Raw genomic sequence first — 55,580 nt, 5'->3', positions numbered from 1 at the left:
ACCGCGCGAACTGTCGCGCCAGGCCCTGGCCGAAGTGGTGGAGCCGCGTTACGACGAGCTCTTCACCCTGATCCAGGCCGAGCTGCGCCGCAGCGGCTACGAGGACCTGGTGCCGGCCGGCATCGTCCTTACCGGTGGCACCGCGAAGATGGAAGGCGCCGTGGAACTGGCCGAGGAAATCTTCCACATGCCGGTACGCCTGGGTGTACCGCACAGCGTTCGGGGGCTGAGCGACGTGGTGCGCAACCCGATCTATTCCACCGGCGTGGGCTTGCTCACCTACGGCCTGCAGAAGCAGACCGAAGACCTGCCCCTGACCGGTAACAGCAGCAACAACAGCTATGGCGATGAACCGAAGGCCCCGGTGCTTGAACGCTTCAAGCGCTGGGTCCAGGGCAACTTCTAAGTTTCAAAGCAGTAGTGGTAGGCGCGACAACTAGAGAACTGTAAGGAGAGGGAAAATGTTCGAGCTCGTAGACAACGTCCCGCAAAGTCCGGTCATCAAGGTGATCGGCGTTGGCGGTGGTGGCGGCAACGCCGTCAACCACATGGTCAAGAGCAGCATCGAAGGCGTGGAATTCATCTGCGCCAACACCGATGCCCAGGCGCTGAAAAACATCGGCGCGCGCACCATCCTGCAATTGGGCACTGGCGTGACCAAGGGCCTGGGTGCCGGTGCCAACCCGGAAGTCGGCCGTCAGGCCGCGCTGGAAGACCGTGAGCGCATCGCTGAAGTGCTGCAGGGCACCAACATGGTGTTCATCACCACTGGCATGGGCGGCGGTACCGGTACCGGTGCTGCGCCGATCATCGCCGAAGTGGCCAAGGAAATGGGCATTCTCACCGTTGCCGTGGTGACCCGTCCGTTCCCGTTCGAGGGCCGCAAGCGCATGCAGATCGCCGATGAAGGCATCCGCATGCTGGCCGAAAGCGTCGACTCGCTGATCACCATCCCGAACGAGAAGCTGCTGACCATCCTGGGCAAGGATGCCAGCCTGCTGTCCGCCTTCGCCAAGGCTGACGACGTCCTCGCCGGTGCGGTGCGCGGTATTTCCGACATCATCAAGCGCCCGGGCATGATCAACGTCGACTTCGCCGACGTGCGCACCGTGATGGGTGAAATGGGCATGGCCATGATGGGTACCGGCTGCGCCAGCGGCCCGAACCGTGCGCGTGAAGCGACCGAGGCGGCCATCCGCAACCCGCTGCTGGAAGACGTCAACCTGCAGGGCGCCCGCGGCATCCTGGTGAACATCACCGCCGGCCCGGACCTGTCGCTGGGTGAGTACTCCGACGTGGGTAGCATCATCGAGGCCTTCGCCTCCGACCACGCCATGGTCAAGGTCGGCACCGTGATCGATCCGGACATGCGTGACGAACTGCACGTGACCGTGGTGGCCACTGGCCTGGGCGCGCGCATCGAGAAACCTGTGAAAGTGGTCGACAATACCCTGCAGACTGCCCAGCAGGCGTATGAAGCGTCCAACCCGGCGCCGGTTCGCCAGGAGCAGCCTGCAGTCAACTACCGTGACCTGGAGCGCCCGACCGTGATGCGCAACCAGGCCCATGCAGGCGCTGCTGCAGCGGCTAAACTCAACCCGCAGGATGACCTGGACTACCTCGATATCCCGGCATTCCTGCGTCGCCAGGCTGATTAATGGAATTTATCAGGGGTATAAAGGTGATTGGTATTCATCAAAGGTTGGGTCTGTTATCATCCCCAGCCTTTGTTGATACCTGTTCGCAATTTGCGCTGAAGCGGCCAATGCCATGATTAAACAACGCACCCTGAAGAATACCATCCGTGCCACAGGTGTCGGTCTGCACTCCGGGGAGAAGGTTTACCTGACCCTCAAGCCTGCACCTGTTGACACCGGCATCGTCTTCCGCCGCGCCGACCTCGACCCTGTGGTCGAAATCCCGGCGCGCGCGGCCAACGTCGGCGAGACAACCATGTCGACGACGCTGGTCAACGGTGACGTCAAGGTCGATACGGTCGAGCACCTGCTCTCCGCCATGGCGGGCCTGGGCATCGATAACGCCTACGTCGAGCTCTCCGCCTCGGAAGTGCCGATCATGGATGGCAGCGCCGGACCCTTTGTATTCCTGATTCAGTCTGCCGGCCTGGAAGAACAGGACGCAGCCAAGAAGTTCATCCGCATCCTGCGGGAGGTTACCGTGGAAGAGGGCGACAAGCGCGCCACTTTCCTGCCTTTCGACGGTTTCAAGGTGAGCTTCGAGATCGACTTCGATCACCCGGTCCTCAAGGGCCAGACCCAGAGTGCGGTCGTCGACTTCTCCAGCACCTCGTTCGTGAAGGAAGTCAGCCGCGCCCGTACCTTCGGCTTCATGCGTGACATCGAGTACCTGCGCAAGCACAACCTTGCGTTGGGTGGCAGTGTCGAGAACGCCATCGTGGTCGACGAGACCGGTGTGCTCAACGAAGACGGCCTTCGTTCCGATGACGAATTCGTCAAGCACAAGATCCTCGACGCCATTGGCGACCTTTATCTGCTGGGCAACAGCCTGATTGGCGAGTTCAAGGGCTACAAGTCCGGCCACGCGCTGAACAACCAGCTGTTGCGCAAGCTGATTGCCGAAACCGATGCCTGGGAAGTGGTCACTTTCGAAGATGCCAGCACGGCACCGATCTCGTACATGCGCCCTGTTGCGGCCGTGTAAGTTCGAACACTCTCTAGTTCATTAAGGCCACCTTCGGGTGGCCTTTTTTATGGCTGACGCATTTTGCCCGGCAGGTCCGGCCATTCGCGGGCACGCCCGCTCCCACAGGGTGCTCACCGCCTCTGGAGCGGCGCAGGACTTGTGGGAGCGGGCGTGCCCGCGAATGGACTGCGCAGCAGTCCCGAAGGTGTCAGCGCTTGTCCTGGGCGTGAGCTGCCAGCCTTTCCAGCGCTGCGCGCAGCTTGGGGTCAGTGATGCCCTCGGCGGTATCGCGCAGGCTTTCGGCTGCGTTATTGGACAGTTCCACACCATGGCCACCACGCTTGGCTGGCACCAGCGGGGGCTGGACCTTGTACAGGATGCGCCTGAGGTTGGCGAATGCCTCCATGGCCTGTAATGCCGACATCAGGCGTTTTTGCTGATAGCGCAGGCGGGTTGCCCAGTGGCCGTCGGTGACCACCAGCAACAACGTGCCATCACGCCATGAGGCTACATGGCAGTGCTCGCGGGCGGCCGGTTGCAGCTGGCTTTCCAGCAGGCGTTGCAGGTGTTCCAGGCGTTCGGCCTGGTTCAGCAGCAGGCGCAACGGACGGACCTGGCGCAGCAGGGCCGAGGGCGGTTGGGCGGGGGAGGGTTTGTAGGCCATGGGGGTACGCATGAGGTTACAAGGTCAGCAGTTTAACATTTCTGTCGCCAGTGCCGGCTTCTTCGCGGGTGAACCCGCTCCCACAGGTACGGCACTGCCCTTGATGTGTAGGTTACCCTGTGGGAGCGGCTTTAGCCGCGAAGAGGCCCGGCACAGGTATAAGATACGACTCATTCTCGATACCTTTCATGTTGCCCAGCCTTGAACTCAGGGAAAATGCCCCTATCTAAAACCAGCCCCCGCCAAAACGCTGTACAAGCATCGTGGCAATCCACCACTTTCCTCACCATCGTTTCCGGGTAGAATGCTCGTTCGCATGCGGCCTCAGGGCTGCACGGGCGACTCATGGGGCCGCCCTCCATCCCTACGTGTGGAAGATCCTGCCGATATGTTTGCGCCTTTGTTAAAGAAACTTTTTGGAAGCAAGAACGAGCGTGAAGTCAAACGCATGCTCAAGACGGTGAACATCGTCAATGCTCTCGAAGAGAAGATGGTGGCCCTCTCCGACGAGCAGCTGCGGGGCAAGACCGCAGAGTTCAAGGAGCGCCTGGCCAAAGGCGAGACACTGGACCAGTTGCTGCCGGAAGCCTTCGCCGTGGCCCGCGAGGCCGGCAAGCGCGTCATGGGCATGCGCCACTTCGACGTGCAGCTGATCGGCGGCATGACCTTGCACGAAGGCATGATCGCAGAAATGCGCACCGGTGAAGGCAAGACCTTGGTCGGTACCCTGGCCGTGTACCTCAACGCGCTGTCCGGCAAGGGCGTGCACGTGGTTACCGTCAACGACTACCTGGCCCGCCGTGACGCCAACTGGATGCGTCCGCTGTACGAGTTCCTCGGCCTGTCCGTGGGCATCGTTTCGGCCTTCCAGCCACCGGAAGAAAAGCGCGCGGCCTACGCGGCCGACATCACCTACGGCACCAACAACGAATTCGGCTTCGACTACCTGCGCGACAACATGGCGTTCAGCCAGGAAGAGAAGTTCCAGCGTGAACTGAACTTCGCCGTGATCGACGAAGTGGACTCCATCCTCATCGACGAAGCGCGTACCCCGCTGATCATCTCCGGCCAGGCCGAGGACAGCTCCAAGCTGTACATCGAGATCAACCGCCTGATTCCGCGCCTGAAGCAGCATATCGAGGAAGTGGAAGGCCAGGTCACCCAGGAAGGCCACTTCACCATCGACGAGAAGAGCCGCCAGGTCGAGCTGAACGAAGCCGGTCACCAGTTCATCGAAGAGATGCTCACCCAGGCCGGCCTGCTGGCCGAGGGCGAGAGCCTGTACTCGGCGCACAACCTGAGCCTGCTGACCCACGTCTATGCCGGCCTGCGCGCGCACAAGCTGTTCCACCGCAACATCGAATACATCGTCCAGGACGGCCAGGTCCTGCTGATCGACGAGCACACCGGCCGTACCATGCCGGGCCGTCGTCTGTCCGAAGGCCTGCACCAGGCCATCGAAGCCAAAGAGAACCTGAACATCCAGGCCGAGAGCCAGACCCTGGCTTCGACCACCTTCCAGAACTACTTCCGCCTGTACACCAAGCTGTCCGGCATGACCGGTACCGCCGACACCGAAGCGTTCGAGTTCCAGTCGATCTACGGCCTCAACGTGATGGTCATTCCGCCGAACAAGCCATTGGCGCGCAAGGACTTCAACGACCTGGTGTACCTGACTGCCGACGAGAAATACGCCGCAATCATCGCCGACATCAAGGAAAGCATGAAGCAGGGCCGCCCGGTGCTGGTCGGTACGGCGACCATCGAAACGTCGGAGCACATGTCCAACCTCCTGAAAAAGGAAGGTATCGAGCACAAGGTGCTCAACGCCAAGTACCACGAGAAGGAAGCCGAGATCATCGCCCAGGCGGGTGCGCCAGGTGCGCTGACCATCGCCACCAACATGGCCGGCCGTGGTACCGACATCCTGCTGGGCGGTAACTGGGAGGCCGAAGTGGCCGCCCTGGAAAACCCCACCGCCGAGCAGATCGCCCAGATCAAGGCCGACTGGCAGAAGCGCCACCAGCAGGTGATCGAGTCGGGTGGCCTGCATGTGATTGCCTCCGAGCGCCACGAGTCGCGCCGTATCGACAACCAGCTGCGTGGCCGTTCCGGCCGTCAGGGTGACCCGGGTTCCAGCCGCTTCTACCTGTCGCTGGAAGACAGCCTGATGCGTATCTTCGCCTCTGACCGGGTGAAGAACTTCATGAAGGCGCTGGGCATGCAGTCGGGCGAAGCGATCGAACACCGCATGGTCACCAACGCCATCGAGAAGGCCCAGCGCAAGGTCGAAGGCCGCAACTTCGACATCCGCAAGCAATTGCTCGAATACGACGACGTGGCCAACGAGCAGCGCAAGGTGATCTACCACATGCGCAACAGCCTGCTGGCCGCCGAGAACATCGGCGACACCATCGTCGAATTCCGCAAGGAAGTGCTGGACGCTACCATCAGCCAGCACATTCCGCCGCAGTCGCTGCCCGAGCAGTGGGACGTGGCCGGCCTGGAAGCGTCGCTGGCCAGCGATTTCGCCATCAAGCTGCCGATCCAGCAGTGGCTCGACGAGGACGATCACCTCTACGAGGAAACCCTGCGCGAGAAGCTGCTGAACGAAATCACCAGCGCCTACACCGAGAAGGAAGACCAGGCCGGTATCGAAGCCCTGCGTACCTTCGAGAAGCAGATCCTGCTGCGCGTGCTGGACGACCTGTGGAAAGACCACCTGTCGACCATGGACCACCTGCGTCACGGTATCCACCTGCGTGGTTATGCGCAGAAGAACCCGAAGCAGGAGTACAAGCGCGAGTCCTTCAGCCTGTTCCAGGAGCTGCTCGAGTCGATCAAGCGCGACACCATCCGCGTGCTGTCGCACGTTCAGGTGCGCCGCGAAGACCCGGCCGAAGAGGAAGCCCGCCTGCGCCGCGAGGCCGAGGAACTGGCCAGCCGCATGCAGTTCCAGCACGCCGCTGCGCCAGGCCTGGAAAGCGAGCAACTGAGCGAAGAGGGTGCCGAAGTGGCGGTTGCCTCGGCGCCGGTACGCAACGACCAGAAGCTGGGCCGCAACGAGCCGTGCTGGTGTGGTTCGGGCAAGAAGTTCAAGCATTGCCACGGGCAGATCGAGTGATCTGACCAGGCTGTTGTAACCTGAAACATCCGGGGGCCGCTTTGCGGCCCATCGCGACACAAGGCCGCTCCTACAGGAAATGCGTAACCCCTGTAGGAGCGGCCTTGTGTCGCGATGGGGCGCGAAGCGGCCCCGCTCTTCCATCACCTGTTCACCGTATTTTCTAGGAGCGCTCTAATGGCTGTTGGTCTTGGTCCTTTGCCCACCTTGCACCCGGTACCGGGTTTTGAACTCGGCATTGCTTCTGCCGGCATCAAGCGCCCTGGGCGCAAGGATGTGGTGGTCATGCGCTGTGCCGAAGGTTCCAGCGTGGCGGGTGTGTTCACCCTCAATGCCTTCTGCGCAGCGCCAGTGATCCTCTCCAAGCAGCGTGTACAGGGCACCGTGCGCTACCTGCTGACCAACACCGGCAACGCCAACGCCGGTACCGGCGCGCCAGGCCTGGCTGCTGCCGAGCGCACCTGCGCCAAGCTGGCCGAGCTGGCCGGTGTACCGGCCGAGTCGGTACTGCCGTTCTCCACCGGCGTGATCGGCGAACCGCTGCCGGTCGAGAAGATCGAAGGCGCGCTGCAGGCCGCCCTCGACAACCTGTCGGAAAACCACTGGGCCGAAGCCGCCACCGGCATCATGACCACCGACACCCTGCCCAAGGGCGCCAGCCGCCAGTTCCAGCACGATGGCGTGACAGTAACAGTGACCGGCATCAGCAAGGGTGCCGGCATGATCCGCCCGAACATGGCCACCATGCTCGGCTACATTGCCACTGACGCCAAGGTTGCCCCGGCGGTGCTCAAGGACCTGATTCTCGACGGCGCCAACAAGTCGTTCAACCGCATCACCATCGATGGCGACACCTCGACCAACGACTGCTGCATGCTGATTGCCACCGGCAAGGCCAACCTGCCGGAAGTCACCGAAGCCAGCGGCGCACTGTTCGAAGCGCTGAAGAAGGCCGTGTTCGAAGTGTGCATGGAAGTGGCCCAGGCCATCGTCCGTGACGGCGAAGGTGCCACCAAGTTCGTGACCGTGCAGGTCAACGGCGGCGGCAACCACCAGGAATGCCTGGATGTCGGTTACGCCGTGGCCCACTCGCCGCTGATCAAGACCGCGCTGTTCGCCTCCGACCCGAACTGGGGGCGCATCCTTGCCGCTGTCGGCCGTGCCGGCGTGCCGGAGCTGGATGTGAACCTGATCGACGTGTACCTGGACAACGTCTGCATCGCCAGCAAAGGCGGGCGCAGCCCGAGCTACACCGAAGCACAGGGTTCGGCAGTGATGGCCCAGGAAGAGATCACCATCCGTATCGAGCTTGGCCGTGGCCAGTGCAGCGAAACCATCTGGACTACCGACCTGTCCCACGAATACGTGAAGATCAACGCCGAATACCGTACCTGATGTAAATGGGGCCGCTGTGCGGCCCTTTCGCGACACAAGGCCGCTCCTACAAGCGCTATCTCCTGTAGGAGCGGCCTTGCGTCGCGATGGGCTGCAACGCAGCCCGAAAAAATCCCAAACCGAATGGAGCCGAACCATGAGCTATCACCTGATCATCGGCGACAAGCTGTATTCCTCCTGGTCGCTGCGCGGCGCGCTGGCCCTCGAACTGGCTGGCGTGCCCTACGAAGAAACCCTGATCAAACTCAACCAGCCTGACACCCGTCAGCGCATCCTGGCGTTTTCCGCCACTGGCAAGGTGCCGCTGCTCAAGACCGAGCACGGTGTGATCGCCGACTCGCTGGCCATCGCCGAATACCTCAACGAACGCCACCCCGAGGCCCAGCTGTGGCCGGCCGACGTGGCAGCTCGAGCCCAGGCCCGCTCGGCCTGCGCGCAGATGCACAGCGGTTTCCTCGCCCTGCGCAGTGCCATGCCGTTCGATCTGTCGCGCGACCAGGCGCTGGACAGCGTGCCGCTGGAGGTGCAAATCGATATCGACCGTATCGTTGCGCTGTGGTCCGAATGCCGCCTGGTGGCCAAGGACAGCGGCCCGTTCCTGTTCGGCAAGCCGAGCCTGGCCGATGCCTTCTTCGCCCCGGTGGCCGTGCGCCTGCGCACCTACCGCGTGGAAGTGCCCGCCGAGGCGGCGGCCTATATCGAGACCATTTATCAATGGCCGGCCTTCCAGGCCTGGCAGCGGGCTGGCCTGGCGGAGCGTGAAGGGTGAAACGGATTCATGTTGTAGCAGCCGTCATTCGTGGTAGCGATGGCCGCATCCTGATCGCTCGCCGTGCCGATACCCAGCACCAGGGCGGCCTGTGGGAGTTCCCCGGCGGCAAGGTGGAGCAGGGCGAAGGCGTCGAAGCGGCGCTGGCCCGCGAGCTGCGCGAGGAGCTAGGCATCGAGGTGAGGCGTTCGCGCGCGCTGATCAAGGTCAGCCACGATTACCCGGACAAACAGGTGCTGCTGGACGTTCGTGAGGTCGAGGCATTTACCGGCGAGCCTCATGGTGCCGAGGGCCAGCCGCTGGAGTGGGTTGCCCCGCGCGATCTGCCGCAATACGAATTCCCCGAGGCCAACAAGCCGATCGTTGCGGCTGCACGCCTGCCGGACCAGTACCTGATCACCCCGGATGGCCTGGAAGTGCCGCAACTGCTCAAGGGTATCCAGAAGGCGGTGGCCGGCGGCATGCGCCTGATCCAGTTGCGTGCCCCGGACATGTACGACCCCAAGTACCGCGACGTGGCGGTAGACGCGGTCGGGCTGTGTGCGGGCAAGGCACAGCTGATGCTCAAGGGGCCGCTGGAATGGTTGGGCGACTTCCCTGCGGCGGGTTGGCACCTGACCGCGGCGCAATTGCGCAAGTATGCGGCCAATGGCCGGCCGTTCCCCCGTGAGCGTTGGCTGGCTGCTTCCTGCCATAGCGCTGAAGAGTTGGCGCTGGCGGAACAGATGGGTGTCGACTTCGTGACCTTGTCGCCAGTACAGGCAACCCAGACTCACCCTGACGCCGTGCCGCTGGGGTGGGATGAAGCGCAGCGGATGGTTGCCGGGTTCAACAAGCCGGTCTACCTGCTGGGCGGGGTCGGGCCAGGTGAGCGGGAGCAGGCCTGGGCTGCTGGGGCGCAGGGTGTGGCCGGGATCCGGGCGTTCTGGCCGGAGATTTGAGTCGCCGGTAACTGGGGCCGCTGTGCGGCCCATCGCGACACAAGGCCGCTCCTACAGGGGATACGCGATCGGTCGAGGATGCAGCGGTGTCGCGATGGGCTACAGGGATACGCGATTGGTGCGGTTCCTCTGTAGGAGCGGCCTTGTGTCGCGATGGGCTGCAAGGCAGCCCCAATATCTCAGCCTTCAGACTTGGCAGCAGGCTGCCACAACACCTCGGCAACCCCCTGCCGTCGCCCGATGATCCGCGCCGCCACGAACAGCAGATCGGATAGCCGGTTGATATACGCCAAGCCAACCCCTGCCAATGGCTCCACGGCATTCAGATGCTGGCAGCGCCGCTCGGCACTGCGCGCCAGGCTGCGGCATACATGCGCCTGTGCCACCAGCGCCGAGCCACTGGGCAAGATGAAGTTCTTCAGCGGCCCCAGCTCTTCATTCCACACATCGATAGCCGCCTCCAGGCGCTCCACCTCTGACAGGTCCAGCGCCTGGTAGCTGGGCATGGCCAGCTCACCGCCCAGGTCGAACAGGCGGTGCTGGCAAGGCGCGAGCACCTGGCTCACTTCGTCCAGCCCTTGTTCGGCCAGCCCTGCCAGCAGCAAACCCAGCTGGCTGTTCAGGCTGTCCACCTCGCCGATCGCCTCGATCCGCGGGTGGTCCTTGGGTACCCGGCGACCGTCGCCCAGCCCGGTTTCGCCCTTGTCGCCAGTGCGCGTGTAGATCTTCGACAGGCGATAGCCCATGTCATGCCTCCGTTTTCGCCGGCGCCGTCGCGGCCGGCTGGGCAAGGGGCAGGCGCAGGGTGAAGCAGGTGCCCTGGCCGGGCGTGGACTGCACTTCCATCTGCCCCTTGTGGTTGTTGGTGATGATGAAATACGAGACCGACAGGCCCAGCCCGGTACCCTGGCCGATTTCCTTGGTGGTGAAGAACGGTTCGAAGGTACGCTTGCGCACCCCCTCGGGCATGCCGATGCCGTTGTCCTCGACCTGGATTTCCGCCCACGGCGGGTTCAGCCGGGTGCGCAGGGTGATGCGCCCGGGCTCGCTGGGCTGCGGCCGTTGGTGGATAGCCTGGGCGGCGTTCTTCAGCAGGTTGAGCAGCACTTGCTCCAGTTCGTTGGCGGTGCAAGGCACCGGGCCCAGTTCGGGGTCGAACTGGCGCACGATGGCCGTGCCCTTGAAGTCGAAGCCAATGGCCAGGTCGAAATCGTTGCCGGCAATCTCCAGCGCCTGGTCGATCAGCGCCGGCAGGTCGCACGGGGCCAGCTGGCGGTTGCTGCGGCGGCTGAAGCTGAGCATGTGGGTAACGATCTTCGCCGCCCTGGCACCGGCCTGCTGGATGCCGTCGAGCAATTGCGGTACATCGCGGCTTTCCAGATAGCGGTTGACCGTAGCCAGGTCGATGCCCAGCTCTTCGGCCTGCTCGATGTTGCGTGGCAGCTCTGGCGACAGGCGTCGGCGGATGTTCTGCACGTTATGCAGGATCGCGCCCAGCGGGTTGTTGATCTCGTGGGCCATGCCGGCAGCCAGGCCGCCGACCGAAAGCATTTTCTCCGATTGCACCATCATTTCTTCCAGCGACAGGCGCTGGGTGATGTCGTCGATGCGGATGACCACGCCACGGCCACCACCGCCGGTCAGCGGGTAGAAGGTCAGGGCGTAGTGGCGCAGGTCCTCGCCCTTGGGCCAGGTGACCCGCTCGATCTTCGCCACCCGGTGCTTTTCCACGGTTTCCTTCAGTTGCGGCAGGAACGGCTTGAGCGGTTCGAAGGCAATGAAGATCGGCTGGTTCAGCGCCTCATCCAGCGGCGTGCCGGAAAGTACCGTGGCTTCGTGGTTCCACTGCGTCACGTAGAGCTGTTCGTCGAGGGCGATGAGCGCCGAGGGCATCGAGTCGATGATGCTGTTGAGGTAGTTCTGGAAACCGGTGAGCTTCTTCTCGATCTTGCTGCGCACCTGTACTTCCAGCTCCAGCTTGCGGTTGGTGTGGCGGGTTTCCTCGGCCAGGCCCTGGGCCTGGTCATAGGCTTCCTGGAACTCGTCGCGGGTGCGCTTGAGCTGTTGTTCGCGGGCTTCGATGCGTGAAAGCATGGTGTTGAACGCTTCGGCCAGGCTGCCGATTTCGTCGTCATTGCCGCGCTGGGCGCGCAGGGCGTAGCTTTCTTCGCGGGTGACCTGGCGGCTGAGTTCCTCGAGCTGGTTGATCGGCTGGGTGATCAGGCGTTTGATCTGCCGGGCAATGAAGATCCACAGCAGGATGCTGAACACCAGGATGGCCAGGCTGGCGCTTAGCGTGCCAGTGTAGAAGGCAGTAGGCAGTTCGCTGCTGGCCACCAGCAGCAGGTGGGCCGGCGGGTTGGCCTCGCGTGGCATGCGGATCAGCTGGGTGCTGCGAAACTCCATCAGGCGCCAGCCATCGATGTTGCGAAAACGCTTGGGCAGGGTCAGCGGCTCGCCATGCTGCAGCTGCGCCAGCATGCGGCCGTCGCCACCGTAGACTGCGGCGGCGCGCAGCGGCGTGTAGCTGTCCAGCTCCTTGAGCAGGGCGCTGGCGGCGTCCGGGTTGTCGCCGGCGCGAGCGGCCAGCTGCGGGTTGGCCACCAGCCGGCCGATGGTGTGCAGTGCCTGTGGTGCCATGCTCTCCTGGGTGATCCAGTAGGCGGCGCTGATGAAGGTGAGGTTGGCCACCAGCAGGATGGTCACCAGCAGTACCAGCAGGGCCGCCAGCAGCTTCTGCCCGACCGGGAGGTTTTCCAGGCGTTGGCGCAGGGTCATGGGCGAGGCAATGTCCTTATCCGGTTGAAAGGGCCGCGTCAGTCGCAGGGCAAACCACGCAGGCGCAGGTTATCGACCAGGCGCTGCTGCAGGCGTTCCAGCGCTGGCAGCTGCAGGCCATGCCGGCCGGCGGCGCGGCAGGCATGGCCGAGCAGGTAATGCACCTCGGTGCGGCGGCCGGCGCGAACGTCCTGGTACATGGAAGAGTAGTTGGCTGCGGTGGCGACGATCACCCGCTGGACTTCCTCGTTCAGTTCCGCCGCTGCCTGCGGCTGACCGCAGCGGCGCAGCAGCTGGGCCAGCTCGGCGCACAGTGCGTCCACTTCGTCCAGGTGCCCCAGCAGCCCGCCGTTCTGGCAGTCGTGCAGCACGGTCAGCGGGTTGATCGCGCAATTGAGCGCCAGTTTGCGCCATAGGCGGGTGAGGATGTCCACCGTCCAGTCGCCAGGGATGGCGGCTTCGTGCAGGTCATCGAACCAGGCCGGGACCGCGGGGTTGCGCGGGTCGCCCAGCCAGTTGAAACCGTGGCCGGCAAACCGTACCTGCCAGTCGCCCTCGCGAAACGCACCTTCGGTGCTGGAGGCGAAGATGCAGCGTGCGCGCGGGACCAGGTCGGCGACCTCGTCCTGGCTGCCCAGGCCATTCTGCAGCAGCAGTACCTCGGCGTCGTCGGCCAGCCGTGCGGCCACGCCGGCAATCGCCGCGGCGGCGTCGTAGGCCTTGCAGGCCACCAGCAGGTGGTGGATCGGGCCATGGGCCTGCGCGGTTTCGGCCGGGATGGCGTAGTGGCGCGGCTGGTCCTGTTCCACCAGGGTCAGGCCGCCAGCCTGCTGGTAGGCCTGCAAGCGTTGCCCGTCGCGCAGGATCAGGCGCACTGCCTTGCCCGCGCGCGCCAGGCGGCAAGCCCACAGGCTGCCCAGGCTACCGGCGCCGAGAATATGCCAGGTGCTGCTCATATGCGTTTCGCAACCCGTTATAATGAGCCCGCATTTTAACCGTCAAACCCAGCGCGCTCCATCTTCAGCCTGAGCGCGCTTTTATTTTGGGAGAACAACCATGCCTTCGTTCGACGTGGTATCGGAACTGGACAAGCACGAAGTGCAGAACGCGGTCGACAACGCCATCAAGGACCTGGACCGCCGCTACGACCTCAAGGGCAAGGGCAGCTTCGAGTTCAAGGACAAGGAGCAGACCGTGATGCTCACCGCCGAGGAGGAGTTCCAGCTCGAAGCGATGCTGGAAATCCTGCGCCTGGCGCTGGTCAAGCGCAAGATCGACGTGAAGTGCCTGGAAACCAAGGACCCGTACGCCTCGGGCAAGGAAAAGAAACAGGAAGCCAAGTTCCGCGAAGGCATCGACAAGGACCTGGCGAAGAAGATCGTCGCCACCATCAAGGACGCCAAGCTGAAGGTGCAGGCCGCCATCCAGGGCGAGCAGGTGCGTGTTACCGGCAAGAAGCGTGACGACCTGCAGGAAGCCATCGCCCTGCTGCGGACCAAGGAATTCGACATGCCGCTGCAGTTCAACAACTTCCGCGACTGATGCAAGTGCCACCCGGAACCCGGATGGCGAAATGATGTCCATGGGGCCCGGGCTGCGCAAACACGCGCGGCCTGTTCTACCGTGTACTTGCCGCTCGGCATCAGGAGATGAATATGGATTTGAACGCTGAAGTCGATCAGCTGGTCCGCCAATCGCAGACCTGGATTCCCTTGATCATGGAATACGGCAGCCGTGTGCTGCTGGCATTGCTGACCCTGGCGGTCGGCTGGTGGATCATCAACAAGGTCAGCGCCCGCCTGGGCAAGCTGGTCGGCCTGCGCAACGCCGACCAGGCGCTGCAGGGCTTCATCAGCACCCTGTCGAACATCGTGCTGAAGGTGCTGCTGCTGGTCAGCGTGGCGTCGATGATCGGTATCGAGACCACCTCGTTCGTCGCCGCCATCGGTGCCGCCGGCCTGGCCATCGGCCTGGCCTTGCAAGGCAGCCTGGCGAACTTCGCCGGTGGCGTGCTGATTCTGATGTTCCGCCCGTTCCGCATCGGGGACTGGATCGAGGCGCAGGGCGTGGCCGGCACCGTCGACAGCATCCAGATCTTCCACACCGTGCTGCGCACCGGTGACAACAAGACCGTGATCATGCCTAACGGCAGCCTGTCCAACGGCATCATCACCAACACCAACCGCCAGCCGACGCGCAAGGTGGTGTTCGATGTCGGCGTGGACTACGAGGCCGACCTGCAGAAGGCACGCAACGTGTTGCTGGAGCTGGCGCAGGACCCGCGCGTGCTGCAAGACCCTGCGCCGCAAGCGGTGGTCGCCACCCTGGGCGACAGCGCCATTACCGTGTCGTTGCGCCTGTGGACCAAGACCGCCGATTACTGGGACGTGATGTTCATGCTCAACGAGCATGCGCGCGACCGGCTGAAGGCCGAAGGGATCGACATTCCGTTCCCGCAGCGGGTGATTCGCGTGGTGCAGGAGACTGCAGCGCAGTAGCACCGCGTTGTCATCGACCGGGGCCGCTTCGTGCCCCATCGCGACACAAGGTCGCTCCTACAGGGGATCGCGTAACCCTTGTAGGAGCGGCCTTGTGTCGCGATGGGGCGCGAAGCGGCCCCGGCCTTTCTACCCCTGATTACACTTGTTCACAGCAACACCAGGCCATTTCTGGCATATAGCCTGACCCCTCCTGCCACACCCGATACGCCATCATGAAACCACTGCTGTACATCACGCCCCTGCGCGCCTTGCTGTTCGGCCTTACCCTGGCCCTGTTCGAGCTGCTCACCTACCTGGCCAGCGACGCGGTCATGCCGGCCATGCCGGTGGTGGTCGGCGACCTGAACGCCAGCCCCGAATACATTCCCCACGCGCTCAACCTGTACCTGCTGGGTGGGGTGGTATTGCAATGGCTGATCGGCCCGCTGGCCGACCGCTATGGCCGGCGTCCGTTGCTGCTGATCGGCTGTGCCTGCTTCGGCCTGGCCTGCCTGGCAACCTTCTGGGTCGACGATATTGGCCTGTTCAACCTGTTGCGCCTGCTGCAGGGCATTGGCCTGGGCTTTGTGGTCACGGTCAGCTACCCGGCCTTGAACGAAGCCTTCAGCGAGGCAGACGCCGTGCGCATGATGGCGCTGCTGGCCAATATCGCATTGCTCTCGCCCCTGCTCGGGCCGCTGGTGGGTACCTTGATGCTGCAGTGGCTGGATTGGCGCTGGCTGTTCGTGGCCTTTGCCGTGGGTGCGGTCATGGCCTGGCTGTTGCTGTACCGGCTGATGCCGGAAACACTGGGGGTGGAACGCCGGGACGGTTCGCGCCTGGCATTCACGTCGATTCAACTGTTGCCGCTGCTGGCCGGCTACGGCCAGTTGCTGGTCAACCGCCGTTTTGTCGCTGGCAGCGCGGCGCTGGGCCTGGTCGGCCTGCCGTTGATTGCCTGGATCGGCTTGTCGCCGGTGCTGCTGATCCACGATGAGGGGTTGAGCACGCTGGAGTACGCCTTGTGGCAATTGCCGGTATTTGGCGGGTTGATCCTGGGCAACCTGATCATCAACCGGATTGCCGAGCGCTACCCGTTGCCGTCGTTGGTGCGTGGCGCGCTGTGGCCGTACCTGGCCGGGCTGGGCCTGATGCTGTTGGCGACCTGGTACTGGCCGAGCGTGACCAGCGTGGTGGCAGGCATGTCGCTGTATGCGCTGGGGCTGGGCGTGGCCAATGCGGTGCTGTACCGCATGACGCTGTTCGCCAGCGAACAGAGCAAGGGCCTGGTCTCGGCCATGCTGGGGATGATCACCATTGCCCTGCTGGGGCTGGGCGGCGCACTGCTGGCGATGATTGGCGCCGGGGCCAGTTTGCTGCATTTTGCCCAGGCGGCAGGTGTGGCGGGGGCGCTGGCGCTGTGGCCGTTGTGGTTGGTGGTGGGGCAGCGGCCTGGGGAAGGGGCTGTTACCGAATGATCTTTTGGGCCTGAACCGGCCGCTTCGCGGGTTTGCTCGCGAAGCGGCCGGTTCAGGCTGGAATTATCCCTCAGGGCCGCTCGGCTGCCGAGTTCTCCGCTGCCACCGGTTTGCCCGGCCCTGCCTCCTGGCGCCACTGCAGCGCAATCAGGATCAGCGTCGGCACGCCCAGCAAGGCGGTGATCAGGAAGAAGTCGTGGTAACCGAACTTCTCCACCATGACCCCCGAATAACCGCCGATCAGGCGCGGCAACAGCAGCATGATCGAGCTGAGCAACGCGTACTGGGTCGCCGAGAACTTCAAGTTGGTCAGGCTCGACAGGTAGGCGACGAAGGCCGAGGTGGCCAGGCCGGAGCTGAAGTTGTCCAGCGAGATGGTCACCACCAGCATCTGCAGGTTCGGGCCCATGTCGGCCAGCATCAGGAACAGGATGTTGGTAGCCGCCGAAGCTGCGCCACCGATGAACAGGATCGGCATGATGCCGAAGCGCACGATCAGCAGGCCGCCAATCCCGGCGCCGACCAGGGTCATGATCAGGCCGAAGATCTTGCTGACACTGGCGATCTGGTCCTTGGTGAAGCCCATGTCGATATAGAACACGTTGGCCATCACGCCCATCACCGTGTCCGACATGCGATACGTGGCGATCAGGCCGAGCAACAGCAACGCCTGCCAGCGGTAGCGGGCGATGAAGTCGTTGACCGGTGTCAACACCGGGGCCAGGCCGCGACGGCCCAGGCTCGACAGGCATGCCCAGGTCAGCAGCACATAAAGGATCAGGCGCAGGAAGGCACGGTCTTCGAGCAGCAGGTCGAGGGGGGTGGCATCACCGGAGATGACGCTGGCCCAGCCGGTGTTGAACATCTGGGTGAAGCTGGCGGGGACCGACACCAGCAGGATGATCAGCACGAACACCGAGGCCAGCTGGTGTACCAGCCCATAGCGCGCTGCCGACAGCTGGGTGCGCATGGGGACGGGCGGTTCGCGCATGATCAGGGTGGTGAACACCGCGGGCAGCATCATCACCGCGAACATCACGTAGGTGCCGGCCCAGGCCTTGTGCAGGTAGCTGAAGCCGGTGGAGCCGAACCACTCGGCGAAGAACAGCGCGCCGGCCGTCGCCAGCAGCGCCGCTACCCGGTAGCCGGCCATGTAGCTGGCAGCGAGCGCAGCCTGGCGCTGGTCATCGGCGATTTCCAGGCGGTAGGCGTCGACGGCGATGTCCTGGGTCGCCGAGGCGAAGGCCACCAGTACCGCCAGGGCAATCAGCCAGGACAGGTGCTGCTGTGGGTCGCACAGGCTCATGCCGACCAGCCCGATCACCACCAGCGATTGCGACAGCAGCAGCCAGGACCGGCGGCGCCCCAGGCTGCCGAGCAGGGGCAGGCGCCATTGATCGAGCAGCGGCGACCACACCCACTTGAAGGCGTAGGCCAGGCCGATCAGGCTGGCGTAACCAATGGTCTCGCGGGCCACGCCCGCTTCGCGCAGCCACACCGAGAGGGTGGAGAACACCAGCATGTAGGGCAGACCGGCGGCGAAGCCGAGCAGCAAAAGTACCAAGGTTGACGGGCTGGCATAGGCAGCAAGCGCAGCGCGCCAGGTTTTACGGGGCATGGGCCAACATCTGCCTCAAGTTTGCGAAAACAAAGCGCGCACTCTAACCGCTGTGCTCCATCGGGCGCCAGCCATGGCGCGTCATATCCACACGATTGTTGGTTACATTCACGCCCTCCGCGCGCAGCCGCGCCCGTTGTTCATCCCCCGACGGGGTACCCAGTGCCAGGCTCAGCCTGCCGCCCGCACCGAGCACCCGGTGCCAGGGCAGGCGAGTGTCCGGCGGCAGTTGCCCGAGGGTGCGCCCGACCCAGCGTGCCGCACGGCCAAGCCCGGCCAGCTCGGCCAGTTGACCATAGCTGACCACCTTGCCGGCCGGCACCTGGCCCAAAACCGAATACAGCGCCGTTCGTCGGCCCTCGGCGTCGTCGAGGGCGTGCTCATATGCAACGGACATCAGGCCCCCCCTGGGCTGTAGATGAAACCGGACCGACGGTGCGGCAAATGAGAGTTGAACTCAACGGCAGGCTCCCGGTCTGTCCTTGCTGTGGTCGTCGGTATCTGGATAATGCCCGGCTTTTTTGTCAAATCGAACCCGTAGTGCGTTTATGTATTCTAGATCCTTGTTGTGCCTGCTTGCTGTTTCCCTGTGCGCCTCGCCGGTGTTCGCCGACACCGTGTGGATGAAGAACGGTGACCGGCTCAGCGGCAAGATCAAAGTCTTCGATGGTGGCAAGCTGCTGCTGGAAACCCCCTATGGCGGTTCCATCGCCCTGGACTGGAAACAGGTCCAGACCCTGGAGAGCGACCAGGAGCTGCTGGTCAAGCAGGACGCCTATAGCGGTGAGCGGGCCAAGTCGCTGAAGGCCGCCGAGCCCGGCAAGGTGACCCTGGCCAACGGCGAGGCGCCGAAGACCGTGGAGCTGGCCAGCATCGAGCAGATCATGAAGCCCAAGCCGCTGGTCGAGGACTTCGTGTGGAAGGGCAACGTCGACGTGGCGCTGGACTACAAACGTGCCGAGAACGATACCGACGACTATGACGTCGGCTTCAAGACCAGCGCCCGCCACGGTCGCTGGCGGCACAACGCCGAAGGCGAATACAACCGCGAGACCAAGGACGACGTCACCACCACCGACAATTGGAGCGCCGAGTACGCCCTGGACCGCTTCCTTACCGAGAAATGGTTCTGGCAAGGGCGCATGGAATACAAGCGCGACCACGTCGAAGACCTGGCCCGCCAGCGTACCGTGGGTACCGGCCCGGGTTACCAGTTCTGGGATGATGAACTGGGCGCGTTCTCGCTGGGTTCACTGATCAACCGCACCGACTTCGAATACCAGGACGGGGCCAAGGACAACTTCTATTCGGCGGCGCTGAAGTGGGACTACACCCGTTACCTGATCGGCAAGAACGTGCAGCTGTTCACCAACGGCGAGTTCGCCAAGCCGCTGGGTGGGGTGGCCGACTACGCGCTGGATGCCGAGGTCGGCCTGCGCTACAAGGTGACCGAGTGGGCCTCGCTCAACCTCAAGGCAGAGAAAGACATCATCACCGGAACGCGTGAGAGTGACCTGGACAAGACCCGCTATACCGCTGGGTTTGGCGTTACCTGGTAAATCTTTGGCGCCGCATTGGGCACATCGCGACACAGGATGTACGCGATCCTTGTAGGAGCGGCCTTGCGTCGCGATGGGCTGCAAAGCAGCCCCATTGGCACCGGACCTGAAAATGCTATCGTGTGGCCACCCAGTCTGCCGCCAGGAGCCCGCCCAGTGAGTACCACCGCCATCCGCCCCGCCCGGGAACTGCTGCTCAAGGAATACCGCGGCGTGCTCTCGACCCATTCCCGGTCGATGCCGGGCTACCCGTTCGGCTCGGTCGTGCCGTACTGCCTGGACGCCCAGGGCAACCCGCTGATCCTGATCAGCCGCATCGCCCAGCACACCCACAACCTGCAGAAAGACCCCAAGTGCTCGCTGCTGGTCGGTGAGCGGGAAGCCGAGGACGTGCAAGCCGTGGGGCGCCTGACGGTCATGGCCGAAGCGCACAAGCTGGTTGACGAGGCCGCCATCGAGGCCGCCGCCGAACGCTACTACCGCTACTTCCCGGACGCTGCCGACTACCACAAGGCCCACGACTTCGACTTCTGGGTACTGCAGCCTGTGCGTCACCGCTACATCGGCGGCTTCGGCGCGATCCACTGGCTTGACCAGGTGACCCTGGCCAACCCGTTCGCCGGCAAGGCCGAGGCGAGCATGGTCGAACATATGAACCGTGACCATGCCAACGCCATCGCCCATTACGTGGAACTGACCCACTTGCCCCGCCATGCGCCCGCGCAACTGGTCGGCGTGGACAGCGAGGGCATGCACCTGCGGATTGGCCAGGCGGTGTACTGGTTGCCTTTCCCGGGTACCTGCAACACCCCGACACAAGTCCGCGAAGCCCTGGTTTTGCTGGCGCGCGCCGACCGGTGGCCGGTTGCGATGGACGCCGAGGCTTGAAAAGCCGAGCGCACGCATCCATCTGTTGGTCTTACAGGAAGGTTCTCTTCCGACGAGGAATGCTTTGATGCGTGCTTTTCTATTGTTGTTTCTCCTGTTTCCCGTGCTGGAGCTGTTCGTCTTCGTGAAGGTCAGCGCCGCCATCGGTTTCTTCCCGGCGCTGCTGTTGATCATCGCCGGTTCCGCGCTGGGTGTGTTGGTGATGCGGGTGGCCGGGCTGGCTACCGCGCTGCGCGCCCGGGAAAGCCTGCAGCGTGGCGAACTGCCCGCCGAGGACATGTTCCAGGGCTTGATGCTGGCCATCGGTGGTGGCCTGCTGTTGCTGCCAGGCTTCATCAGCGACGTGCTGGGCCTGCTGTGCCTGCTGCCATTCACCCGTCACCTGGCCGCCCGCAAGATGCGTGAGCGCGCCGAGGCCCAGGCCCTGCGCCAGCGGGCGTTTCAGGACGACCCGTTCCAGGCGCAGCCGCGCGATGGCGGCCACCGCCCGAACGTGATCGAAGGCGAGTACGAGCGCCGCGACAAGTAATAGCCGGGGGCCGCTTCGCGCCCCTATCGCGACACAAGGCCGCTCCTACAGAGTTCGCAAGCCCCTGTAGGAGCGGCCTTGTGTCGCGATAGGGCTGCGAAGCGGCCCCAAGCTTTTCAGGCTGATGAAAAATTTTCTGAAGCAAGCCTTGTAATTGAATATGGCGGCCTCATGTATGTGGTCACCGCAAGGTTTCTGGTGGCAACACCAGACATGACTCAGGCGGTTCGCCCTGCGCGAGCTGCCTTCCGGCTACGCCGGACAGCATCAACCCGCCGGTGTCGACACCGGCCGATGAAAACCACAATTTGGGAGAGATCGACAATGAAGCTTCGTCCTCTGCATGACCGCGTCGTTATCCGTCGCAGCGAAGAAGAATCGAAAACCGCTGGCGGTATCGTCCTGCCGGGTTCGGCCGCTGAAAAGCCAAACCGCGGCGAAGTAGTCGCCGTCGGCACCGGTCGCATCCTGGACAACGGCGAAGTTCGCGCGTTGGCCGTGAAAGTGGGTGACAAAGTGGTTTTCGGCCCTTACTCGGGCAGCAACACCGTGAAAGTCGATGGCGAAGACCTGCTGGTCATGGCCGAGAACGAAATCCTCGCCGTCATCGAAGGCTGATTTCCCCGACTTCCCGTTACTCCAAAGAATTCCAAAGGATTAAACGATCATGGCTGCTAAAGACGTAAAATTTGGTGATTCCGCCCGTAAGAAAATGCTCGTTGGTGTCAACGTTCTGGCTGACGCCGTAAAAGCCACCCTGGGCCCGAAAGGCCGCAACGTGGTTCTGGCCAAGAGCTTCGGCGCGCCGACCATCACCAAGGACGGCGTTTCCGTCGCCAAGGAAATCGAGCTGAAGGACGCCTTCGAGAACATGGGCGCCCAGCTGGTCAAGGAAGTTGCTTCCAAGGCCAACGACGCTGCCGGTGACGGCACCACCACCGCTACCGTTCTGGCTCAGGCCATCGTCAACGAAGGCCTGAAGGCCGTCGCTGCCGGCATGAACCCGATGGACCTGAAGCGCGGTATCGACAAGGCCACTGCTGCCGTCGTCGCCGAGCTGAAGAACCTGTCCAAGCCATGCGCCGACTCCAAGGCCATCGCCCAGGTAGGTACCATCTCCGCCAACTCCGACAGCTCCATCGGTGAAATCATCGCCGAAGCCATGGAAAAGGTCGGTAAAGAAGGCGTGATCACCGTTGAAGAAGGTTCGGGCCTGGAAAACGAACTGTCCGTCGTGGAAGGCATGCAGTTCGACCGTGGCTACCTGTCGCCGTACTTCGTGAACAAGCCGGACACCATGGTTGCCGAGCTGGAAGGCCCGCTGCTGCTGCTGGTCGACAAGAAGATCTCCAACATCCGTGAGCTGCTGCCAGTGCTGGAAGCCGTTGCCAAGGCCGGCCGCCCACTGCTGATCGTTGCCGAAGACGTCGAAGGCGAAGCGCTGGCTACCCTGGTGGTCAACAACATGCGCGGCATCGTCAAGGTTGCTGCGGTCAAGGCTCCGGGCTTCGGCGACCGCCGCAAGGCCATGCTGCAGGACATCGCCGTGCTGACTGGCGGCCAGGTCATCTCCGAAGAAATCGGCCTGTCCCTGGAAACCGCTACCCTGGAGCACCTGGGTAACGCCAAGCGCGTCATCCTGTCCAAGGAAAACACCACCATCATCGACGGCGCTGGCGCCGACGGCGAGATCGAAGCACGCGTCAAGCAGATCCGTGCCCAGATCGAAGAAACTTCCTCGGACTACGACCGTGAGAAGCTGCAAGAGCGTCTGGCCAAGCTGGCTGGCGGTGTTGCCGTGATCAAGGTGGGTGCCGGCACCGAAGTTGAAATGAAAGAGAAGAAAGCCCGCGTAGAAGACGCCCTGCACGCTACCCGTGCAGCCGTTGAAGAAGGCGTGGTGCCTGGCGGTGGTGTGGCCCTGGTACGCTCGCTGGCGGCCATTGCCAACCTCAAAGGCGACAACGAAGACCAGAACGTCGGTATCGCCCTGCTGCGTCGCGCTGTCGAAGCGCCGCTGCGCCAGATCACTGCCAACGCCGGCGACGAGCCAAGCGTTGTCGCTGACAAGGTCAAGCAAGGTTCGGGTAACTTCGGTTACAACGCTGCTACCGGCGAATACGGCGACATGATCGAGATGGGTATCCTGGACCCAGCCAAGGTCACTCGTTCGGCGCTGCAAGCGGCTGCTTCGATCGGCGGTCTGATGATCACCACCGAAGCCATGGTTGCCGACCTGCCGGAAGACAAGCCAGCTGCTGGCATGCCTGACATGGGCGGCATGGGTGGCATGGGCGGCATGATGTAAGCCAGCCTTACCCCTGCACCATCAAAAAGCCCCGGTTCGCTAGAACCGGGGCTTTTTTTGTTTTCCTGTTGGGGCCATTGGGGCTGCTGCGCAGCCCATCGCGACGCAAGGCCGCTCCTACAAGGGATTGCGTAACCTGAACTGCGCCCCTGACGTTGGACAAAAAATCCAACCTCAGGGGCGTACTTCAACCTGTAGGAGCGGCCTTGTGTCGCGATCGGGCCGCAAGGCGGCCCCTGGGTCAGGCGACGCTACGCTCAGCGGCAGGTACCTCAACCATTCCCCGCCGATACAGAACCAGATAATACGACCCCAACCCGATCAACCAGCAGAACACCGCCGTCCACACGTTATGTGACAGGAAGTGCGCCCCCTGCATCATCCGCCCCAGCGACAGTACCGACCCGGCCACGAACGCCAGCGCCAATGCTGCCCGTGCCAAGCGCGGTTTGCGGTCACGCAGCATGAAGAACAGGCCGAACAGGCAGAACCCGGTCGCGGCATGCCCACCCGGCCAGCACAGCCCCGGCTTGTCGGTAGCCGGCCGTGGTTCCAGCAGCTTGCTGTAGGTTTCGCTGCCGCCAAACTGGGTCAGGCTCCATGGGCATTGCACCTGGGTCACTTTTTTCAGTGGCGTGACGAACGCCGTGGACAGGCCCAGCGCCAGCACCAGGCAGCCCAGCTCGCGACGCCAGCCGAACAGGCGCTTCCAGAAGAAGCTTGCGGCAAAGGTGAGCAACGACAACACCCCAAGCAGGATCACCCCCTGCTTGACCCGGTCATGCAGGATGTTTTCCAGCAAGTAGCTGTGGCGACCGATGAACTGCCCGGCAACGGGGTCGAAGAACAAGTTGGCGATGTCCATGTCGACCGAGGTCAGTTCCAGCAGGATCAAGCTCAGCGCGGTTGCCAGGGGCAGGCCCAGGTATAGCCAGAAGTTGATGGGGCGAGGACGGCTTCGATGCTGCATGGCGGCTCCAGGACGCGAAAAAGATCGGGCATTGTCGGCTGCCCGCTATCCTGTGTCCGTGAAGGATCAGTGAAAAAACCGTCAAGGTAGGCGAATTCTTCGCAGGGCTGGCACCCTGCAGGCATAGGCCTTAAGCTGCGCCTGCCGCGCCACAGCGAGAAGCGCCGCACAGGAGAAACCGATGCGCATTCTTTTGGTTGAAGACAACCGCGATATCCTGGCCAACCTGGCCGATTACCTGAGCATGAAAGGCTACACCGTAGACTGCGCCCAGGATGGCCTGTCCGGCCTGCACCTGGCCGCCACCGAACACTACGACCTGATCGTGCTCGACATCATGCTGCCTGGCATCGACGGCTATACCCTGTGCAAACGCCTGCGCGAAGATGCCCGTCGCGACACGCCGGTGATCATGCTCACTGCCCGCGACCAGCTGGATGACCGGCTGCAGGGTTTCCGCTCTGGCGCTGACGATTATCTGCTCAAGCCGTTTGCCCTGTCGGAACTGGCCGCACGCATCGAAGCGGTGCTGCGCCGAGCCCAGGGCGGTGGCCGCCGCACCCTGCAGGTGGCTGACCTCAGCTACGACCTCGACACCCTTGAAGTTACCCGCCAGGGCCGCCTGCTCAAGCTCAACCCGGTCGGCCTCAAGCTGCTTGCCGTATTGATGCAGAAGAGCCCGCACGTGTTGCGCCGCGAAGTGCTGGAGGAGGCCCTGTGGGGCGACGACTGCCCCGACAGTGACAGCCTGCGCAGCCACGTGCACCAGCTGCGCCAGGTGATCGACAAACCGTTCGAAAAACCGCTGCTGCACACCGTCCATGGCGTCGGCTACCGCCTCGCCGAGGGCCGCGATGGAGTTTAAGCAAAGCCTTGCCCAGCGCATCATCATCGCCTTTGCCCTGATGAGCGCACTGGTGGCCGGGGCCTTCGCCTTCGGCATCGTCGGTACCGTGCACCTGGTCGAGGAGCGGCTGATCTCCTCGGTACTGGGCGGTGACCTGCAGCGCCTGCTGCGCATGGACAGTGTCAGTGACTGGAGCCACCGGCCACGCCCCGATCAGCTGTTCTACTTCAGCGGCGGGCGTGACGATTTCGAATTGCCCAAAGACCTGCGCCACCTCGACCGCGGCTTCCACGAGGTGTTCCGTGACCAGCTGTCGTACCACGCCATGGTCGAGATCGTCGACGGCCGCCGCTATGTCCTGCTGCAGGACCAAAGCGACTTCGAAGAACGCGAGCGCCTGCTGTTCGCAGTGGTGGTGGTGGGCTTCGTGCTCAGCCTGGTGCTGGCAGTGATCCTCGGCTGGCTGGTGGCGCGCCGGGTGATGGCGCCGGTGATCCGCCTGGCGCGCCAGGTGCGCCACCGTGATCAGTTGCTCGGCCTGGCCCCGCCGCTGGCGCCAGACTATGCGGCGGACGAAGTCGGCCAGCTGGCGGTGGCGTTCGACGATACCCTGGGCCGCCTGCGAGACGCGTTGACCCGCGAACGGCTGTTCACCAGCGACGTCAGCCACGAACTGCGCACGCCCTTGATGGTGCTGGCCACTTCTTGCGAACTGCTGATGGAAAACCCCAACCTCGACACCCGCTCACGCAGCCAGGTGGAACGTGTGGCGCGGGCTACCGAGGAGATGCGCGAGCTGGTCAAGACCTTCCTGATGCTGGCCCGGGCGCAGCGCGACGAGGGCGCTGTGGCATCGCGCGCGACCTTGCGCGAAGTGGCCGACGAACTGGTCGGGGTGTGGCGTGACACCATCGAGCAGAAGGGCCTGGCCTTGTATTTCGACGGGCGAGTCAGTGCCAGCTCGGTGCTGTACAACGCCACTTTCCTGCAATCGGTGATGGGCAACCTGTTGCGCAATGCCGCGCACTATACCGACAGCGGCTACATCCGCCTGAGCCTCGAAGCCAACGGTTTCAGTGTCGAGGACAGTGGCGTGGGCATTCCCGAAGAGCAGCGCGAAGCCATGTTCCGGCCGTTCGTGCGCGGTGATGAACGGCGTGGCGAGGGCCTCGGCCTGGGCCTGTCGCTGGTACAGCGAATCTGCGACGACCAGGGTTGGCAGGTCACGCTGACGTCAACCTTGCCGCATGGTTGCCGGTTCCACGTCGACCTGAGCAATACCGCGACCAAGGGCGACCCTGAGGCGGAGTAAAGCTTTGTAACAGCGCCCTCGGCGTATGACGTTTTTTTCACATGGGTATGACCTGATTCCTACGCTCGCTTGCCTAATGTGGGCGGAATGGAGTCAGGAGATGCCCAATGCGCAGTCCCATCAAGCTTGAATTTTCCGAGAAGTACGACAAACAACACGCCCGTGAATACTTTCTCAAGCATCAGGATGGCTTGGCGCGACGTCTTTCCCACAAGCGAGATGAGCAACTGGCGCGTCGCGCCCTGGCACTGGCAGGTGAGCCTGGCCTGGTCCTCGACCTGCCATGCGGTGCCGGCCGTTTCTGGCCATTGCTGGCGGAAAAGCCCAACCGGGTGATCATTGGTGCCGACAACTCCGAGGCGATGATCGAGACAGCCTGTGCCGCGCAACCGCCAGAGGTGGTGGCCCGGGTACGGCCCTTGCAGACTTCGGCGTTTGCCATCGACTTGCCGGACAATTCGGTGGACAGCATCTTCTGCATGCGGCTGTTCCACCACATTGGCGAAGCGGCCCACAGAAAGACGATTCTTTCGGAATTTCAACGGGTTAGCCGTGATAGTGTGATCCTGTCGTTGTGGGTGGACGGCAACTTCAAGGCCTGGCGCCGGAAAAAGCTGGAGCAGCGCCGCAGTGCCCGCAAAGCCGAGCAGGACAATTACCAGAACCGTTTCGTGTTACCGGCCGACACGGTTGAAGAAGAATTCAAGGCCGCCGGTTTCAGAATCCAGGAACGCCTCGACTTCCTGCCGTTCTATGCCATGTGGCGAGTCTATGTATTGCGTAAGGGGTAGTGTTTGATGGCTGTAGCCCAGAAAGGGGAGTCGCGGTTCGATTTTTACTGGCGCCAGCAGGGCGAGTGGGTCGAGGAGCCAAACCAGCGGCGGGGTGGCGAGAGTGGCGTGCAACGCCTCAACGATGCCGATGGCAAGCTGCTGTATGCCAAACGCCAGGTCGGGCACATCTACCGCAGCCTGCTGCACCCTTTCGGCCGGCCGACCGTATTGCGCGAACTCGATGCGTTGCACAGCTTCGAGCGGCTGGGGGTGCGCGTGCCGCGCATCGTCTTCTGTGGGGCCGAGCGCGATGCCGGTCATCAATGGCGTGCGCTGCTGGTCAGTGAAGCACTCGACGGCTTCGTCGAACTCGACACCTGGCATGCCGAAGGTGCCCGTGAGCGTTATCCGCAGGTGGTGCATGAGCGCATGCTCAAGGACCTGGCGGACAACCTGGCGCGCATGCACCTGGGCCACTGGCAGCACGGCTGCCTGTATGGCAAGCATGTCTTCGTCAAGGTAATTGGCGAAGGCGAGCAGGCCCGGGTCGAGGTGGCGCTGCTGGACCTGGAAAAGTGCCGACGGCGCATCAGCTGCCAACGTGCGGCGGGCAATGACCTGCGCCAGCTGCGCCGCCATTCGTCGTTGAACGACGCGGAGTGGCAAACCTTGCTCTATTTTTACCAGATGGCGTTTGGCAGCGCTGTCAAAGGGTTAGAGCAATGAAACTAGAAATTACTCGAGCTTTGTTTCTGGTAGCTGGCCTGGCGGTGACCACCGTGGCGGTGGCTGCATGGGAAGAGCCGAGGCCGACCGTGTTCAGCAAGGCCGAGATGGCCGACCAGTGCGCGTTGCCGCGGGACGTGAAACCGCAGCAGCAGGCCAAGGTTGCGCCGGATCAGGACCTGCTGCTGTTCCTGTTCGGGATGCGCCAGGGGTTGCGGCCGTTTGGTTGAACCGGCGCTAGATGGAAATGCCAGAGGCCTCGCGATTGCGGGGCCTCTGGCATTTTGCAGCGGCCGGTTCAGGCCACCGCTGTTCCCCTGGCAACGTCCTTGTGCGCCAACAAGGTGTAGATGCAAGGCAACACGAACAGGGTGAACAGCGTGCCGATCGACATGCCGGTGGCAATCACCGTACCGATGTCAAAACGGCTGACCGCCCCGGCCCCGGTCGCCAGGATCAGCGGCACCATGCCAAATACCATCGCCGCCGTGGTCATCAGCACCGGCCGCAGGCGAATGGCCGCAGCTTCCTCGATCGCCTCACGTACGCTCAGGCCCAGTTCTTCACGCAACTGGTTGGCGAACTCGACGATCAGGATGCCATGCTTGCTGATCAGGCCGATCAACGTCACCAGCCCGACCTGGGTGTAGATGTTCATGCTCGATACGCCGAGGAACAGCGGCAGCAACGCGCCGCAGATCGACAACGGTACCGTCACCAGGATTACCAGCGGGTCGCGGAAGCTTTCGAACTGCGCCGCCAGCACCAGGAAGATGATCGCCAGTGCCAAGCCGAAGGTCACCCACAACGCACTGCCTTCCTGCACGTACTGGCGCGCCACCCCGGCATAGTCGAAGGCGAAGCCTTCCGGGGCCTCCTCGCGGGCGATGCCCTGCACGGTCTGCAGTGCCTCACCAAGGCTGACCATCGGCACACCCTGGATGATCGCCGAGTTCAGTTGCTGGAACTGGTTGAGCTGGCGAGGGCGGGCGCGGTCGCTGAGGGTGATCAGCGTCGACAACGGCAGCAGTTGGCCCTGGTCGTTCTTCACGTAGTAGTTGTTCAGCCAGCCGGGGTTGTCGCGGTAGGGCCGTTCGACCTGGGCAATCACCTTGTAGCTGCGGCCTTCGAGGGTGAAGCGGTTGATTTCCCCCTCGCCCAGCAAGGTCGCCAGGGTGCCGCCCAGGGTGTCCATCGACACCCCCATCTGCGCCGCCTTGGCGCGGTCGATATCCACCACCACCTCGGGTTTGTCGAACGCCAGGTCGATGTCGAGGAAGGCGAACTTGCCCGACTCCTGGGCGCGGGACTTGATGCGCTGGGCAACCTCCAGCAGAGCGGGGTAGTCACCGGCGCTGTTGATCACGAACTGGAACGGCAGGCCTTCGCCAGTGCCGGGCAGCGATGGCAGGTTGAAGCCGAAAATCTGCAGGCCGCCGATTTCCTCGAGCTTGGCCTGCACCAGCGGCAGCAATTCCATTTGCGTGCGCTCGCGCTCGTTCCACGGTTTCAGCAGGAAGCCACCGATACCGGTCTGCACGCCATTGAAACCGTTGATCTGGAACGACGAGTAGTACTCGGGGAAGGTCTTGAACAGCGGGGTGAACGTGTCGGTATAGGCGTTCAGGTAATCCAGGTTGGCGGTTTGCGGCGAGCTGCTCATCATGAAGATCACCCCCTGGTCCTCGTTGGGCGCCAGTTCGTTCTGGGTGAACTTCAGCAACACCGGGATCAGGCACAGGATGATCACGGCAAACACCAGCACAACCGGCCGGCTGTCGAGGGTAGCGTGCAGCAGGCGCTGATAGCGCACCTTGAGGCGTTCGAACAGCAAGTCGAGGCGGTGCGCCAGGCCGCTGGGGTTGTGCTCCTGGCGCAGCAGCAAGGCGCACATCATCGGCGACAGGGTGAGGGCAACGATGCCAGAGATGATCACCGCCCCGGCCAGGGTCAGGGCGAACTCCTTGAACAGCGCGCCGGTGAGGCCGGTGAGGAAGCCGATCGGTGCATAGACCGCCGCCAGGGTGATGGTCATCGACACCACCGGCATGGCGATTTCGCGGGCACCCTCCAGGGCCGCATCGAACGGCGACTTGCCCTCTTCCATGTGCCGGTGGATGTTCTCCACCACGACAATGGCATCATCTACCACCAGGCCGATGGCCAACACCATGGCCAGCAAGGTCAGCAGGTTGAGCGAGTAGCCCATCATCTGCATGAAAAACAGCACGCCGATCATCGACAACGGGATGGTCACCACCGGGATCAGCACTGAACGCAGGGCGCCGAGGAACAGGAACACCACGACGATGACGATCAGCACCGCTTCGCCGAGGGTCTTGATCACTTCGTCGATGGAAGCCTGGATGAACAACGTGGCGTCGTAGGCGATCGATACCTTCAGCGCCGAGGGCAGCTGGCTTTCCAGCTCGGGCATGATGCGCCGTACTTCCTTGATCACGTCCAGCGGGTTGGCCGCCGGGGTGGCCTTGATGCCGATGTACACCGACGGGGTGCCGTCGAACGAGCTGACCGTGTCGTAGTTTTCCGCACCCATCTCGACCCGCGCCACATCGCCCAGCAGCACGCGGCTGTCACCGTTGGTCTTGACCGGCAGGGCCGCGAAGGCCTCGGCCGACTTCAGCTCGGTGCTGGCGTTGATGCTGGTGACGACATATTCGCCCTTCACCTCGCCGGCGGCGGAAAGGAAGTTGTAGCGGCGTACGGCAGTGGTCACGTCGCTGGCCGACAGGCCGTAGCCTGCCAGTTTCACCGGGTCGAGCCAGATACGCATGGCGAACACCTGGTTGCCGAGGATTTCCGCCTCGGCCATGCCCGGCAGGGTGGCCAGCTTGGGCTGGATGACCCGCGACAGGTAGTCGGTAATCTGCGGGTTGCTCATTTCCTTGCTGTAGAAGCTGATATACATCAGCGCCGAAGCATCGGCGGCTTCCTTGCTCAGGACCGGATCCTCCGCGTCCTGGGGCAGCTTGTTGCGCACCTCGTTGGCCTTGGCCAGCAGCTCGGTGAACAACCGGTCGCTGTCGGCGCCGATGCGCGCGTAGATGGAGATGACCGAGAAATTCTGCCGGCTCACCGAAGTCATGTAGTCGATGCCTTCGGCGCTGGCCAGGCTTTGCTGCAGCGGCTGGGTGATATAGCCCTGGATGGTTTCGGCATTGGCACCGGGATAGGCGGTGGTGACCGTGATCAGGGCGTTTTCCATTTGTGGGTACTGGCGGATCTGCAGCTTGTTCCAGGCCTGGAAGCCCAGCAACAGGATCAGCAGGCTGACCACGCTGGCCAGCACTGGGCGGCGGATGAACGGGTCGGTGAATGCCATGCCAGCCTCCTGTCAGTCCTTGCCCGGCGCGCCCGCTTCGGGCTTGAGGGCTTTGTCCTCGCCGATGCGGATCGCGGCCCCCGGGGTCAGTTTCAGTTGCCCGGCGGTGACCACCTGTTCCCCCGCCTGCAGGCCCTGGCTGACCACCACCACACCGTCACGGCGCTCGCCGGTCTGCACCGTGCGTTGCTCGGCGGTAAGCTGCGGCTGGCCCTTGTCGTCGTTTACCGGCTTGCCGTCCTTGTCCTTTTTCGGCGTGGCGACATACACCGAGTTGCCATACAGCGTGTAGGTGATGGCGCTCTCCGGCACCACCACGCGTGGTTGTGGGTTGGGCAGCAAGATCAGCAGGCTGGCGAACATGCCTGGCAGCAGCTTGCCGTCCGGGTTGGCCATGGTCGCGCGCACCAGCAGGTTGCGCGTGGCTTCATCGACCTTGGGGTTGATCGCGCTCAGGCTGGCAGGGAAGGTCTGGCCCGGGTACGCGGCCACTTGCACCAGCACCTGCTGGCCCACGCTCAGGCGCGGCAGGGCCTGCTCCGGCACGTTGAAGTCGACGTAGAGGCTGGACAGGTCCTGCAGGGTGGCGATCACGGTGCCGGCAGCCAGGTAGTCGCCGACATCCACCTGGCGGATGCCGATGGTGCCGCTGAACGGGGCGTTGATGCTCTTCTTGCTCTTCGATGCCTTGAGTTGCTCGACCAGTGCCTGGTTGCGCCGGTACTGCGCGGTGAGGCGGTCGAACTCGCCGCGGGAGATGGCCGCGTCACCGACCAGCTGGCTGCCGCGGCCGAAATCGACCTTGGCCAGGCCGAGATCGGCCTGAGCGGTACCGAGCAGGGCGGTTTCCTGGTCGTCATTGAGCTGCAGCAACAGTTGCCCGGCCTTGACCTGCTGGCCAGAGTCGAAGTGCAGGGCCTTGACGATGCCTTCCACTTCCAGGCTCAGCTCCACACCCTGGAGCGCCTTGAGGCTGCCAACGGCGGGCAGGCGCTCTTGCCACGGGCGCTGTTCGGCCAAGGCGGCTGCCACGGTGATGGGGGGCCGTGGGGCAGTGAACATCTGGATCTGCTGGTAGATCGAGAAGGCTTTGTAGCCCCCCAGGGCCAACACGATCAGCAGAACCACGGCCAACATGATGAGCATGCGGCGGCGCAGCATAGTCCGTTTCCTTGGATGCAGTTGTTATTCGTTTGGACACGACAACGGGCGTTCCTGCCCACGTGTGGATGGGGGGGATTATCGACTGTTTTCTGCAGGAAGGGGAGTGCGATGCCTGTGCCGGCCTCTTCGCGGGCACGCCCGCTCCCACAGAGACCGCGTAACCCGCTGATTGCGCGGCCCCTGTGGGAGCGGGCGTGCCCGCGAAGAGGCCGGTGCAGGCAGCAGAAAGATCAGACCAGATGCAGGTGGTTGTCCCAGAAACCGGACGGCAGGTTCAGCGGCTGGCCGACCAGTTCGGCCTTGCGGCAATCATAGAAGCGACAACGGCCCTGACCGGAGGTGACCACGAAACCGTCCTGTACCGCGCCGACCCCGGCGCAATCGGGCATCGGTGCGTCCAGCCGCACCGCGCCGCTGTCCAGGTCCCAGACGAACAGGCGGTTGGCCCGTGGCGCGGTCAGTGCGACCAGCCGCAATTCGCTGTGGATGGCGACACTGGCGGTGTACTGGGCCATGGCCTGCAACTGCCGCTCCGCTACCGGGAAGGCCCGGAGCGGCTCGCCTGGGCGCTTGATCGCCAGCAGCTCGGCGGTTTCGTCGGCAGCGCCCATGAATTGCTGGCATGCGGCGATTGTGCCGTCGCTACCCACCGCCAGGTGGCGCACGCTGTTCATCTGCTGGGCCAAGGTTTCCTTGCTCAGCAGGGTGCCGTCGCGCTGCATCAGCACCAGGCTCGGCTCCATGGCGTCGAGGTTCATCTCCACCCGGCTTTCGGCTTCGGTGCGGATACCACCGTTGGCCACCACCAGCGTCTCGCCGTCCGGCAGCCAGGCCAGCTCGTGCGGGCCGATGCCGTGGGTCGGAAGCTCGCCGCTGTGCACCAGGCGTTCGCCTTCGAAGCGGTATACGCCGAGGACGCCACGCCCCGGGTCGGTGGTGTCGTTCTCGGTGGCGTACAGCCATTCGCCACTCTTGTGCACCACCGCATGGCCGTAGAAGTGCCGGTTCGGTTGCGAATGCACGGTCTGCAACAGGCGCCCGTCGCGCAGGTCGACCAGGTAGCTTTCGGTACCGGGGCGGCGGGCGACGAACAGGGCGATCGGCAACTGCGGGTGATGGATGATGGCATGGCAACGCTGGGCGACCTGGGTGCTGAACACCTGGGTGCCGTCCAGGCGGAACCCGACCGCATAGTGCTTGCCATCGCCGTCGTCACGCGCCGACAGCAGCAGCGGTTCGCTGCCTTTGTTGCGGAACAGGCTCCAGCCGCCCAGGGTGAGGGCGCTGAGCAATACGCTACCGAGTTTGAGCGCCTGGCGTCGCAGCATGATCAGTCACCGTCGTTGGCATTGAAGCCCAGCTGGATGTTCAACGCCTTGGCCAGGTCGCCTTCGTGCAGGCGGTGGACGACGTTGAGGCTGTCGTAGATCTGGTTGAGGGTCTGCTGGCCGGCGTCGTCGGCCAGCAGTTCGCCCAGGGTCTTGTGGTTGTCGGCCAGCAGTTTGAGCGCGCTCGCGTAGGCATCGTCGATCTTGTCCGCCAGCGCTTTCTGGTCGCTGGGCAGCAGGCCGCGCAGGCCCTGGTTGTCGACCCCGACCCACACCGCTTCGGCGGCCTTGAGGCTGGCCTGCAGGCTGTTCAGCGAGTTGTGGCTGCGCCAGGCTTCGGCCTGCAGCGGCTGCGGGATGCCTTTGCTCTGGCGGCCCATCGGCGCGCCGAGCTTCTTCTTCAGGCTGTCCAGCGCGGTCACCTGGGCACGCAGCAGGTCGGCAATCGCCTCATGGGAGTCGGCGTAGCGCTGGTTGGGGAACTTGGTCATCTGCGACAGCATGCCGTCGGTGCTGTTCCAGCTCTTGAGGATGTCTTCGGCCAGCGCCTTCTGGTGCTCGCCGATGGCCACCAACAGCGGGCAGTAGCGGGCCTTCTGCTCGGCCGTGGCGATGTCCGGCTTGCTGTCGAACAGGATGTACTCGTAGGCCGAGAGGCCACGCACCACGACGCTGGCCTTGCCCAGCGCTGCGGCATCGACCGGTGTCTCGGCGTTGACCAGTTGCTCGACCTGGCGACCGACCAGGTTCTTCTTGTCGGGCCAGAACTGTACCTGCCAGGCGCGGTTGCCTTCGGCCAGCGGGCCGACCAGCAGCGGTTGCAGCTCGGCCCAGGCCTTTTGCGCGTTGAGGAAGTCGGCACGGGCCTTGTCCAGGGTTTCCTTGCCTTCGCAGTAGGCCAGGGCGCTGGCGGCCAGCATGCGGTCGGCTTCGACCCAGCGGCTATAGGTGGGCAGGATCACCTGCTTGGCGATGGCAGCGGAGGTCACGGCTTGCGGATCCTGCGGTGAGCAGGCGCCGAGGGCGAGTGCGGCGAGGCTGGTGAACAACAGTTTGGGTCGGAACATGCCCGGCTCCTTTGCGCTTTTTAAAGTGAGTTCAGGAACGCCAGCAACGCGGCGCGCTGCCCGGCATTGAAAGTGAGGACGAAATTGCGCGCAGCCTCGGCCTCGCCACCGTGCCAGAGCACGGCTTCGAGCAGGTTGCGGGCGCGGCCGTCATGCAGGAACTGGCTGTGGCCACTGACCGTTTCGCTCAGGCCGATACCCCACAATGGCGGGGTGCGCCAGTCCTGGCCGTTGGCGGCGAATTCGGTACGTTCGTCGGCCAGGCCCGGGCCCATGTCATGCAGCAGCAGGTCGCTGTAGGGGCGGATCAGCTGGTTGGCCAGCTCCGGCTCGGCGGCATTGGCGGCAGTGGTGAACTGCGGTGTGTGGCAGCCCTGGCAGCCGGCCTGGTAGAACAGGTTCTTGCCTGCCAGTACCTCTGGCGAGCCCACATCGCGGCGCGCCGGCACGGCCAGGTTGCGGGTGTAGAAGGTGACCAGGCGCAGAATGTTGTCGCTGACTTCCTTCTCGCCGCCGGCGCCATCGCCGTTGGCTGCGGCCAGGCAGGCGGCCTGGGCCGGGGTGCAATCGTCGTTGGGCTGCAGCGTGGTGGTCAGGCCCATGTCGCCGGCAAAGGCATGCACGTTCTGCTGGTTGACGTTGGGCTGCCCGGCCTTCCAGCCGAAGCGGCCGATCACAGTCTTGCCCAAGGCATCGTCCCATACCCGGTTGGCGCGCCCGCGGATGCCGTCGTGGTTGCGGTCGTCAGGGTCTTCGTTGGCCAGCAGGTCGGCTTCGGGAATGGCTTCGAGCAGACCAAGGCCGATCATCGGCGGTGCCACGCGTGCCGAAAAGCGCGTGTCGGGGTGCATCACGCCATAGCCTAGCTGGGTGATCTGCAGGGCCGGCTTGCGCAGCTCGACCTGATAACCATCCTTGAACGCCAGCGTCTGGTGGGTGTAGCTGACCCGTACCTTGCCTTCTGGTGCCACGCCGGGAATGGCCATGTCCTGTAACTGGGTGCCATAGACCGGCTCCGGCACCACGCCGAGGCGCTCGACCACCTTGGCCAGGTACGGCTGGTCGGGGATCGACAGGCGCACCAGCATCGACACTGCGTTGCTGTCGCCCGGCTCTGGCGGGTGGCCGCGGCCGTCGCGCACGTGGCAGTTCTGGCAGGCATTGGTGTTGAACAGGGGGCCCAGGCCGTCACGTGCAGTGGTGGTGGACGGCGCGATGACCCAGGGGTTGCGGAAGAAACTGTTGCCCACGGCGAAGTCCAGGCGCCGTTCGGGCGAGAGGTTGGCCGAGGGCAGGGAATAAGCGTTGCGGTCATTGCGCTGCACGGTCGCCTGGCCAGCCGACAATGCTTCGCCGGGCTCGGCCTGGGTGAAACGCGGGGCGTCGTCACAGGCGGCGAGGGCAAAGGCCAGCAGCAGGGGAGAGAGTCGAAACAGCGACGAGGACATCGAGGATCCTGGGCGTGAGCGAAAAACCGGCGTGCAAGCTTAGCAGGCCCAGGATCTTTGAATAAGAGCAATTTGCGTTTGCTTGATGAAATCGTCGCCGCATAAAACAGGTCAGGCCATGTCCAGCTCGAATTGTCGGTTGACCGGGCTGACGATCAGGTTGTCGTTGCCACCATTGCGATTGCCAGGCAAACGAAAACGCCCGGCACAAGGCCGGGCGTCCGGGTGAAGCGCGGTTGGCAGATCAGAACTGGTGATCTGCGGTATCCGGGTTCAGGTTGGCAATGCCCAGCTTGCCGGCGGCCTGCTCGATCGCTCCAGTCTGTTTGACCAGGGCGGCGATGGCGTCACGCACGATCTGGTTGCCGGCGGCGTTGTCGGTGGCGATCAGCTGGTCGTAGTGTTCGCCCTTGAGGGCGTGGTCGACGATTACCTGGATCTTGGCTTCGGTGGCTTCCAGGTCGGCCTTGAGGGTGGCGTCGGTGGCCGGGTCGACCTTGGCCACCAGCGACGACAGGCTTGGGCCGGTCACCTTGCTGCCGTCCGGGCGGGTGTACTCGCCCAGGTAGACATTACGGATGCCCTTGGCGTCGTAGAAGTGCGAGTAGTGGGTGTTGTCGCTGAAGCAGTCGTGCTCGTCTTCCGGCGAATTGGCTTCCAGGGAAACCTTCATGCGCTCGCCGGCCAATTCACCCAGCGACAGGCTGCCCATGCCGAACAGCATCTTGCGCAGGCCGTCGTTGACCGGCTCGGCTTCCAGCTTGGCGCGGTAGTTGTCGGCGACGTTCGGTGCCCAGTTGCCGACCATTTCTTCGAGGTCCTTGACCAGCAGGTCGGTAACCGCTTTCAGGTAGGCGCGACGACGGTCGTTGTGCCCGCCGGTGGCGCCCTTGCCTTCCAGGTAGTCCGATGCCGGACGGTTGCCCGCACCCGGACCGGTGCCGTTCAGGTCCTGGCCCCAGAGCAGGAACTCGATGGCGTGGTAGCCGGTCGCGACGTTGGCTTCGGAACCGCCCAGCTCGTTGAGGCTGGCCAGCTTCTCGGGGGTGATCTGCTTGACGTCGATCTTCTCTTCGCCTACCTGGATCTCGCTGTTGGCGATGATGTTGGCGCTGGCTGCCGGGTTGCCCAGGGCGTGCTCGTAGCTCTTGTCGACGTAGTCGATCAGGCCTTCGTCCAGCGGCCAGGCGTTCACCTGGCCTTCCCAGTCGTCGATGATGGTGTTGCCGAAGCGGAAGGCTTCGCTCTGCAGGTACGGTACGCGCGAGGCGACCCAGGCTTCCCGGGCGGCCTTCAGGGTTTCGTCGTTGGGCTTGGCCAGGAACGCGTCGACAGCGGCCTGCAGGGTCTTGGCGGTGCTCAGGGAGTCGCTGTACACGGCATACACCAGCTCGGCGTAATGCTTGACTACGGCCTTGCCGGCGGCTTCGTCGACAGCCCCGGGCGCAGCAGCGGTTGTGCTGGCGGCAGCCGGTGCCTGGGCTTGCGGCGCGGCGGCCTTGTCGTCCTTGCCTTCACCGCAACCGGCGAGAGCGATGGCGATGGCCAGCAGACTGGCGGAGGCCAGAGGCATTCGAATCATTGTTGGTTTCCTGCGTCGTGTGGTTGGACCAAGGGGGTGACCGTGCGCCGTGGCACGCGAAACTACAACATCATGCGAAAGATTTGCATTTGCTGTAAAGGGGCGGGTATGTAAATTGCGCGAATGTCGCTCAAGGCCTGCGGACGCCCAAGGCCAACTTCAGGACATCGAGACCTGGTTGCGCTGTGCCCGTTTGAGGAAGTTGGTCAGCTCACGGGCCGACAGCGGTTTGCTGTAGTGGTAGCCCTGGCCCTCATGGCAACCCTGGGCAACGATATAGGTTTCCTGCTCGGCGGTTTCCACGCCTTCGGCAATTACCTGCATGCCCAGGCTTTTGCCCAGCTGGATGATTGCACGAACGATGGTGGCGTCGTCATCGTCGTCCAGCAGGTCCTGGACGAAGCTCTTGTCGATCTTGATCTTGTCCAGTGGCAGCGATTTCAGGTAGCTGAGCGACGAGTAGCCGGTGCCGAAGTCGTCGATGGCGATCAGCGCCCCGGAGCGGCGCAGGCTCAGCAGGTGCTGGGCGGCGGTGCTGATGTCTTCCATCAGGCCGGTTTCGGTCACCTCCAGCTCCAGGCTGCGCGGGGGCAGGCGGTAGGCCTGCAGCAGGTTGTTGACCACCCGCGGCAGCTCGTTGTGGTGCAGTTGCACGGTGGACAGGTTGACCGCCATGCGCAGGTCGCTGAAGCCCATGTCATGCCATTCGCGCAATTGCCGGCAGGCCTGGTCGAGCACCCATTCGCCAATGCCGATGATGCTGCCATTCTGTTCGGCCAGGGGAATGAACTGGTCTGGTGGCACCATGCCCAGCTCCGGGTGCTGCCAGCGCAGCAGTGCCTCGACACCGACCACCCGGTGGTCGCGGTAGCTGATCTGTGGTTGGTACACCAGATATAGCTGGTTGCGCGGCAGCGCTTCGCGAAGGTCCTTTTCCAGCTCGCGGCGTCGGCGCATCTCGCTGTCGACGCTGGCGATGTAGAACTGGTAGCGGTTACGCGAACGGGCCTTGGCCAGGGTCATGGTCTGTTCGGCTTTCTGCAGCAGCTTTTCGGTGCTGTCGCCGTCTTCGGGGAACAGGGTGATGCCGATGGTGGCGCGCAGGCGGATCTGCTGATGGTGGTCGAGGTCGAACGGTACTTCCAGGTCATCGAGGATGCTTTGCGCAAGTTCCGCCGCCTCGTAGGGTTGCTCGATATTCGCCTGGACCAGGGCGAACTGGTCGCCGCCCAGCCGTGCCAGGGCGCCCAGGCGGCCACTGTGGGCGCGCAGGCGGTCGGCCAGGGCCAGCAGCAGCTGGTCGCCGACCTGGTAGCTGAACTGCTCGTTGATACCCTTGAAGTCGTCCAGGCCCACGCACAGCACGGCCACGCGGTGTTGCAGACGGCCGCCGTCGACGAGGATCTTGTCCAATTGCTGCTGCAACTGCTGGCGGTTGGGCAAGCCAGTGAGGAAATCGTACTGGGCCATGCGTTGCAGGCTGTTTTCCGCCTCGTGGCGCAAGTGGGTGTTGCGCTCGATCGAGGCCAGCAACTGGTTGGCGGTATTCACCCACAGGCCCAGCTCATTCTTTTCATGGCCCTTGAGCAGCGGCAACTGGTGCTGGCTGGGGCGGTCGGGGTTGATCTGGGTGAGATGCTCGATGATCTTCGACAGTGGCTTGGTCAGCAGCCAGTGGTAGACCAGATACAGCACCAGGCCCATGGCCAGGGCCCGCAGCACGCCGGAAATGAAGATGATCACCGCGTTGATCAGGAAATCCTTGCCGTAGGCCGAGGTGTCGAGGGTGATGCTGAGGTCGCCATAATATTCGCTGAAGGGGCCGCGGCCGACCAGTTGCGTGGTATAGGTGCGTTCCTGGCCGAGGATCAGGTCGGTCAGCCAGCGCATGGCCATGTCCTGCAGCGGACGGGACTTTTCGGCCAGCATGGTTTCGTTGGGGTGGCCGATGGAGGCCATGCGCACCGATTCATCCTGGAACAGGCCTTCCATAACCTGCATGCCCATTTCGCGGTCGAGGCTGTACACCGCCTGGGTCGAAGGGTCGCGGAACATGTCGAGGATGCGCTGGGCATCGTTGTTTACGGCCTGGCGGGTCTTGTAGGTGTCATAGATGATTTGCGCACAGCTGAGCACGACGCCGACCGCCAGCGCCGACAGCAACACGACCCTGAGCAACTTGACCGACAAGCTGTTCCGCAATTCCAGCTTCAATGGGGTTTCCTTAATCCATGCGCATGGCATCATTTTGCCATCATCGATGACGATACACTACCGGCCGATCATGAGCAGTGTATCGGTTGCCTGACCCCGCAACTTGAATGCGCTGTATCAATCTTCCAAAGGTTTGATGTTAGCGTGGTATGCGGGCTGAGCAAGCGTTTTGCGGGGGGCGCGACTCAGCCTTTGAATTAACGAACGTTTTTTCCAGGATGGATGTGTACGCATGCTCAAATTCAATGCTCACCTTGGCTTCCAGTTCAACGAACTGCCTTTTCTGCAGCGTATCGAAGCCGCCGCTGCTGCTGGATTTCGCGCGGTAGAATTTCCCTCGCCCTACGAGTTCGATGCGAGCCAGCTGGCTGATCAACTGGCGCAGCATGCCTTGCCATTGGTCCAGTTTGCTGCACCGGCTGGCGTTGCCAAGGGCCTCGCTGCGGTGGCGGGCAAGGAAGCCGAGTTCCGTGACGGGTTGCGGCAGGCGGTCAGCTATGCCCGCACATTGGCGTGTGCGGATGTACACCTGATGTCCGGCATAACCCATGATGAGGGCGCCGGCAAAGTGTACGCGAGCAACCTGGACTATGCCGTGAAGTACTTCGAGGACCAGGGGCTGCGGCCGTTGATCGAGGTGATCTGCGCGCAGGAAATGCCCGGATACTACATGGCCGACTTCAGCAAGGCACAGCAGGTGCTGGAGGCGCATGCGAGTGTCGGGCTGATCTTTGATCTTTACCATGCGCAGGTGCTGACCGGGAATGCTGCCGATATGCTGGAGCAGTTCTTTACGCGGACGGTGCATGTGCAGGTAGCCGATTGTCCGGGGCGGCATCAGCCGGGGACAGGGCAGATGGACATTGCCGGGTTGTTCACGATGCTGGACCAGCGCGGCTATGCGGGGTGGGTCGGGTGTGAATACCGGCCTGCGGGGGCTACTGCGGATAGCCTTGGCTGGCTTGATCAGTACGTGTCATGACAGCCCTGCGCGCCGAGCCCCTGCCAACGCCCTAAAAAAAACCGATGCCAGGGAGACTGGCATCGGTTTGTGGCAAGAGGCCCGGCGCAAATGCCGGGCGTCCTGCTCAAGGCCGGATGACTCAGGCCTTGAAGGTCTTGCCTTCGAACTGTTCGGCAACGAAAGCCCAGTTGACCAGGTTCCAGAACGCCTCGACGTACTTCGGACGCAGGTTGCGGTAGTCGATGTAGTAGGCGTGTTCCCAGACGTCGCAGGTCAGCAGCGGGGTGTCGCCGCTGGTCAGCGGGCAGCCGGCGCCGATGGTGCTGGCCAGGGCTAGGGAACCGTCGGCCTTCTTCACCAGCCAGCCCCAGCCGGAACCGAAGGTGCCAACCGAAGTCTTGGTGAACTCTTCCTTGAACTTGTCGAAGGAACCGAAAGCGGCGTTGATGGCATCAGCCAGGGCACCGGTCGGCTGGCCGCCACCGTTTGGCGACAGGCAGTTCCAGTAGAAGGTGTGGTTCCAGACTTGAGCGGCGTTGTTGAAGATGCCGCCCGAAGAGCTCTTGACGATCTCTTCCAGGGTCTTGCCTTCGAATTCGGTGCCTGGGACCAGGTTGTTCAGGTTCACGACATAGGTGTTGTGGTGCTTGTCGTGGTGATACTCCAGGGTTTCCTTGGAGATGTGCGGCTGCAGGGCATCGTGGGCGTACGGCAGCGGCGGCAATTCAAAAGCCATGGTGGATCTCCTGATTCAGGTCTGTTTGCGGTTTGCGCAAGGCCGATCACGGGCGGCCCGATCAGCGTCAGCGAGATTGTACTCTTTGCGACGCAAGTGCTGGATCATAGCACCGGGCCCGGCGCATAACCACGCAACAAAGATAGGGAATAGAGGTTCCAGAGCGGTTGGGCTGTGTTGACCAGTGGTGCTCGCCGCAACCTGTCCGTCGCCTGTGAAATCGAGCGCCGCCCGCGCGGCGCATCGCGAGCTGCGCTTGCTCCCACGTTTGTTTCGGGCCAATTGTTCCTGTGGGATTTGCGCGCGGACGCGTTGGCGCATGGCGTGATATCACGTCGGACCAACCAGGCGGTCGCGCGCCTGCCACAGGCGTTACTGGCTAGAAACAAACGTAGGAGCGAGCGCAGCTCGCGATGCGCCGCGCGGGCGGCGCGCGATTCTGCCAGCGATGAAAATGCCAGGCACAGACTCAGTTGAAGACCAACTGCGCCGCCACCGCGAACATCATGACGGCGACCATCAGGTCGAGCATGCGCCAGGTCGCTGGCCGTGCCAGCCACGGCGCCAGCCAGGCCGCGCCGATCGCCAGGGTCGAGAACCACACCAGCGAGGCGCTGGCAGCCCCGGCCACATAGGCCCCAGGCGCAGTCTGCTGGGCCCCCAGCGAGCCGATCAGCAACACCGTGTCGAGATACACGTGCGGGTTCAGCAGGGTCACCGCCAAGGCGCTGAGCAGCACTGCACGGCGTGACCGCGCGCCCTGGCCTTGCTGGTGCTGCAGGCTCTGCCTGGAACAGGCGCTGCGTAACGCCTTGGCGCCATACCAGACCAGGAATACCGCGCCGCCCCAGCGGGCGACCGCCAGCAAGGTCGGGTTGTGCGCCAGCACGGTGGCCAGGCCGAATACCCCGGCCGCCACCAGGATGGCATCACACAGGATGCACAGCGCCGCCACCGGCAGGTGATGCTCGCGGCGCAGGCTCTGGGCGAGGACGAAGGCGTTCTGGGCGCCGATGGCCATGATCAGGCCGAAGGCCACCAGCATGCCGTTGAGATAGCTTTGCCACATGGCCCGCTCTCCATGAATGTCGAGAAAAGATGCTGGCTATTGTGGGGAAACGGGTTGTATAAGAAAAACAAATAGCGCTGATCCGTCATTAGGAAAATCGATGTTCGACTACAAACTGCTGGCCGCCCTCGCGGCGGTGATCGAACAGGGTGGTTTCGAGCGCGCAGCGCAGGTGCTGGGCTTGTCGCAGTCGGCCATATCGCAGCGCATCAAGCTGCTCGAGGCACGGGTCGGGCAACCGGTGCTGGTGCGGGCCACGCCGCCGAGCCCGACCGAGGTCGGCCGCCAGTTGCTCAACCATGTGCAACAGGTGCGCCTGCTCGAGCGCGACCTGCAACGCCAGGTGCCGGCGCTGGACGAGGAGGGCATGCCGGAGCGCCTGCGCATCGCCCTCAACGCCGACAGCCTGGCCACCTGGTGGGCCGCAGCGGTGGGCAACTTTTGTGCGCAGCACAAGCTGCTGACCGAGCTCGTCGTGGAGGACCAGGAAGTCGGCCTCAAACGCATGCGCGCTGGTGAGGTGGCGGCCTGCCTGTGCAGTAGCGAGCGGCCGGTGGCCGGCGCGCGTAGCCTGCCGCTGGGGGCCATGCGTTATCGGGCGCTGGCCAGCCCCGGGTTCATGGCGCAGCATTTCCCGCAGGGTTTTGCTGCCAGCCGGCTGGCCCGTACCCCGGCGATCGTCTATGGCCCGGACGACTTCCTGCAGCATCGCTACCTGGCCTCGCTGGGTATCGAGGACGGTTTCCTGCACCACCTGTGCCCGTCCTCGGAAGGCTTCCTGCGCATGACCGAAGCCGGCCTGGGTTGGGGCCTGGTGCCCGAACTGCAGGCCCGTGAACAACTGGCCAGCGGGCAGTTGGTGGAAATCTGTCGCGATACGCCCATCGATGTGCCGTTGTACTGGCATCATTGGCGCAACGGCGGGCAACTGCTGACGCAACTGACCGAACACCTGCGCCACTGCGCAAGGCACTGGCTGGTGCCCTTGTAGGCACGGCTGGCGTCAGTTGCATCTGAAATCTGGCAAGACGGAGTGTTACATGCGAATTCTGGTCACCGGCGCGAGCGGCTTCATTGGCGGGCGCTTTGCGCGCTTTGCCCTTGAGCAGGGCCTGGACGTGCGGGTCAGCGGCCGCCGCGCAGAGGGGGTCGAGCACCTGGTCAAGCGCGGCGCCCAGTTCATTCCCGGCGACCTCGGCGATGCCGAGTTGGCCCGCCGCCTATGCCAGGGCGTCGAGGCCGTGGTGCACTGTGCCGGCGCGGTGGGTAGCTGGGGGCGCTACCAGGACTTCTATCAAGGCAACGTGGTGGTCACCGAGAACGTCGTCGAGGGCTGCTTGAAGGAACACGTGCGACGCCTGGTGCACTTGTCGTCGCCATCTATCTATTTCACTGGCCGCTCGTGCCTGGATATCCGTGAAGACCAGGTGCCGCGTCGCTTCCACGACCATTACGGGCAGACCAAGTACCTGGCCGAGCAGAAAGTGTTCGGCGCCCAGGAGTTCGGCCTCGAGGTGTTGGCATTGCGTCCTCGTTTCGTCACCGGGGCTGGCGACGCCAGTATCTTCCCGCGGTTGCTGCAGATGCAGCGCAAGGGCCGCCTGGCGATCATCGGCAACGGCCTGAACAAAGTGGACTTCACCAGCGTGCACAACCTCAACGAGGCGCTGCTCAGCGCCCTGTTCGCTGACCACCGGGCGCTGGGCCAGGCCTACAACATCAGCAACGGCCAGCCATTGCCGCTGTGGGACGTGGTCAACTATGTGATGCGCAAGATGCAATTGCCACAGGTCACTCGCTACCGGTCCTACGGCCTGGCCTACAGCCTGGCCGCGCTGAACGAGGCGGCCTGCCTGCTCTGGCCGGGGCGCCCGCAACCGACCCTGTCGCGCCTGGGGATGCAGGTGATGAGCTGCGATTTCACCCTGGATATCAGCCGCGCCCGGCAGTACCTGGACTTCCAGCCCAAGGTCAGCCTGTGGACGGCGCTGGACGAATTCTGTGCCTGGTGGCAGCACCAGCCGCCAGGGCGATGAAGCCGCTGGGCCGATGACGATGATCAACGCGCCGCGCAGGCGGTTTATACTCGTGCCTCTTGCGACTACCGCGGTTGAATGTATCCATGCGTAACCATGCTCACGATGACTACGATGACGTGCCTAGCTTGCGCGCCGGCACCCATGACGATGACGAACTGATGCCGGCGCACGTGGTGCGCAGCCGTCAGAAAGCTGCCCGCGGAGCCAGTACGGCGCCGCTGTGGGCATTGCTCGGGGCCTCGTTCATCGCCTTGGCGGGCCTCGGCTGGTGGAGCTTCCAGCAGATTTCCCTGATGGAGCAGCAGCTGGTGGCGACCCAGGAGAGCTTTGCCCGCATCAGCGAAGAAGCGGCCGGGCGCCTGCAGGCCATCAGCGGCAAGGTGGCGGCCAGCGAGTCGGGAGCCATGACCAATAGCGAGGCGCTGAAGCTGCAGCTGCGTCAGTTGCAGCAGGGCATGGCCGGGCAGACCGGTGACCTGGGCAAGCGCCTGGAGCAGGTACTGGCGGATACCCGTGAACAGCAAAAGGCCGTGACCGAGTTGCAAGGCCAGCTGCAGGCGCAATTGAAGCAGGTGAACGGCGAGCTGGCCGCATTGCGTTCGGGCCAGGTCGATGGTGGCAAGCTGGATGCCCAGCTCAAGGGCCTGAACGAACAGGTTGCGGCGCTGAAGGCCGCGCAGGCCGACGGCGGCAAGCTTGATGGCCAGCTCAAGAGCCTGAGCAGCGAGGTGGCGGCGCTGAAGAAGCAAGGTAACCCGAGTGCGGCTATCCAGGACCTGGAGCAGGACATCCTGGTGCTCAAGAGCCAGATCGACAATCGCCCGGCTGCGGCGGCCTCCACTGGGGCGTCGGTGCAGGAGTTCGATGCCTTCCGGGCGCAGACGACCCGCAACCTGAATACCTTGCAGAGCCAGGTGCAGAACCTGCAGCAGCAGATCAACGCCCGGCCCTGAAAAGTCTTCTTCGCGGGCTCGCCCGCTCCCATAGGATCAGCACAATCTTCAAGCTTGTCGCCGTACCTGTGGGAGTGGGCGTGCCCACGAATAGCCCTCAATCACAACCGTGGATAGTCGATGTATCCCACCGGCCCCTTGCCATAGAAGGTCTCCGGCCGCGCCTCGTTCAGCGGTGCATCCGCCGCCAGCCGCGCCGGCAGGTCGGGGTTGGCGATGAACGGTACGCCAAACGCCACCGCATCCGCCTTGCCACTGGCCAGGGCCGCATTGGCACTGGCCTTGTCGAACCGCTCGTTGACGATGTACGGGCCGCCGAACGCTTGCTTGATCAACGGGCCGATGCTGTCATCGGCTTCCCGTTCCCGTGAGCAGATAAAGGCAATGCCTCGCTTGCCCAGCTCCCGGGCCACGTAGGTAAAGGTTTCGGCGCGGTCGGCATCGCCCATGTCATGGGCATCGGCACGTGGCGCCAGGTGCACGCCAACACGGCTCGCCCCCCACACCTCGATGGCCGCATCGGTTACCTCCAGCAGCAGCCGCGCACGGTTTTCCAGCGAGCCGCCGTAGCGGTCGGTGCGCTGGTTGGTGCTGCTTTGCAGGAACTGGTCGAGCAGGTAACCGTTGGCGCCATGGATCTCCACACCATCGAAGCCGGCGGCCTTGGCATTCTCGGCGCCGCTGCGGTAGGCCTCGACGATATCGGCGATTTCTTCGGTTTCCAGCGCGCGTGGGGTGGGGTAGTCACTCAACGGGCGTACCAGGCTTACATGGCCCTTGGGCTGGATTGCGCTGGGGGCTACCGGCAGTTCGCCATTCAGATAGCTGGGGTGGGAGATGCGGCCAACGTGCCACAGTTGCAGGAAGATGCGCCCGCCCGCAGCATGCACGGCCTTGGTCACATTGTTCCAGCCACGGACCTGCTCGTCGTTCCAGATGCCGGGGGTATCCGGGTAGCCGACGCCCATGGGGCTGACCGAGGTCGCCTCGCTGAGGATCAGTCCGGCACTGGCGCGCTGTACGTAGTATTCGGCCATCAGTGCATTGGGCACGCGGCCTTCATCGGCACGGCAGCGGGTGAGCGGGGCCATGATGATGCGGTTGGGCAACTGCAGGTCGCCCAGGGTGATCGGATCGAAAAGCGTGGTCATGACGGTTACCTGCCTGTTCAGAGTGCTTGGCGCAATTGTTCGAGAAACGCCTGGATGGTGGTTTCGTTGCGTTTGAAGAAGTGCCACTGGCCGATCTTCTGGCTACTGACCAACCCGGCGCGTTGCAGCGTGGCCAGGTGGGCGGAGACGGTCGATTGCGACAGGCCGCAGCGTTGGTCGATCTGCCCGGCGCAGACCCCGTTCTCGGTGCTGTGGTACTGGTCCGGGAACTGCGTTGCCGGGTCTTTCAGCCAACCGAGGATTTCTCGCCTGACCGGGTGGGCCAGCGCTTTTATGATTTCGTCGAGATCGAGAGGCATGGGTGGAGGCTCGTGGTAGCGGTATATCGCGATAGGACGAAATGTAAATCGTGAAATACCGATATACAAATACCAAGAGGTTCTGAGCTGAGCGCGAATCGCTATATCGCGTTATAACGATATAGCGGCAGACGGTGCTAGACTGCGCCCATGAACTACCTCGCACACCTGCACCTGGGCGGCCCGGCGCCGCAGCAACTGCTCGGCAGCCTGTATGGCGATTTCGTCAAAGGCTCGTTGGAAGGGCGCTTTCCGCCAGCGCTGGAGGCAGCCATCCGCTTGCATCGGCGTATCGACAGCTACACCGACCAGCATCCGTTGGTGCTGGCGGCACTGGCACGCTTTCCACGCGAGCGGCGGCGTTTTGCCGGCATCGTTGTGGATGTGTTCTTCGATCATTGCCTGGCACGGCATTGGCAGGATTATGCCGAGCAGCCGCTGGAGCAGTTCACTGGGGAATTCTATCGGGTGCTGCTGGCGGAGCCTGAGCTTCCCGGGCGCCTGGCGCGCATCGCGCCGTTCATGGCGGCCGATGACTGGCTGGGCGCATACGGTGATTTCGCCACGCTGGAACAGGTGTTCAACGGCATTGCCCGAAGGCTGTCGCGGCCACAGGGGATGGTCGGGGTGATGGATGAGCTGGAGCGGCTATATGAGCCGCTGATGGCGGATTTTCGCGAGTTCTATCCACAGTTGCAGGCGTTCGCGGCGGCGGGGCGGACAGCAGGCAATTAGGCCAGTCCTGAAAAGCAGGAGTTCAGGCGGCCCGCGCCTGCCGCCCAGTCACCACTTCAACTTCTGCAGCCCCGAACAAGGCCAGCTGAATGGACTGTTGCGCCTGCAACGCCAGCACCGCCCGCTCCTTGCCTACGCTGCCGATCGGCTGCAACAGGTGGATGCACACTTCACTTCGTGGCAGGGCGAACAGGCGCAGCAGATGCGACACCAGGTCATCCTCACCGATGAAGGGCGCAAGCGGGTCGATCTGGCCATTGCGCAAGTACTGGATGGCCACCGGTTGTACTGCCACACCACGGTCGATGGCACCTGCCAGCAGGCGGCCATGGAAGGTGCGCAGGGTACGCCCGCTGGTGGTGGTGCCTTCGGGGAAGATCAGCAGCGGACGGGCCAGGCCCAGTTGCCCGGCGATCTGTTCGCGCAGGCGCTGGCTGTCGCCACCACCTCGGCGGATGAACAGTGTACCGGCCTTTTCCGCCAGCCAGCCGGCCACCGGCCAGTGGCGCACTTCGGCCTTGGACAGGAACGACAGCGGCAGCAGCATGCCGAGCAAGGGAATGTCAGTCCAGGACACGTGGTTGCTGACCCACAGCATTGGCCGCTGCGGCAGCTCGCCGATCACCCGCACGTCGAACGGCAGCGCCGCGACCAGGCGTTTCATGAACAGGCAGGTCCAGCGCTGGCGGCGCGCTATCGATGGCTTGAAGCCCAGGCGTTCGCCCAAGGTGATCGCACTGGCCAGCAGCATGCCCAGCAGCAGTACCAGCAGCAGTCGTGTCAGGCGGGCCAGTACCCGCAGCTTCGGCATCAGACTGCCGCCTTGAAGTGGCGGGCATAGCGTGGGCACAGCTCGTCGCGCTTGAGCAGGATGAACACGTCGGCCACCTGGAAGTCCTGGTCCCAGCACGGCTCGCCGCAAATCTTCGCGCCCAGGCGCATGTAAGCCTTGAGCAGGGGCGGCATTTCGGCAATGACGTTGTTCGGCAAGGCCAGCTTGGGCAGCGGGTTTTTCGGTTCGGCGCGCAGGTGCTCGGTGCACAGGTAGCGGTCGCGCAGGCGTTGCATCACCGCATGGGCCTGTATTCCGCCATCCTGCATGGGGATGCTGGCGCAGCCCATCAGGTAGCTGTAGCGGCCTTCATTGAGGATTTCCGCCAGTTCGCTCCAGAGTACCGCGATGGTGCCGCCATTGCGGTAATCGGGCGCCACGCAGGTGCGCCCCAGCTCCAGGATCGGCCCCTGCAATTGCAACAGGCCATGCAGGCTGAATTCTTCTTCGCTGTAGAAGCGGCCCAGGCTGCTGGCGGCCTGGTGGTCGAGCAGGCGGGTGGTGGCAACCAGTTCGCCGGTACTCAGGTCACGTACGCCAATGTGCCGGCAGTGCACGTCGTAGTCATCCATGTCCAGGCCGTACTCGGCACCTTTGAGGCGGGCCTGGAATTCGGCGCTGAACACCTTGTAGCGCAGGGCCTGGGCCTCTTGCAGGGCCGCGGCGCCAACCAGGCGTTCGGCTTGCAGACGGCGTTCGGTGCTGTTGTCGCCAGCGTGAGCGATCCGAGTCATTACGAGTCTCCATAAGCCAGCCATGAAAGGTTGCGGCCGGTCGGCTTTGTTGTGCAAAGTCAGCCTAGGTAGACGCGGTGTCACCCCTGTGAAGCTTTGGTGATGCTTGCGTGACATCCCACGGCGTTACTTGAAAGCCCCCAGCAAGGAGCCGCCCCATGGCCTGGTTGCAACGACTCAACGACCCGCTTCGCCAAGCGCCGGCGGGCACCCTTGGCGAAACCTACGCCGCGCTGCTCGAGCGCCTTGGCCCGGTTGCCCCGTTCGAACTGGCAGTACTCGGCGGGCGGGCGATGGCCACGCCGGGGCTGGCGTTCCTGGTCGGCTACCAGGCCGCGTTGCGCGTGCTGTGGCCCAGTGCACCAGCCAGCCTTGGTGCCCTGTGCGCCAGCGAGCGGCGCAGCGTGCGGCCGGCGGACATGCGAACGCGCCTGGACAGCTTGCGCTTGACCGGCAGCAAGGATTTCGTCACTGCCGGCCTGGAGGCGGAGTGGCTGCTGGTGGCGGCGCGCAGCGAGGCGACGGGCGCGCCAGCGCAGTTGAAGCTGGCGGTGGTCTACCCCGGCGAACCAGGGGTGACGCTGGAAGCGCTGCCGACCCTGCCGCTGATGCCGGAGGTGGGCCATGGACGACTGGTGCTGGAGCACGCGGCGTGTGAACTGCTGGCGGGGGATGGCTGGGATGCCTATGTAAAACCGTTCCGCTCGCTGGAGGACTTGTATGTGCTCACGGCCCTGACCGCCTGGCTGTATGGCGTCGGTCAGGCGTGTGCCTGGCCGCAGGCCCTGCGCCTGCAGTTGCTCGGGCTGCTGGCCGGGTGTGCCGAGGGCAGCCGGCAGTGCGCCGATACGGTCGGTTGCCATTTGTTGCTGGGTGGGTTGTTCGCCCAGTTCCAGGCGCTACGGGGGCAAATCGATGCGGCGTTGGCAGCCGGGCCGGCGCATTGGGCAGAGAGCTGGCGGCGCGACCAGGGCGTGATGGCGTTGGCGGCGGCAGCGCGGGAGAAGCGCTTGAACAAGGCGTGGGCGGCTGCGGGATTGTCATGAATGCCGGTTAGGCTTGTGTGATTGCATGAATCCTGGGGCCGCACAGTGGCTCCCGCAAAAAGGCAATCCCGATGAAGGCATTGTTCGTCATTCTGGCGCTGGTTACGGGGTGTGCCTGGGCCGAGGACTGGCCCCAACCCGACTGGCCGATCAATGACGCCAGCCTCGACTGGCAGGCTGTCGACGCCTATGCCTTCCCTGCCCGCACCACCGCGGAACGCGCTGGCATTCGCACCGACGCCCTGCTGATCATCCGCGACGGCCGTACCCTTCACGAGCGCTACACGGCACCCACCCGTGCAACCACTGCCCACCTGACCTGGTCGATCAGCAAAAGCGTGCTGGCCACGGTACTGGGCGTGGCCCAGGGCCAGGGGCGCTTCCAGCTGCAAGACCCGGTCAGCCGGTTTTATCCACCCATGCGCAGCCACCCTGGCGTACGCATGGTCGACCTGCTGCACTGGGCCAGCGGCCTGGACTGGCAGGAAGACTACGAATACGCCCCGCTGAAATCTTCGGTGGTGGCCATGCTCTATACCCGCGGCCACGGGGACATGGCGGCGTACACGGCGGCACGGGGCACGGCAGCCGAACCAGGCCGGCGCTTTCTCTATTCCAGTGGCGACAGCAACCTGCTGGCCGCCGCGCTGCGCGGCATGCTCGGTGCCGACCAGTACCCGGATTACCCCTGGCACGCGCTGTTCACCCCGTTGGGCATCACCAGCGCAGTATGGGAACGTGACCGGGCCGGCACCTATGTCGGCTCTTCCTACCTGTACCTCACGGCGCGCGACCTGGCACGCATCGGCCTGTTGCTGCAGCGCGACGGGCGCTGGCAAGGGCGGCAACTGCTGCCAGAGGCCTGGGTGGCGTTCAACCGCACGCCGTTTGCCCATGCCCACACCATAGCCGGCGAGGCCAACCCCGGCGGCCACTGGTGGCTCAACCAGCCGTTGGCCGGGGCGGCACGGCCCTGGCCGCATGCGCCCGCAGACACCTATGCCGCCCTTGGTCACTGGGGCCAGGCGCTGTACGTGCTGCCCAGGCAAAAGCTGGTGATCGTGCGGTATGCCGACGATCGCGACGGCAGCTACCGGCACGATGAACTGCTTCGGCGGGTGCTGGCGGTGCTGGCCGGGGAGGGCGCATGAAGCGGGCAGTGCTGCTGGTATTGCTGGGGCTGACTTACTGGGCCTGGCAAGAGCGCCAGGCCCTGACTGACTTCCCCGACATCCTTGCGGCGTACTCGGCCAAGGAGTACTGCTCGTGCCGCTTCGTCATGGGATTCGAGCCGGAGTACTGCCAAGGCTACGTGAAACAATGGCTGGCGCTGAGCCTGCTGGAGGAAGACCGCCAGCAGCGGCTGGTGACCGCCGAAGGCCTGGGGCAGCGCCACCAGGCCGCCTGGCAAGGCCCGCGCGAGGGCTGCCGCTTGCTGCCGTGAAGGCGGGCGGGTAAGGTTGGCGGCCTGGTTTCACGAGATCCGTCATGTTCAAGCTGCCCCGTCTGCTACCCGCCTTGCTGCTGGCTTTGTGCCTACCTGCCCACGCCAACTGGCACCTCGATGGCGAGTCGTCGCGCCTGTCGTTCATAACCGGCAAGAACGGTGACACCGCCGAAGTGCACCGTTTTCTGGTGCTGCATGGCACCGTCGACCGCAAGGGCGCGGCTGGGCTCAGCATCGAGATGGATTCGGTAAGCAGCGGCATTCCCCAACGTGACGAACGCATGCGTGAGGACCTGTTCGAGGTCGAGCGTTTCGCCGAAGCCAAGGTGCAGGCTCAACTGGACCTGCGGCCGATAAACGACCTGGCCAATGGTGCCCAGGTCGAGCTGCGCCTACCGTTGACCGTGACCTTGCACGGCCAATCCCACAGCTATAACGCCCTGCTGCTGGCGACCCGCCTGGACGAGCGACGCTTCCAGGTGGTGACCCTCGAGCCGCTGGTCCTGCGCGCCGAGGATTTCGGCCTGCTGCCAGGCCTGCAACGCTTGCGCAAGTTCGCTGGGCTCAAGTCCATCAACCCGTCGGTACCGGTGAGTGCGGTGCTGATCTTCACTGCCCGCTGACATGGCCGGGCCAGTCTTCCCCTGGCGGGATGGCAACCACTTCGAACTGCTGATCGACGGGCCCGAGTTCTTTCCGCGCATGCTCCTGGCGATCATGCGCGCCGAGTTCCAGATCGATCTGGAACTGTACCTGGTCGAGGCCGGCGACTGCGCCGATGCGGTGGTCGAAGCGCTTGAGCGGGCGGCGCTTCGCGGTGTGCGGGTACGCTGCCTGTTCGACGACTATGGCTCGTTGGCCTTCACCAGTACATTGCGCCAGCGCCTGCTGGATGCCGGCGTGTACCTGCGCTGGTACAACCGCCTGCGCTGGAAGCGCGGCCTGCGCAACCTGTACCGCGACCACCGCAAGCTGCTGCTGGTGGACCAGCGCTGGGCAGTGGTGGGCGGCACCGGTGTCACCGATGAATTCTGGACGCCGGGCGAGGCGACCAGTGAATGGCACGAGGTGATGGTGCAGATGCAGGGCCCGGTGGTGAACGACTGGCAGTTGCTGTTCGACCGCCAGTGGCACGCCAACAATCGCCGCACCGCCTGGCGCCCTGCCGAGGGCTTTGGCCTGCCGCGCCTGCCCAAGGTACCGGCGCAGGGGCAGGGCATGGGGCGGGTGGCCTATGCCGACGCCCGCCAGCACCAGGACATCCTGCATTCGCTGGTACGTGCGATCAACAGCGGCAAGCGCCGGGTGTGGCTGGCCACGCCCTACTTCCTGCCGACCTGGAGCGTGCGCCGCTCGCTACGCCGGGCTGCCGGCAAGGGCGTCGATGTGCGCTTGCTGCTGACCGGCCCGCGTACCGACCACCCTTCGGTGCGTTATGCCGGGCACCGCTATTATCCCCGGCTGCTGCGCGCCGGGGTGCGCATCTACGAATACCAGCCATGTTTCCTGCACCTGAAAATGGTGCTGATCGACGATTGGGTCAGTATCGGTTCGTGCAACTTCGACCACTGGAACCTGCGCTTCAACCTCGAGGCCAATATCGAGGCCCTCGACCCACCGTTGACGGCTGCCGTGCAAGCCAGCTTCGAGCGTGATTTCGCCTTGAGCGAGGTGGTCGACCTCGGCCACTGGCATGCCCGACCGCTATGGCGCCGGGTCAAGCAACGGCTGTGGGGCTGGTTGGACCGCCTGGTGGTCAACTTGCTCGACCGCCGCGACTGAGACCGGCTATCGTGCAGTGACTGTCTCTAGGCAATCGAAGGGAGTGGGTACGATGACGGCGAAGAAGATTCTCATGTTGGTCGGCGATTTCGTTGAAGATTACGAGGTCATGGTGCCATTCCAGGCCTTGAGCATGGTTGGGCATACGGTGCATGCAGTTTGCCCGGAAAAGGTCGCGGGGCAGACCGTGCGCACGGCCATCCATGATTTCGAGGGTGACCAGACCTACAGCGAAAAGCCTGGGCACAACTTTGCCCTGAACTACGATTTCGTGCGGGTACGGGCCGAGGGTTATGACGCGCTGCTGATTCCCGGTGGGCGCGCGCCGGAGTACCTGCGCCTGGATGAGCGGGTGCTGGAACTGGTACGGGCATTCGACCAGGCCGGCAAACCGATTGCGGCGGTGTGCCACGGGGCCCAGCTGCTGGCGGCTGCCGGCGTGCTGGAAGGGCGTGAATGCAGCGCTTATCCGGCGTGTGCGCCGGAGGTGCGGCTGGCCGGCGGCACATTCATCGATATTGCCGTGGACCAGGCGCATGTCGACCGCAACCTGGTGACCGCACCCGCCTGGCCGGCGCACCCGGCGTGGCTGGCGGCGTTCCTCAAGGTGCTCGGTACCCGCATCGCCTGACCGGGCCCGGCTTCCTGGCACCAGACATTGCTCTGGTAGGAGCGGCCTTGTGTCGCGATGGGCTGCGCAGCAGCCCCTGGTAATCCTGCATTACGGCCGAGCATCTGGGGCTGCTGCGCAGCCCATCGCGACGCAAGGCCGCTCCTACACACACACCGCTCTCAGGGCCATTGCTGTTGGCTCCTTGCCCCTCAACCGACCTGCTCAATCCAGTCATTGAGGTTGTAGTAGTTGGTCACCCGGGCAATCTTGCCGCAGTGGATATAGAAGAACGCCCCCGCCGGCAGTACGTAGGTCTGCCCGTTGGCCGGCGGCAAGCCTTCGTCATCGGCCAGGTATTCGCCATGCACGGTGAACTCCGCCGCCGCCCGGCTGCCATCGGCGTTTTGCATCACCACGATATCGGCCAGGCGTTCGCGGTAGCAGCGGTTCATCTTGTCCATGAATGCGGCAAACCGTGCCTTGCCCATCTGCCGCTCACCCTGGTTGATGTCGTGGATCACGTCCTCGCTGAGCAGGGCGAGAAAGGCTGGCATATCGCCGGCGTTGAAAGCCGCGTAGTACGCATTTACCAGTTCGGTAGCGGTCATGGAACAATACCTGTCGTTGAGGGAAAAGGCGGGTCGTGGCTTCGGATGATAGGGTTTCCCCTCAAGCCCGGCTTAGCCGAGCGCGTCATCCACATCGACAAAACGACCGCCAAGCATGGAAATACGCCTGTTGCACGGCGCCGCTATCGCGCCTTACATCGATGACCTCGCTCGCCTGCGCCTGACCGTGTTTCGCGAGTTTCCCTACCTTTACGACGGCACCCCGGAGTACGAGGCCGACTACCTGGCCACCTATGCCCGGTCCGGGCGCAGCCTGGTGGTGCTGGCGCTGGACGACGGCAAGGTGGTGGGCGCCTCCACCGGCCTGCCGCTGGTGGATGTCGGCGCCGAATTCCAGCAGCCATTCCTGGCCCAGGGGCGTGACCCGGCCAGCGTCTACTACTTCGGTGAATCGGTGGTACTGCCAGAGTACCGTGGCCAAGGCCTGGGAGTGCGCTTTTTCATCGAACGCGAATCCTACGCGCACAAACTGGCCGAGTTCGATTACTGCGCGTTCTGCGCGGTGGAGCGGCCCGGCGTGCACCCGCGGCGGCCTGCAGATTACAAACCGTTGCATGGTTT

Annotated in this window: 53 protein-coding genes (2 of these 53 running past the window's edge); 32 read left to right on the top strand and 21 right to left on the bottom strand. The window is 63.9% G+C overall.

What is annotated here, in order from left to right; genetic code table 11:
* From ftsA to lpxC, 3 genes are all read left to right on the top strand, one after another.
* Positions 1-406 carry the final stretch of a cell division protein FtsA gene (gene ftsA / locus JKP78_RS14210; protein WP_015271706.1) on the top strand. The gene continues 851 nt to the left of window position 1, outside the view, so only the last 406 of its 1,257 coding nucleotides appear in the window; its start codon lies beyond the left edge, outside the window; it ends in the stop codon at positions 404-406.
* A 55-nt stretch (positions 407-461) separates the two neighbouring features.
* Positions 462-1,658, top strand: a complete 1,197-nt coding sequence (gene ftsZ, locus JKP78_RS14205; protein WP_003251871.1) for a cell division protein FtsZ — start codon at positions 462-464, stop codon at positions 1,656-1,658.
* A gap of 112 nt (positions 1,659-1,770) precedes the next feature.
* The gene (gene lpxC / locus JKP78_RS14200; protein ID WP_003260771.1) at positions 1,771-2,682 is read left to right on the top strand and encodes a UDP-3-O-acyl-N-acetylglucosamine deacetylase; all 912 of its coding nucleotides are present in this window, start codon (positions 1,771-1,773) and stop codon (positions 2,680-2,682) included.
* A gap of 190 nt (positions 2,683-2,872) precedes the next feature.
* Here lpxC and JKP78_RS14195 read toward each other — a convergent pair whose 3' ends face one another.
* A complete protein-coding gene (locus tag JKP78_RS14195; RefSeq protein ID WP_186685335.1) occupies positions 2,873-3,328 on the bottom strand; it encodes a DUF721 domain-containing protein in 456 nt (151 codons plus the stop codon).
* A gap of 388 nt (positions 3,329-3,716) precedes the next feature.
* Between JKP78_RS14195 and secA the strand changes: the two genes are divergently transcribed.
* The 4 genes from secA to JKP78_RS14175 all read left to right on the top strand — a co-directional run bounded on the left by secA (position 3,717) and on the right by JKP78_RS14175 (position 9,557).
* Positions 3,717-6,452, top strand: coding sequence for a preprotein translocase subunit SecA (gene secA, locus JKP78_RS14190; protein WP_170032410.1), 2,736 nt, complete (start codon positions 3,717-3,719; stop codon positions 6,450-6,452).
* Positions 6,453-6,629: 177 nt separating this feature from the next.
* A complete protein-coding gene (argJ, locus tag JKP78_RS14185; protein ID WP_186685333.1) occupies positions 6,630-7,847 on the top strand; it encodes a bifunctional glutamate N-acetyltransferase/amino-acid acetyltransferase ArgJ in 1,218 nt (405 codons plus the stop codon).
* A 136-nt stretch (positions 7,848-7,983) separates the two neighbouring features.
* Positions 7,984-8,616: a glutathione S-transferase family protein gene (locus tag JKP78_RS14180; RefSeq protein ID WP_200626847.1), complete on the top strand. Its 633-nt coding sequence runs from the start codon at positions 7,984-7,986 to the stop codon at positions 8,614-8,616.
* A complete protein-coding gene (locus JKP78_RS14175; protein WP_186685329.1) occupies positions 8,613-9,557 on the top strand; it encodes a Nudix family hydrolase in 945 nt (314 codons plus the stop codon). Before JKP78_RS14180 ends, JKP78_RS14175 begins: the two co-directional genes overlap by 4 nt.
* A 179-nt stretch (positions 9,558-9,736) precedes the next feature.
* On the opposite strand, the gene JKP78_RS14170 is transcribed toward JKP78_RS14175, so the two are convergent.
* The 3 genes from JKP78_RS14170 to JKP78_RS14160 are packed head-to-tail and all read right to left on the bottom strand — an operon-like array spanning position 9,737 to position 13,291.
* A complete protein-coding gene (locus JKP78_RS14170; RefSeq protein ID WP_186685327.1) occupies positions 9,737-10,303 on the bottom strand; it encodes a cob(I)yrinic acid a,c-diamide adenosyltransferase in 567 nt (188 codons plus the stop codon).
* Between the two features lies 1 nt (position 10,304).
* A complete protein-coding gene (locus JKP78_RS14165; RefSeq protein WP_186685325.1) occupies positions 10,305-12,335 on the bottom strand; it encodes a sensor histidine kinase in 2,031 nt (676 codons plus the stop codon).
* 38 nt (positions 12,336-12,373) lie between these two features.
* A complete protein-coding gene (locus JKP78_RS14160) occupies positions 12,374-13,291 on the bottom strand; it encodes a putative 2-dehydropantoate 2-reductase (protein ID WP_186685323.1) in 918 nt (305 codons plus the stop codon).
* A 100-nt stretch (positions 13,292-13,391) separates the two neighbouring features.
* Here JKP78_RS14160 and JKP78_RS14155 point away from each other — a divergent pair, with 100 nt between their 5' ends.
* The 3 genes from JKP78_RS14155 to JKP78_RS14145 all read left to right on the top strand — a co-directional run bounded on the left by JKP78_RS14155 (position 13,392) and on the right by JKP78_RS14145 (position 16,293).
* The gene (locus tag JKP78_RS14155; protein ID WP_170032394.1) at positions 13,392-13,877 is read left to right on the top strand and encodes a YajQ family cyclic di-GMP-binding protein; all 486 of its coding nucleotides are present in this window, start codon (positions 13,392-13,394) and stop codon (positions 13,875-13,877) included.
* Between the two features lie 113 nt (positions 13,878-13,990).
* Positions 13,991-14,833 carry a mechanosensitive ion channel family protein gene (locus JKP78_RS14150; protein WP_170032392.1) on the top strand — a complete coding sequence of 281 codons (843 nt, stop codon included), beginning with the start codon at positions 13,991-13,993 and terminating at the stop codon, positions 14,831-14,833.
* Between the two features lie 215 nt (positions 14,834-15,048).
* A complete protein-coding gene (locus JKP78_RS14145; RefSeq protein ID WP_200626846.1) occupies positions 15,049-16,293 on the top strand; it encodes an MFS transporter in 1,245 nt (414 codons plus the stop codon).
* 70 nt (positions 16,294-16,363) lie between these two features.
* On the opposite strand, the gene JKP78_RS14140 is transcribed toward JKP78_RS14145, so the two are convergent.
* Positions 16,364-17,911, bottom strand: coding sequence for an AmpG family muropeptide MFS transporter (locus JKP78_RS14140; protein ID WP_170032388.1), 1,548 nt, complete (start codon positions 17,909-17,911; stop codon positions 16,364-16,366).
* 43 nt (positions 17,912-17,954) lie between these two features.
* On the bottom strand, positions 17,955-18,308 hold the full coding sequence (locus JKP78_RS14135; RefSeq protein WP_186685319.1) for an MGMT family protein: 354 nt from the start codon (positions 18,306-18,308) through the stop codon (positions 17,955-17,957).
* A gap of 151 nt (positions 18,309-18,459) precedes the next feature.
* Between JKP78_RS14135 and JKP78_RS14130 the strand changes: the two genes are divergently transcribed.
* The 5 genes from JKP78_RS14130 to groL all read left to right on the top strand — a co-directional run bounded on the left by JKP78_RS14130 (position 18,460) and on the right by groL (position 23,195).
* Positions 18,460-19,470 (top strand): DUF481 domain-containing protein, encoded by a 1,011-nt coding sequence (locus JKP78_RS14130; protein ID WP_186685317.1) that lies wholly within the window; start codon positions 18,460-18,462, stop codon positions 19,468-19,470.
* A gap of 156 nt (positions 19,471-19,626) precedes the next feature.
* The gene (locus JKP78_RS14125) at positions 19,627-20,358 is read left to right on the top strand and encodes a HugZ family pyridoxamine 5'-phosphate oxidase (protein ID WP_170032382.1); all 732 of its coding nucleotides are present in this window, start codon (positions 19,627-19,629) and stop codon (positions 20,356-20,358) included.
* Between the two features lie 67 nt (positions 20,359-20,425).
* Entirely contained in the window at positions 20,426-20,887 is a 462-nt protein-coding gene (locus JKP78_RS14120) for an FxsA family protein (protein WP_170032379.1), read from the top strand.
* Between the two features lie 324 nt (positions 20,888-21,211).
* On the top strand, positions 21,212-21,505 hold the full coding sequence (locus tag JKP78_RS14115; RefSeq protein ID WP_003260750.1) for a co-chaperone GroES: 294 nt from the start codon (positions 21,212-21,214) through the stop codon (positions 21,503-21,505).
* A gap of 49 nt (positions 21,506-21,554) precedes the next feature.
* Positions 21,555-23,195 carry a chaperonin GroEL gene (gene groL, locus JKP78_RS14110; RefSeq protein WP_170032376.1) on the top strand — a complete coding sequence of 547 codons (1,641 nt, stop codon included), beginning with the start codon at positions 21,555-21,557 and terminating at the stop codon, positions 23,193-23,195.
* 241 nt (positions 23,196-23,436) lie between these two features.
* On the opposite strand, the gene JKP78_RS14105 is transcribed toward groL, so the two are convergent.
* Positions 23,437-24,165 (bottom strand): phosphatase PAP2 family protein, encoded by a 729-nt coding sequence (locus tag JKP78_RS14105; RefSeq protein ID WP_200626845.1) that lies wholly within the window; start codon positions 24,163-24,165, stop codon positions 23,437-23,439.
* Positions 24,166-24,346: 181 nt separating this feature from the next.
* Between JKP78_RS14105 and colR the strand changes: the two genes are divergently transcribed.
* The 5 genes from colR (at position 24,347) to JKP78_RS14080 (ending at position 28,053) form a co-directional block, all read left to right on the top strand.
* Positions 24,347-25,030, top strand: a complete 684-nt coding sequence (gene colR / locus JKP78_RS14100) for a two-component system response regulator ColR (RefSeq protein WP_186675124.1) — start codon at positions 24,347-24,349, stop codon at positions 25,028-25,030.
* Complete coding sequence (locus JKP78_RS14095) at positions 25,020-26,324, top strand: sensor histidine kinase (protein ID WP_186685313.1); 1,305 nt, start codon at positions 25,020-25,022, stop codon at positions 26,322-26,324. Before colR ends, JKP78_RS14095 begins: the two co-directional genes overlap by 11 nt.
* Positions 26,325-26,431: 107 nt before the next feature.
* Positions 26,432-27,115 carry a class I SAM-dependent methyltransferase gene (locus JKP78_RS14090; protein ID WP_186685312.1) on the top strand — a complete coding sequence of 228 codons (684 nt, stop codon included), beginning with the start codon at positions 26,432-26,434 and terminating at the stop codon, positions 27,113-27,115.
* 6 nt (positions 27,116-27,121) lie between these two features.
* Positions 27,122-27,823, top strand: a complete 702-nt coding sequence (locus tag JKP78_RS14085; protein WP_186685311.1) for a lipopolysaccharide kinase InaA family protein — start codon at positions 27,122-27,124, stop codon at positions 27,821-27,823.
* Positions 27,820-28,053: a hypothetical protein gene (locus tag JKP78_RS14080; RefSeq protein ID WP_170032362.1), complete on the top strand. Its 234-nt coding sequence runs from the start codon at positions 27,820-27,822 to the stop codon at positions 28,051-28,053. The genes JKP78_RS14085 and JKP78_RS14080 overlap by 4 nt, the downstream gene beginning before the upstream one ends.
* A gap of 68 nt (positions 28,054-28,121) precedes the next feature.
* On the opposite strand, the gene JKP78_RS14075 is transcribed toward JKP78_RS14080, so the two are convergent.
* From JKP78_RS14075 to JKP78_RS14045, 7 genes are all read right to left on the bottom strand, one after another.
* Positions 28,122-31,166 (bottom strand): multidrug efflux RND transporter permease subunit, encoded by a 3,045-nt coding sequence (locus JKP78_RS14075; RefSeq protein WP_186685310.1) that lies wholly within the window; start codon positions 31,164-31,166, stop codon positions 28,122-28,124.
* A gap of 12 nt (positions 31,167-31,178) precedes the next feature.
* A complete protein-coding gene (locus tag JKP78_RS14070) occupies positions 31,179-32,327 on the bottom strand; it encodes an efflux RND transporter periplasmic adaptor subunit (RefSeq protein WP_186685309.1) in 1,149 nt (382 codons plus the stop codon).
* Between the two features lie 233 nt (positions 32,328-32,560).
* On the bottom strand, positions 32,561-33,658 hold the full coding sequence (locus tag JKP78_RS14065; RefSeq protein WP_200626844.1) for a DUF1513 domain-containing protein: 1,098 nt from the start codon (positions 33,656-33,658) through the stop codon (positions 32,561-32,563).
* Between the two features lie 2 nt (positions 33,659-33,660).
* On the bottom strand, positions 33,661-34,725 hold the full coding sequence (locus JKP78_RS14060; RefSeq protein ID WP_186685305.1) for an imelysin family protein: 1,065 nt from the start codon (positions 34,723-34,725) through the stop codon (positions 33,661-33,663).
* A gap of 20 nt (positions 34,726-34,745) precedes the next feature.
* Entirely contained in the window at positions 34,746-36,173 is a 1,428-nt protein-coding gene (locus tag JKP78_RS14055) for a di-heme oxidoreductase family protein (protein ID WP_200626843.1), read from the bottom strand.
* Between the two features lie 244 nt (positions 36,174-36,417).
* A complete protein-coding gene (locus JKP78_RS14050) occupies positions 36,418-37,755 on the bottom strand; it encodes an imelysin family protein (protein ID WP_200626842.1) in 1,338 nt (445 codons plus the stop codon).
* A 159-nt stretch (positions 37,756-37,914) separates the two neighbouring features.
* Entirely contained in the window at positions 37,915-39,969 is a 2,055-nt protein-coding gene (locus JKP78_RS14045; RefSeq protein WP_200626841.1) for a putative bifunctional diguanylate cyclase/phosphodiesterase, read from the bottom strand.
* A gap of 232 nt (positions 39,970-40,201) precedes the next feature.
* Between JKP78_RS14045 and JKP78_RS14040 the strand changes: the two genes are divergently transcribed.
* Entirely contained in the window at positions 40,202-40,951 is a 750-nt protein-coding gene (locus JKP78_RS14040; RefSeq protein ID WP_200626840.1) for a hydroxypyruvate isomerase family protein, read from the top strand.
* Between the two features lie 121 nt (positions 40,952-41,072).
* Here JKP78_RS14040 and JKP78_RS14035 read toward each other — a convergent pair whose 3' ends face one another.
* On the bottom strand, positions 41,073-41,669 hold the full coding sequence (locus JKP78_RS14035) for a superoxide dismutase (protein ID WP_003255187.1): 597 nt from the start codon (positions 41,667-41,669) through the stop codon (positions 41,073-41,075).
* A 469-nt stretch (positions 41,670-42,138) separates the two neighbouring features.
* Complete coding sequence (locus JKP78_RS14030) at positions 42,139-42,738, bottom strand: LysE/ArgO family amino acid transporter (RefSeq protein ID WP_186685293.1); 600 nt, start codon at positions 42,736-42,738, stop codon at positions 42,139-42,141.
* Positions 42,739-42,838: 100 nt separating this feature from the next.
* On the opposite strand from JKP78_RS14030, the gene JKP78_RS14025 reads away from it, so the two are divergent.
* The 3 genes from JKP78_RS14025 to JKP78_RS14015 all read left to right on the top strand — a co-directional run bounded on the left by JKP78_RS14025 (position 42,839) and on the right by JKP78_RS14015 (position 45,730).
* On the top strand, positions 42,839-43,729 hold the full coding sequence (locus tag JKP78_RS14025) for a LysR family transcriptional regulator ArgP (protein WP_200626839.1): 891 nt from the start codon (positions 42,839-42,841) through the stop codon (positions 43,727-43,729).
* Positions 43,730-43,778: 49 nt separating this feature from the next.
* Complete coding sequence (locus tag JKP78_RS14020) at positions 43,779-44,774, top strand: NAD-dependent epimerase/dehydratase family protein (RefSeq protein WP_186685289.1); 996 nt, start codon at positions 43,779-43,781, stop codon at positions 44,772-44,774.
* Positions 44,775-44,860: 86 nt separating this feature from the next.
* Positions 44,861-45,730, top strand: a complete 870-nt coding sequence (locus JKP78_RS14015) for an ATPase (protein WP_186685287.1) — start codon at positions 44,861-44,863, stop codon at positions 45,728-45,730.
* 101 nt (positions 45,731-45,831) lie between these two features.
* On the opposite strand, the gene JKP78_RS14010 is transcribed toward JKP78_RS14015, so the two are convergent.
* Both JKP78_RS14010 and JKP78_RS14005 read right to left on the bottom strand, forming a co-directional pair.
* Positions 45,832-46,881 (bottom strand): alkene reductase, encoded by a 1,050-nt coding sequence (locus JKP78_RS14010; protein WP_186685286.1) that lies wholly within the window; start codon positions 46,879-46,881, stop codon positions 45,832-45,834.
* 17 nt (positions 46,882-46,898) lie between these two features.
* Positions 46,899-47,201 carry an ArsR/SmtB family transcription factor gene (locus JKP78_RS14005; RefSeq protein ID WP_170032314.1) on the bottom strand — a complete coding sequence of 101 codons (303 nt, stop codon included), beginning with the start codon at positions 47,199-47,201 and terminating at the stop codon, positions 46,899-46,901.
* A 150-nt stretch (positions 47,202-47,351) separates the two neighbouring features.
* On the opposite strand from JKP78_RS14005, the gene JKP78_RS14000 reads away from it, so the two are divergent.
* Positions 47,352-47,936 (top strand): acyl carrier protein phosphodiesterase, encoded by a 585-nt coding sequence (locus JKP78_RS14000; protein WP_186685285.1) that lies wholly within the window; start codon positions 47,352-47,354, stop codon positions 47,934-47,936.
* Between the two features lie 22 nt (positions 47,937-47,958).
* Here the strand turns inward: JKP78_RS14000 and JKP78_RS13995 are convergent, their stop codons facing one another.
* On the bottom strand, positions 47,959-48,747 hold the full coding sequence (locus JKP78_RS13995; RefSeq protein WP_200626838.1) for a lysophospholipid acyltransferase family protein: 789 nt from the start codon (positions 48,745-48,747) through the stop codon (positions 47,959-47,961).
* Positions 48,747-49,502: an L-ornithine N(alpha)-acyltransferase gene (gene olsB / locus JKP78_RS13990; protein ID WP_200626837.1), complete on the bottom strand. Its 756-nt coding sequence runs from the start codon at positions 49,500-49,502 to the stop codon at positions 48,747-48,749. The genes JKP78_RS13995 and olsB overlap by 1 nt, the downstream gene beginning before the upstream one ends.
* Positions 49,503-49,660: 158 nt before the next feature.
* On the opposite strand from olsB, the gene JKP78_RS13985 reads away from it, so the two are divergent.
* From JKP78_RS13985 to JKP78_RS13960, 6 genes are all read left to right on the top strand, one after another.
* Positions 49,661-50,548 (top strand): acyl-CoA dehydrogenase, encoded by an 888-nt coding sequence (locus tag JKP78_RS13985; RefSeq protein WP_200626836.1) that lies wholly within the window; start codon positions 49,661-49,663, stop codon positions 50,546-50,548.
* A 71-nt stretch (positions 50,549-50,619) separates the two neighbouring features.
* A complete protein-coding gene (locus JKP78_RS13980; RefSeq protein WP_200626835.1) occupies positions 50,620-51,699 on the top strand; it encodes a serine hydrolase domain-containing protein in 1,080 nt (359 codons plus the stop codon).
* On the top strand, positions 51,696-51,992 hold the full coding sequence (locus JKP78_RS13975; protein WP_200626834.1) for an amidase: 297 nt from the start codon (positions 51,696-51,698) through the stop codon (positions 51,990-51,992). Before JKP78_RS13980 ends, JKP78_RS13975 begins: the two co-directional genes overlap by 4 nt.
* Before the next feature lie 44 nt (positions 51,993-52,036).
* Entirely contained in the window at positions 52,037-52,618 is a 582-nt protein-coding gene (locus JKP78_RS13970; RefSeq protein ID WP_170032296.1) for a YceI family protein, read from the top strand.
* A gap of 1 nt (position 52,619) precedes the next feature.
* Positions 52,620-53,777, top strand: a complete 1,158-nt coding sequence (locus JKP78_RS13965) for a phospholipase D-like domain-containing protein (protein WP_170032294.1) — start codon at positions 52,620-52,622, stop codon at positions 53,775-53,777.
* A 52-nt stretch (positions 53,778-53,829) separates the two neighbouring features.
* Positions 53,830-54,408 (top strand): DJ-1/PfpI family protein, encoded by a 579-nt coding sequence (locus JKP78_RS13960; RefSeq protein WP_170032292.1) that lies wholly within the window; start codon positions 53,830-53,832, stop codon positions 54,406-54,408.
* Positions 54,409-54,599: 191 nt separating this feature from the next.
* Here the strand turns inward: JKP78_RS13960 and JKP78_RS13955 are convergent, their stop codons facing one another.
* Complete coding sequence (locus JKP78_RS13955; RefSeq protein WP_186685274.1) at positions 54,600-54,998, bottom strand: nuclear transport factor 2 family protein; 399 nt, start codon at positions 54,996-54,998, stop codon at positions 54,600-54,602.
* A gap of 115 nt (positions 54,999-55,113) precedes the next feature.
* Between JKP78_RS13955 and JKP78_RS13950 the strand changes: the two genes are divergently transcribed.
* A protein-coding gene (locus JKP78_RS13950; RefSeq protein WP_186685272.1) for a GNAT family N-acetyltransferase crosses the window boundary here: on the top strand, positions 55,114-55,580 show its 5' portion. 124 nt of this gene lie beyond the right edge of the window; 467 of the gene's 591 nt are visible here — the first part of the coding sequence; the start codon lies at positions 55,114-55,116; the stop codon falls past the right edge of the window.

The organism is Pseudomonas sp. LAM2023 (assembly GCF_016620375.1).
Classification (GTDB): domain Bacteria; phylum Pseudomonadota; class Gammaproteobacteria; order Pseudomonadales; family Pseudomonadaceae; genus Aquipseudomonas; species Aquipseudomonas anuradhapurensis.
This window is presented reverse-complemented; position numbering and strand designations above follow the sequence as displayed.

What these genes read in the sequence shown, in the direction of transcription:
- ftsZ (WP_003251871.1), top strand. Translation starts at nt 462, where the DNA reads ATGTTCGAGCTCGTAGACAACGTCCCGCAAAGTCCGGTCATCAAGGTG.
- lpxC (WP_003260771.1), top strand. Translation starts at nt 1,771, where the DNA reads ATGATTAAACAACGCACCCTGAAGAATACCATCCGTGCCACAGGTGTC.
- JKP78_RS14195 (WP_186685335.1), bottom strand. Translation starts at nt 3,328, where the DNA reads ATGGCCTACAAACCCTCCCCCGCCCAACCGCCCTCGGCCCTGCTGCGC.
- secA (WP_170032410.1), top strand. Translation starts at nt 3,717, where the DNA reads ATGTTTGCGCCTTTGTTAAAGAAACTTTTTGGAAGCAAGAACGAGCGT.
- argJ (WP_186685333.1), top strand. Translation starts at nt 6,630, where the DNA reads ATGGCTGTTGGTCTTGGTCCTTTGCCCACCTTGCACCCGGTACCGGGT.
- JKP78_RS14180 (WP_200626847.1), top strand. Translation starts at nt 7,984, where the DNA reads ATGAGCTATCACCTGATCATCGGCGACAAGCTGTATTCCTCCTGGTCG.
- JKP78_RS14170 (WP_186685327.1), bottom strand. Translation starts at nt 10,303, where the DNA reads ATGGGCTATCGCCTGTCGAAGATCTACACGCGCACTGGCGACAAGGGC.
- JKP78_RS14165 (WP_186685325.1), bottom strand. Translation starts at nt 12,335, where the DNA reads ATGACCCTGCGCCAACGCCTGGAAAACCTCCCGGTCGGGCAGAAGCTG.
- JKP78_RS14160 (WP_186685323.1), bottom strand. Translation starts at nt 13,291, where the DNA reads ATGAGCAGCACCTGGCATATTCTCGGCGCCGGTAGCCTGGGCAGCCTG.
- JKP78_RS14155 (WP_170032394.1), top strand. Translation starts at nt 13,392, where the DNA reads ATGCCTTCGTTCGACGTGGTATCGGAACTGGACAAGCACGAAGTGCAG.
- JKP78_RS14150 (WP_170032392.1), top strand. Translation starts at nt 13,991, where the DNA reads ATGGATTTGAACGCTGAAGTCGATCAGCTGGTCCGCCAATCGCAGACC.
- JKP78_RS14145 (WP_200626846.1), top strand. Translation starts at nt 15,049, where the DNA reads ATGAAACCACTGCTGTACATCACGCCCCTGCGCGCCTTGCTGTTCGGC.
- JKP78_RS14140 (WP_170032388.1), bottom strand. Translation starts at nt 17,911, where the DNA reads ATGCCCCGTAAAACCTGGCGCGCTGCGCTTGCTGCCTATGCCAGCCCG.
- JKP78_RS14135 (WP_186685319.1), bottom strand. Translation starts at nt 18,308, where the DNA reads ATGTCCGTTGCATATGAGCACGCCCTCGACGACGCCGAGGGCCGACGA.
- JKP78_RS14130 (WP_186685317.1), top strand. Translation starts at nt 18,460, where the DNA reads ATGTATTCTAGATCCTTGTTGTGCCTGCTTGCTGTTTCCCTGTGCGCC.
- JKP78_RS14120 (WP_170032379.1), top strand. Translation starts at nt 20,426, where the DNA reads ATGCGTGCTTTTCTATTGTTGTTTCTCCTGTTTCCCGTGCTGGAGCTG.
- JKP78_RS14115 (WP_003260750.1), top strand. Translation starts at nt 21,212, where the DNA reads ATGAAGCTTCGTCCTCTGCATGACCGCGTCGTTATCCGTCGCAGCGAA.
- groL (WP_170032376.1), top strand. Translation starts at nt 21,555, where the DNA reads ATGGCTGCTAAAGACGTAAAATTTGGTGATTCCGCCCGTAAGAAAATG.
- JKP78_RS14105 (WP_200626845.1), bottom strand. Translation starts at nt 24,165, where the DNA reads ATGCAGCATCGAAGCCGTCCTCGCCCCATCAACTTCTGGCTATACCTG.
- colR (WP_186675124.1), top strand. Translation starts at nt 24,347, where the DNA reads ATGCGCATTCTTTTGGTTGAAGACAACCGCGATATCCTGGCCAACCTG.
- JKP78_RS14095 (WP_186685313.1), top strand. Translation starts at nt 25,020, where the DNA reads ATGGAGTTTAAGCAAAGCCTTGCCCAGCGCATCATCATCGCCTTTGCC.
- JKP78_RS14090 (WP_186685312.1), top strand. Translation starts at nt 26,432, where the DNA reads ATGCGCAGTCCCATCAAGCTTGAATTTTCCGAGAAGTACGACAAACAA.
- JKP78_RS14085 (WP_186685311.1), top strand. Translation starts at nt 27,122, where the DNA reads ATGGCTGTAGCCCAGAAAGGGGAGTCGCGGTTCGATTTTTACTGGCGC.
- JKP78_RS14080 (WP_170032362.1), top strand. Translation starts at nt 27,820, where the DNA reads ATGAAACTAGAAATTACTCGAGCTTTGTTTCTGGTAGCTGGCCTGGCG.
- JKP78_RS14075 (WP_186685310.1), bottom strand. Translation starts at nt 31,166, where the DNA reads ATGGCATTCACCGACCCGTTCATCCGCCGCCCAGTGCTGGCCAGCGTG.
- JKP78_RS14070 (WP_186685309.1), bottom strand. Translation starts at nt 32,327, where the DNA reads ATGCTGCGCCGCCGCATGCTCATCATGTTGGCCGTGGTTCTGCTGATC.
- JKP78_RS14065 (WP_200626844.1), bottom strand. Translation starts at nt 33,658, where the DNA reads ATGCTGCGACGCCAGGCGCTCAAACTCGGTAGCGTATTGCTCAGCGCC.
- JKP78_RS14060 (WP_186685305.1), bottom strand. Translation starts at nt 34,725, where the DNA reads ATGTTCCGACCCAAACTGTTGTTCACCAGCCTCGCCGCACTCGCCCTC.
- JKP78_RS14055 (WP_200626843.1), bottom strand. Translation starts at nt 36,173, where the DNA reads ATGTCCTCGTCGCTGTTTCGACTCTCTCCCCTGCTGCTGGCCTTTGCC.
- JKP78_RS14050 (WP_200626842.1), bottom strand. Translation starts at nt 37,755, where the DNA reads ATGATTCGAATGCCTCTGGCCTCCGCCAGTCTGCTGGCCATCGCCATC.
- JKP78_RS14040 (WP_200626840.1), top strand. Translation starts at nt 40,202, where the DNA reads ATGCTCAAATTCAATGCTCACCTTGGCTTCCAGTTCAACGAACTGCCT.
- JKP78_RS14035 (WP_003255187.1), bottom strand. Translation starts at nt 41,669, where the DNA reads ATGGCTTTTGAATTGCCGCCGCTGCCGTACGCCCACGATGCCCTGCAG.
- JKP78_RS14030 (WP_186685293.1), bottom strand. Translation starts at nt 42,738, where the DNA reads ATGTGGCAAAGCTATCTCAACGGCATGCTGGTGGCCTTCGGCCTGATC.
- JKP78_RS14025 (WP_200626839.1), top strand. Translation starts at nt 42,839, where the DNA reads ATGTTCGACTACAAACTGCTGGCCGCCCTCGCGGCGGTGATCGAACAG.
- JKP78_RS14020 (WP_186685289.1), top strand. Translation starts at nt 43,779, where the DNA reads ATGCGAATTCTGGTCACCGGCGCGAGCGGCTTCATTGGCGGGCGCTTT.
- JKP78_RS14015 (WP_186685287.1), top strand. Translation starts at nt 44,861, where the DNA reads ATGCGTAACCATGCTCACGATGACTACGATGACGTGCCTAGCTTGCGC.
- JKP78_RS14010 (WP_186685286.1), bottom strand. Translation starts at nt 46,881, where the DNA reads ATGACCACGCTTTTCGATCCGATCACCCTGGGCGACCTGCAGTTGCCC.
- JKP78_RS14005 (WP_170032314.1), bottom strand. Translation starts at nt 47,201, where the DNA reads ATGCCTCTCGATCTCGACGAAATCATAAAAGCGCTGGCCCACCCGGTC.
- JKP78_RS14000 (WP_186685285.1), top strand. Translation starts at nt 47,352, where the DNA reads ATGAACTACCTCGCACACCTGCACCTGGGCGGCCCGGCGCCGCAGCAA.
- JKP78_RS13995 (WP_200626838.1), bottom strand. Translation starts at nt 48,747, where the DNA reads ATGCCGAAGCTGCGGGTACTGGCCCGCCTGACACGACTGCTGCTGGTA.
- olsB (WP_200626837.1), bottom strand. Translation starts at nt 49,502, where the DNA reads ATGACTCGGATCGCTCACGCTGGCGACAACAGCACCGAACGCCGTCTG.
- JKP78_RS13985 (WP_200626836.1), top strand. Translation starts at nt 49,661, where the DNA reads ATGGCCTGGTTGCAACGACTCAACGACCCGCTTCGCCAAGCGCCGGCG.
- JKP78_RS13980 (WP_200626835.1), top strand. Translation starts at nt 50,620, where the DNA reads ATGAAGGCATTGTTCGTCATTCTGGCGCTGGTTACGGGGTGTGCCTGG.
- JKP78_RS13975 (WP_200626834.1), top strand. Translation starts at nt 51,696, where the DNA reads ATGAAGCGGGCAGTGCTGCTGGTATTGCTGGGGCTGACTTACTGGGCC.
- JKP78_RS13970 (WP_170032296.1), top strand. Translation starts at nt 52,037, where the DNA reads ATGTTCAAGCTGCCCCGTCTGCTACCCGCCTTGCTGCTGGCTTTGTGC.
- JKP78_RS13965 (WP_170032294.1), top strand. Translation starts at nt 52,620, where the DNA reads ATGGCCGGGCCAGTCTTCCCCTGGCGGGATGGCAACCACTTCGAACTG.
- JKP78_RS13960 (WP_170032292.1), top strand. Translation starts at nt 53,830, where the DNA reads ATGACGGCGAAGAAGATTCTCATGTTGGTCGGCGATTTCGTTGAAGAT.
- JKP78_RS13955 (WP_186685274.1), bottom strand. Translation starts at nt 54,998, where the DNA reads ATGACCGCTACCGAACTGGTAAATGCGTACTACGCGGCTTTCAACGCC.